We start from the raw sequence: 56,431 nt of genomic DNA, 5'->3' as shown, positions 1-56,431 counted from the left end.
GCGGAGGCCCGCTCGTCGATTGGCTCGCTCTACCAATTTTTTCCGACAAAGCCGCTATTGGCCGAAGCGTTGCATGTCGAACGGCTGGAACGGCTGCAAGGCGTTCTCAAGGAGTTGGAAGGGCGAATGGACGACAGTTCGGCCGCTGACATCGGCGAGGCGATCTTCGACAGGCTGGGCGCTTTTCTCGACGAGTTTCCGGAATTCGTGGTTCTTGCCGGCCGGCGGGACATTCCCAAGGACAGGAAGGCCCGTTCGCGGGCAGAGCTGAAGACACGGATTGCCGCCATCCTCGCGCGCGCCAAACCACCCGTTACCGACGAGATCGCACTGTTGTCTTCGATCATTCTGGAATTGCTGAGGATCGCGGTAGCAGCGGCAACGGATCCAGATGCGCTCGAAGACCAGCAATTGATCAGGGAACTGCGCCTGATGTTGCGCAAGCGCCTCGAGGAAGCGTCAATCCGGTGTTGATCCCGCCTGCGGGGATGGTCTGGTGAAGGGCCCGATAAAGCGTGTTCCGCTTTTTCGAATTGTCTAATATGATTCCACAACAATTGAGGGGACTGTGAATGGCATCGACTTGGCCGAAAACTGGCTTGGCTTGTTCTCTTGTCTTGATGCTGGCGCTGCCGGCGGTTTCGTGGGCAGAGGAACCCCAATTCCGGGTAGGGACGGCCGCTATCGGTGATCTCAAGTATCAGGCGGGCTTCAAGCATTTCGCCTACGTCAATCCAGATGCGCCGAAGGGTGGCACGCTTCGGCTCAGCGAGGAAGGCAGTTTCGATACGCTCAACCCCTTGCTTGCAAAAGGAGAGGTGGGTGGCGGCATCGGCTTGGTGTTCGATACATTGATGACGCCGGCGCTGGACGAGCTTTCTTCGAGCTACGGCCTGCTTGCCGAGGGGATCGAATATCCAGTTGATTTTTCCTCGGTGACTTTCCGCTTGAGGGCAGAAGCGAAATGGGCGGATGGCCTGCCCGTCACCGCAGAGGACGTGATTTTCAGTTTCGAACAGGCCACAAAGAACGATCCGCAGCAGGAATTCTACTATCGGCACGTCAAATCTGCAGAAAAGACAGGCGACCGAGAAATTACATTTCGCTTTGACGAGGCCAATAATCGCGAGTTGCCTCAGATCGTGGGCCAACTCGTCATAGTCCCCAAGCATTGGTGGGAATCGAATGGCCCCGACGGTCGGCCCCGAGACATATCGCGGACCACTCTGGAAATTCCAATGGGCTCGGGTCCCTATCGCATCGCTTCGGTGACGCCCGGTTCAGTCATTCGGTATGAGTTGAGAAGCGATTATTGGGGCAAGGATTTGAACGTCAATGTCGGCATGAACAATTTCGGCACCGTTACATATACCTACTACGCTGATCGTGATGTGATGTTTGAGGCGTTTCGCTCTGGCAATACTGACTACTGGTGGGAAAACGCATCAAAGCGATGGGCAACTGCTTATAGTTTTCCCGCTGTGGCCGATGGACGCGTAAAGCGAGAGGAGGTCGAAAACGAGATGCGTAAGGTCGGCGTGATGGTCGGCTTCATCTTCAACACGCGACGAGAGAAATTCCTTGATGAACGAGTGCGTGAGGCTTTGAACTACGCTTTCGACTTCGAGGAGCTGAAGCGGACGATCTTTTATGGCTCCTATGATCGCATCGACAGTTTTTTCTTCCGGACAGAGCTTGCTTCTTCCGGCCTTCCTCAGGGAAAGGAACTGGACGTTCTCAATGAGGTCAGGAATCTGGTCCCGCCGAGTGTGTTTACCGAGCCTTATAAGAGCCCGGTAGGCGGCGACCCGACCAAGCTTCGCGACAATCTGCGGACCGCCATTGGTATGCTCCGGGATGCGGGTTATGAATTGAAGGGCAATCGCATGCTCAATTCGAAAACGGGCCAACCGCTTTCCTTCGAGATATTGCTGAACGGTCCGACGATTGAACCGGTCGCCTTGGCGTTCGCACAAAACCTTCGCAAGATCGGCGTTGATGCAACTGTGCGAAGCGTTGAACCGTCGCAATTCACCAACCGTTGGCGTTCGCGCGACTTTGACGTGATTTACCAAGGTTGGAGCGAGAGCGCGAATCCGGGTAACGAACAGGCGGAGTATTGGGGTTCCGATGCCGCGAAACGCGTTGGTTCGCAAAACTACAGTGGCATTAGCGATCCGGGCATAGATGCTCTAATTCGGAAGATCATCTTTGCGCGGGATCGTGACGATCTGGTCGCATCAACGAGAGCATTGGATCGAGTACTGCTCGCCCATCACATTGTTGTGCCTAGCTACGGGTCGAAGACTTCGCGCTTGGCGTATTGGAACACCATTGCCCATCCGGCTGAGTTGCCGGAGTACTCGCTCGGAATGCCCTCAGTTTGGTGGTCCACAACCGCCAAAAACTGACGAATACCTTGCCAATCCATCGCCGAAGCGTCCACAGTGCTTCAGCGAATCAGGCGGTTTCGTCTGCAGTGGAATTACGGAAAGGAAGGCCGCATTGGCCAATGTTGAATATCGCCGGGCAGCGTGCGCTTCAGGAATTGGTAGGCGTTAATGGGTGCCTATATCCTGCGACGCCTGCTGCTGATGATCCCGACCATCGTCGGCATCATGGCGATTTCTTTTGTGGTGGTTCAGTTTGCCCCGGGCGGTCCCGTCGAGCAGGTGATCTCGCAATTGACCGGCCAGAGCGACAGCGCCTCGGACCGGCTGTCGGGCGGCGGCGACCTGATGGGCAAGCAGTCCTTCGACGACAGCAGTTCGCGCTATCGCGGTGCGCAGGGTCTCGACCCGGAACTGATCGCCAAGCTCGAGAAGCAATTCGGCTTCGACAAGCCGCCGCTGACCCGGTTCCTGCAGATGATGTGGAACTACATCCGCTTCGATTTCGGCGAGAGCTTTTTTAGAAACACATCCGTCATTAACCTGATCCTCGACAAGATGCCGGTATCGATCTCGCTCGGCATCTGGATCCTGCTGTTTTCCTACACCATCTCCATCCCGCTCGGGATCCGCAAGGCAGTCAAGGACGGCTCGGCCTTCGACGTCTGGACGTCGGGGGTCATCATCATCGGCTACGCGGTGCCAAGCTTCCTGTTCGGCATCCTGCTGATCGTGCTTTTCGCCGGCGGATCCTTCTTCGATTGGTTCCCGCTGCGCGGCCTCGTTTCCGATAATTTTGCCAGCCTCCCATGGTGGCAAAAGCCGCTCGATTATTTCTGGCACCTTCTTTTGCCGCTGATCTCGCTGTCGCTTGCCGCATTCGCGACCACGACGCTGCTCACCAAGAATTCCTTCATCGAAGAGATCAAGAAGCAGTACGTAACAACGGCGCGGGCCAAGGGGCTGACCGAGCGGCGGGTGCTCTACGGCCACGTTTTCCGCAACGCCATGCTCATCATTATCGCGGGCTTTCCCGGCGCTTTCATCTCCGCTTTCTTTACCGGCTCGCTGCTGATCGAGAACATCTTCTCGCTTGATGGTCTCGGGCGGCTTGGCTATCTCTCGGTGGTCAATCGCGACTATCCGATCGTCTTTGCCACACTCTATATCTTCTCCTTGATGGGCCTTTTTGTCGGGCTGATTTCGGATTTAATCTATACCTGGATCGACCCGCGTATCGATTTCGAGCGGAGGGACGTTTGATATGGACACCTCCGTCACGACCATCGAAATCCCCATCAAGCCACCGCGCAAGGGCCTGCTTTCCCCCCCTAATCTGCGCCGCTGGCAGAACTTCAAGGCCAATCGGCGCGGCTATTGGTCGTTCTGGCTGTTTATGCTTCTGTTCGTGCTTAGCCTCGGTGCGGAATTCATCGCCAACGACCGCCCGATCGTCGCCTCCTACAAAGGCGAGATCCTGTTCCCAGTCTTCGTCAACTATCCGGAAGAGAAGTTCGGCGGTTTCCTTGCCGAGACAGATTACCGCTCCTCCTTCATATCAGACGAGATCAACGCCAACGGCTGGATGATCTGGCCGCCGATCCGCTATTCTTACCAGACGGTCAATTCCAACATCCCGCATTCCGCCCCGACTGCGCCCTTCTGGCTGATGAGTAAGCAAGAGCGTTGCTCGGCCTATCCGCTGAAAGCCGCCGATCCCGAATGCCGGCTCGGCAATCTCAACTGGCTGGGTACCGACGATCAGGCGCGCGACGTCACCGCGCGGATGATCTATGGCTTCCGCGTCTCGGTGCTGTTCGGCCTGGCGCTGACCATCTGCTCGGCCATTATCGGAGTGACGGCCGGCGCGGTGCAGGGCTATTTCGGCGGCTGGACGGACCTCCTGTTGCAGCGCTTCATCGAGATATGGTCGTCGATGCCGGTGCTCTACATCCTGTTGATCATCGCCGCGATTCTGCCGCCCGGCTTCTTCGTGCTGCTCGGCATCATGCTGTTGTTTTCCTGGGTCGGTTTCGTCGGTATCGTTCGCGCCGAGTTCCTGCGAGCGCGCAATTTCGAGTATGTCCGCGCCGCCCGCGCCCTCGGCGTCAACAACCGCACCATCATGTTCCGCCATCTTCTCCCCAACGCGATGGTGGCGACGCTGACCTTCCTGCCGTTCATCCTCTCTGGCTCGATCTCGACGCTGACGTCGCTCGATTTCCTTGGCTTCGGCATGCCCCCCGGCTCGCCATCCCTTGGCGAAATGATCGCGCAAGGCAAATCCAACCTCCAGGCCCCCTGGCTCGGCCTCACCGCCTTCTTCACGATGTCGATCATGCTCTCGCTGCTGATCTTCGTCGGCGAAGCGGTGCGCGACGCCTTCGATCCGAGGAAGACGTTTCGATGAGCAAGAGCCCAGAAATCCTTTTGTCCGTCCGCAACCTCTCCGTCGCCTTTCGCCAGGGCGACCGGACGTCGACCGCCGTCGACGGCATATCCTTCGATATCGAGAAGGGGGAAGTGGTGGCGTTGGTTGGCGAATCCGGGTCGGGCAAGTCGGTGTCAGCGAACTCCATTCTGCGCCTGCTGCCCTATCCCACAGCCAGCCATCCTTCCGGCGAGATCCTCTTTAAGGGCAAGGATCTCCTAAAAGCCTCGGACAACGAACTGCGTGCGGTCCGTGGCAATGATATCACGATGATTTTCCAGGAGCCGATGACCTCGCTCAATCCGCTGCATTCGATCGAGAAGCAGATTGGAGAAATACTGGAGCTGCATCAGGGGCTGTCAGGGCAGGGTGCGCGCAAGCGGATCCTCGAACTGCTCAACCAGGTCGGCATCCGCGAGCCGGAAAGGCGCCTCAAGGCCTATCCGCACGAGCTTTCGGGCGGCCAGCGCCAGCGCGTCATGATCGCCATGGCTCTTGCCAATCGGCCGGAACTGCTGATTGCCGACGAGCCGACAACAGCGCTTGATGTCACTGTGCAGGCCCAGATCCTCGAGCTTCTGCGCGAACTCAAGGGCGCGCACGGCATGTCGATGCTGTTCATTACCCATGACCTTGGCATCGTTCGCAAGTTTGCCGACCGCGTCTGCGTCATGACCAAGGGCAAGATCGTCGAGACCGGGACAGTTGAAGAGGTCTTCACCAATCCGCGCCACGACTATACCAGGCACTTGCTGGCGTCCGAGCCGCGCGGCGAGCCGCCGCTTGCCGATCCCTCCAAGCCTGTCGTGATGGAGGGATCCGATATTCGCGTCTGGTTCCCGATCAAGGCCGGGCTAATGCGCAAGGTGGTCGATCACGTCAAGGCGGTCGATGGCATCGATCTCTGCCTTCGCGCCGGCCAGACGCTCGGCGTGGTCGGTGAATCCGGCTCCGGCAAGACCACCCTTGGCCTGGCGCTGGCGCGGCTGATCTCGTCCAAGGGGCGTATCAGCTTCGTCGGCAGGGATATCGAGGCCTATTCCTTCGCGCAGATGCGGCCGCTGCGAAACCAGCTCCAGGTCGTTTTCCAGGACCCTTACGGCTCTCTCAGCCCCCGCATGTCGGTTGGCGACATCATCGCCGAAGGACTGAAGGTGCACGAGCGCTCGCTGTCAACTGAGGAGCGCGACCAGCGTGTCTGTTGGGCGCTGGAGGAGGTCGGCCTCGATCCCTTGACGCGCTGGCGGTTCCCGCATGAATTTTCCGGCGGCCAGCGTCAGCGTATCGCCATTGCTCGCGCCATGGTGTTGAAGCCGCGTTTCGTGATGCTAGACGAGCCGACGTCGGCGCTCGACATGAGCGTCCAGGCGCAGGTGGTCGATCTCCTGCGCGATCTTCAGCGCAAGCATGATCTTGCCTACCTTTTTATCAGCCATGATCTGAGGGTGGTAAAGGCGCTCGCCAACGAGCTGATCGTCATGCGCTTCGGCAAGGTGGTCGAAAAGGGCCAGTCCGCAGATATCTTTCGCGCGCCGAAAGAGGATTACACTCGGGCGCTGCTTGCTGCGGCCTTCAACATCGAAGCGGTCGAGACGGCCGCTATCCAGCAATAAAGATCCACTGTCATGCCAACCAAAAACCCTGTCCTCATCGATTTGAAATTCAACCCGCAGATCATCGCTGATGCTTTGCGCAATGCATTCCCGGATCGCGGAAGCATCAACCTTCTGGACCAGGCAAATAGTGCCACCGATCTTGCTAAGGTCGACTATGCCGTCCTCTGGAACCCTGATCCCGCTCTCTTTTCTCGCGCACCGGACCTCAAGGTGATCTTCTCGGGCGGTGCCGGCGTCGATCACATCATGGATCACCCGGGATTGCCGGACGTCCCCGTGGTTCGCTTCGTCGACCGCAGCCTGACGACGCGAATGAGCGAGTGGATCGTGCTGCAATGCCTGACGCATCTGCGCCAGGTGGAAGCCTATCGAAAGCAGGCGGCACGCGGTATCTGGCGGGATCTTCCCCAGCCCGAGGCAAGCGAAGTCACCGTCGGCGTCATGGGACTTGGCGTTCTCGGCCAGGACGCGGCGGTAAAGCTGAGAGCCATGGGTTTCAACGTCATCGGCTGGTCGCGTCGCCACAAGGTGATCGATGGGATGAAGACCTATGATGGCGACCACATGGATGCTTTCCTCGGCGACACGGACATCCTCGTTGGCTTGCTGCCCCTGACAAAGGAAACGACACGGATTTATGATGCCGCGTTGTTTTCGAAACTTCGCCAAGGCGGAGCGCTCGGCAAGCCCGTCTTCATCAACGCTGGACGCGGCAAGTGTCAGAACCAGGTGGATCTGAGACTTGCACTGGAAACCGGTATCCTCGGCGGAGCCTCGCTCGATGTCTTCGAGGTCGAACCCTTGCCTGCCCGCGATCCACTCTGGACAATAGCCAACGTGGTGATCACGCCGCACACGGCCGCCACCTCCGACGTTGGTGCGCTCTTTCGCTATGTCGAGACGCAGATCGCTGGCTTCGAACGCGGCGAGGCGCTGCAGAACGTTGTAGACCGGGCGACGGGCTACTAGGCGTTGCTTTAAGCGGAACTTTCCTCAGGGCCTACCGTTCTTTCAAGGAGTTTCGGGGCGGGCATTCGCCCGTCTCTGCGAAAAACCTCGAAGGAGGCAAGCATGGCCGGACGTATGGAAACGGACACCCGTTGGGAAAAAGCCGATAACAAGCTGCATCGCGAAGAGGCTGTACCGGCAGTGGAGGCAAAGCAGGGGCGTAGCGGCATGAGGATACTGACGGTTCTTGTCACGGCCTTCGTTCTCGCCTTCATCGTCTGGATTCCGGTCGAAATTTGGGGCAACAACAAAGGTGAACAGGCAGCGCCCAAGCCGCCTGCCCCGAGCCAGATAACCTCGACTGCGCCGAAATCGTCCAACGAGACACCGGCTGAGATCGAAGCGCAGCACCGTTAATCCATCGCAAAGATCAAATATTGAGCAAGCCCCGCCGTCAAAGCGCGGTGGGGCGTTTAATTTTGCATCAATTTTCTTTCGGTGACTGGACTCTTTCCTCACATTTTTTGATAAGAATGGCCGCACGACGGCTCGCTTTTTCATGTAAGCGAGATATGCATTTGTCCGGGACAGGAAGACGGGGCAGCCAGCATGACCAAGACGGATATCGCTACCCGGGTCTACAATCACACCTGGAAGCTAGATCCCATCGTCCGTAGCCTGATAGACACGGATTTTTACAAGCTCTTGATGTTGCAGATGATCTGGAAGCTCTATCCGGATGTCAACGCGACCTTCTCGCTGATCAATCGCACGAAAAGCGTGCGGCTCGCCGAGGAGATCGATGAGAAGGACCTTCGCGAACAGCTAGACCACGCCCGCACGCTTCGCCTTTCCAAGAAGGAAATGATCTGGCTGGCCGGTAACTCGTTTTATGGTCGCGCCCAGATCTTCGAGCCGGAATTCCTGACCTGGCTGTCGAATTTCCAGCTGCCGGAATATGAACTCACGAAGCGGGACGGGCAGTATGTCCTCGACTTCCACGGTTCGTGGAAAGAGACGACCATGTGGGAAATCCCGGCTCTCGCGATCATCAATGAAATGCGCTCCCGCGCGGCAATGAAGGCGCTCGGACCGTTCACCCTCGATGTTCTCTATGCCCGCGCGAAAGCGAAGATGTGGGAAAAGGTGGAGCGGCTTCGCCAGCTTCCTGACCTTAGGATATCGGATTTCGGAACGCGTCGCCGCCACAGCTTCCTGTGGCAACGCTGGTGCGTCGAGGCGCTGAAGGAAGGGGTGGGCAAGGGGTTCACCGGGACGAGCAACGTCCTCTTGGCCATGGATTCAGACCTTGAAGCAGTCGGCACGAATGCTCACGAACTGCCGATGGTTGCCGCGGCACTTGCTGAAACAGACGCCGAGCTGGCAAATGCACCCTACAAGGTCCTTCGGGACTGGAACCGGCTCTACGGCGGCAACCTGCTGATCGTGCTGCCCGATGCTTTCGGGACGGCCGCCTTCCTGCGCGATGCGCCCGAATGGGTTGCCGACTGGACGGGCTTCCGGCCCGATAGTGCTCCGCCGATCGAAGGCGGCGAAAAAATTGTCGACTGGTGGAAGAAGATGGGCCGCGATCCGCGCCAGAAGCTTCTGATCTTCTCGGATGGCCTCGACGTGGAGGCCATCATCCACACCTACAAGCACTTCGAAGGTCGCGTGCGCATGAGCTTCGGCTGGGGCACCAATCTGACCAATGACTTCGCCGGCTGCGCACCGACCGAAATTCGCGGCCTCAACCCGATATCGATCGTTTGCAAGGTGATCGAAGCCAATGGCCGCCCGGCCGTCAAGCTTTCCGACAATCCGCAGAAGGCCACCGGCGAGGCGGCGGAGGTGGAACGCTACCTGAAATTCTTCGGCACTGAGGATCGCGTCGAACAACCGGTTTTTGTTTGATCCTCACATCGCGGTGAAGCCGTTGTCGACGAAGAGATGCGCTCCGTTGACGAAGCTTGATTCGTCGCTGGCGAGATAAAGTGCGGCACGGGCCACGTCTTCCGGCTCTCCGATCCGCCCTTGCTGGGCTGCGATTGCCGCGTCGGAAACATCGACGCCGAGTGCCTGCAGTTCGGCCACTTCCTTGAGGCCGTGCGGCGTGCGGATGAAGCCAGGGCAGACGGCGTTGCAGCGGATGTTGCGATCCCGGAACTCCACCGCGATCGCGCGGGCGAACATGTGAACCGCGCCCTTGGTCGTGTCGTAGAGCACCTCCATCGGCGTCGCCGCCACCGCCGAGATCGAAGAGGTGCAGACGATTGCACCGCCTCCGGCCGACAGCATCTGCGGCAGCACCGCCCGCGTCATCAGGAACATCGATCGCACATTGACCGCATGCAGCCATTCCCAGTCTTGAAGCGTCGTTTCGAGGAACGGCTTGATGACGATCGTGCCGGCGTGATTGAACAGCACGGTCACCGGCCCGAACTGCCGCTCCACCCCGGCAACGGCGGTATTGACCTGCGTTTCGTCGGAGACGTCGGCGACCCAGTGCTCGGCAATTCCGCCCATGCGGCGAATATCGGCAACGGTCTCGGCCGCTGCATCGCCGTTGCGGTCGATGATCGCAACCGCGGCGCCCTCGGCGGCAAACAGCCTCGACGAGGCTCCGCCCATACCCGTCGCCCCGCCTGAAACGATCGCCACCTTGCCCCTCAGCCTGTCACCCATATGCCTGTCCATCCCCGAAATTGATGCGTTGTGAAGTTAGAATAGGCTTTCGGAGTGGCTTGGCAACGATGATCGGCGCTGGGCGCGAAAATGCGTGCTGGTCAGCTAGTATTCCTGATCCCCTTGGCACCGAGGGCTACCGTCGAATGCTCGGCCGCTAGCCTATTCATGCCGGCACCGGAGAGGCTTTGAAGGCGCAATCCCCCAAGTTGGCTGAGAGTTCAAAAGCTTTCCTTGAATGGACGCAGGTCGAGCTCCTGCGTCCAAGCGGATGGATGTTGTCGGTGGATGTGCCAATAGCTGTCGGCGATGGCATCGATGTGAAGCAGGCCGTTCTCGCCGCTCGCAGCGATCGCGCCGGGTCGCGAGGCTCGAAGTCGTTCGCCGTCGATGCCGCCATCGATGATCGTATGGGCCACATGAATGCCAAGCGGCCCCAATTCCCGCGCCATGCTTTGGCTTATCATCCGCAATCCGGCCTTCGCCGCAGCGAATTGGGCAAATCCGGCCTTGCCGCGAAGGCTTGCCGAAGCGCCGGTGAAGATCACCGTACCGCGTCCAAGCGGCGCCAGATGGCGGGCCGCCTCTCGTCCGACCAAAAAGCCGCCAAAGCAGCAGATGCGCCAGAATTCCTCGAATTGTTTGGCGCTGATATCGCGAAAAGCGATGTTGCGGTTGATGCCGGCATTGAAGACGATAAGATCAGGCGGGTCGATGCTGTCCCTGCGCGCAAATGCATTTTCAAATAATCGAACGACGGCATCCTCATTGGTCGCATCCGTCTCAACGGCTTCGGCGTTGCCGCCCGACGCCACGATCGCGCCTGCGACCTTTTCGATCTTGCCCAGTGTTCGGCCGGCGACGACGACGTGATAGCCTTCGGCTGCAAACCGCCGGCTCAGCGCGCCACCGAGGCCCTGCTCGACACCGACGCCGACAATGATTGCGCTTGGTTTGTTCATTTGGCGTCTCCCACATCGGCAATTCAGTTTAGATGACGTTCATCATTTAATTTAGTTGTGTACCTGGCGCAAGAAATTTGAGCGGTCGTGGATAAAAGCAATGAAATCGAAGGGGCGGTTCTTACGAAAATGTAAGGTGAAAACAATAGATGATGACGGTAGACCAGAGCGATGAGAATTGAGGCTTTTATCATCGCTCTCCTTACAAGCGCCATCGTCTGGGTAGCGTCGTTCGATGGTATTCGCGAAATCTACCGGAATGGTCAGCACGCAGGGGTGGTGCCGAATTTGCACCTCAAGCATGAGATCAAAGAGTTTCTGTAATTCTCGCCACCGCAACCCGGCTGGAATTGGGGGACATCTTGAACGGCAGTGTAGAAGGCTTCACCATACATTCTTTCTCGATCGGCGCAGGGCCGATCACGGGTGACCAAGCAGCCTACAGGGCGGCAAAGGAGCACCGAGCGTCCGTCCTTGCAGATCTGGCCAACATTCTGCCGCCGCCTACGCCAATTTACAAAGTTCTGCTTCGGCCCGTGGCGGTGGACGCCATCGTAGCTGCTCTCAACGGACACGAGATGAAAAGGCTGGATCTCATCCAGACTGTGGAACCGATCGGCTACGTCAACTAGCCGCGGTTAACGGCGCTTCGAGCGCCGGCGGATTTCGATTATTTATCAAAGTACTAAGGAATTGAATGGCGGACAGGGTGGGATTCGAACCCACGGTACGCTTTCACGCACACACGCGTTCCAGGCGTGCGCCTTAAACCACTCGGCCACCTGTCCATCTGCACTTCCGCATCCGGTAAAGGAGCAATCGTGGGAACGGCGCGATATATACCGATGAATTTTTGCGGATCAACCCGAATCTAACAGTTTTTTGACTTCTCGGCATAAAACTCTCCCGGCGCGTCGCATTGTACTTCTTTCGCCTCTTACTTATTTAACGTTCAGGTGCAGAATAGTGTGACCGGCCGATCAAAATTGCGGGGCAGGTCAGAGTAGGCTGGAGAGATCGATGCGTTTCCTGTTGCGGTTTGCTAGCCTTGTGTCGCTGGTGGTGGCAACCATTGCCGGAACGATCGACTCCATCCAGTCCGTGGCCGCTTCCGCCGTCGTGATAACCCCTGTCGAAGATGCCTGGCAGGATGTCAGCCCTGCCACCCTGCAGAAGTTGCAGTCGGCAGTCTCCTTCTACATTCACCCCCGGTTCTATACGCAAGGCATAGAATGGGTGCTGTCCCAGCCGACTTTCGCCGTCTTCCTGGCGATCTCGCTGATCCTTTGGATGCTTGCCTATCGCAAGCCACCCGTCGCCGGGCGTTTCAGCGCTTGAGGTCGGTGCTGACGCAATTTGGTTAGAAAAGCTGCAAGTTAACGCTTATATTGACTAAAAATCAGTCCGTTAGGCCCTGTTTTCGGCAAATACCACAAATTTTTACCAACTGAAAAATTTCTCGTGAATTTTTCGTTTGGCCATGCAAGGATGCGCGCTAGCCAGGTCTCGGGGGAGGCCGGCGGTTCCGCAGACATGCCCGGAAAACGGGCTTGCGGGAGGACCCAACAAGATAGCAACAACAGGGCTGCACTCATGAAAAAATCCGTTTTGACCCTTTTCGCCTTGGCTGCAATGTCGGCTTCGGCACTTGCGGCCGATATCAAGCCGGCAATCGTCTACGGCACCGGCGGCAAGTTCGACAAGTCCTTCAACGAGTCAGCCTATAATGGCGCCGAAAAGTTCAAGAAGGAAACCGGTATTGCATACCGCGACTTCGAGCCGACCGGGGACACCCAGGGTGAGCAGGCGCTGCGCAATTTTGCAAGCAAGGGGTTCAATCCGGTGATTGCCGTCTCCTTCGCCTGGACCTCTGCCCTTCAGAAGGTCGCAGCCGAGTTTCCGAAAACCCAGTTCGTTCTGATCGACGATAGCCTCGATCTGCCGAACGTACGCTCCGTCAAATACAAGGAAAATGAAGGCTCGTACGTCGCCGGCATCATGGCGGCCATGGCCTCGAAGTCCGGCAAGATTGGCTTCGTTGGCGGCATGGACATTCCGTTGATCCGCAAGTTCGAATGTGGTTACGAGCAGGGTGCACGGGCTGCAAACCCGAAGATCGAAGTCTTCCAGAACATGACCGGCACGACCGACTCGGCTTGGAACGACCCGGTTCGCGGTGGCGAGCTTGCCAAGAACCAGATCGACCAGGGTGCCGACGTGGTTTACGCGGCTGCCGGCGCCACCGGCCTCGGCGTTCTGCAGACGGCTGCCGACAACAAGAAGCTCTCGGTCGGTGTCGACAGCAACCAGAACTACCTGCACCCCGGCTCGGTTCTGACCTCCGTCGTCAAGCGCGTCGACCTTGCGGTCTATAACGCCTTCTCCGATGCAAAGAACGGCAAGTTCACCCCCGGCACCCAGGAGCTCGGCCTCAAGGAGGACGGCGTCGGCGCCGCCATGGACGACAACAACAAGTCGCTGGTCACGCCTGAAATGAAGGCCGCCGTCGACAAGGCCAAAGCCGACGTCATCTCCGGCGCCGTCAAGGTCCACGACTATACGACTGATAACAGCTGCCCGAAGAGCTGATATGAAGTCTGGGCGTATGGCGAAAAGTCGCCATACGCCCTTTTCATATCCAGAAGTCCCGTTTCTGGAGCCGTGTTGTGAGCCAAGCGCCTGCCATCGAACTCGTGGGTATCGACAAGAAATTCGGTACGGTCCACGCGAATAAAGACATCAATCTGACCGTTGCCAAGGGCACGATCCACGGGATCATCGGCGAGAACGGTGCCGGGAAATCGACACTGATGTCGATCATCTACGGCTTCTACCACGCCGACAGCGGCGAGATCCGCGTCAACGGTACCCCCGTCACCATCCGCGACAGCCAGGCTGCGATCGCCACCGGCATCGGCATGGTGCACCAGCATTTCATGCTGGTCGAAAATTTCACGGTGCTCGAGAACGTCATGCTCGGCGTTGAGGGCGGCGCGCTGCTCGCAAGAGGCGTCGCCTCCGCCCGCACCGAGCTCAAGCGGCTCGAGACGGATTACGGCCTGGAGGTCGATCCGGACGCGATCATCGAGGAACTGCCGGTCGGGCTTCAGCAGCGCGTCGAGATCCTGAAGGCGATGTATCGCGGCGCCGAGATCCTTATCCTCGACGAGCCGACTGGCGTGTTGACGCCGGCTGAGGCGGATCATCTCTTTCGCATTCTTCGCGTCCTGCGCGATCAGGGCAAGACGGTTATCCTCATCACCCACAAGCTGCGCGAGATCATGGCGATCACCGATACCGTGTCGGTCATGCGCCGTGGCGAAATGGTAGCGACCCGCAAGACCTCGGAGACGACGGTCGAGGAACTTGCCGAGCTGATGGTCGGCCGCCGGGTGCTGTTGCGCGTCGAGAAGGGTCCGGCCAACCCGGGCGAGTTCGTGCTCTCGGTCCGCAATCTCACAGTCAAGGACGGTCGCGGCGTCGTCATGGTCGACAATGTCTCATTCGACGTTCGCGCCGGCGAGATCGTCGGCATAGCCGGGGTCGCGGGCAATGGCCAATCGGAACTGCTGGAGGCGCTCGCCGGTATCCGCAAACCGGCATCGGGCGAAATCCTGCTGAACGGCAAGACGATCGACAAGGTCGATCCCGCCCGCCTCAGATCGCTCGGGCTTGCCCACATACCTGAAGATCGCCACCACATGGGACTAGTCCTGAAGTTCGAGGAATACGAGAACTCGGTGCTCGGCTATCACCACGACCCGGCCTACAGCAAAGGTCCTTTCCTCGATCTCGACGCGATGCGCAAGGACGCTGCCGACAAGATCGAGAAATACGACATACGCCCGCCGAATGCGCGGTTGCGAACCGCCAATTTCTCCGGTGGCAATCAACAAAAGATCGTCGTCGCCCGGGAGATCGAGCGCGATCCGAAGATGCTTTTGATCGGTCAGCCGACCCGCGGCGTCGACATCGGCGCCATCGAATTCATTCACCGCCGCATCATCGAGATGCGCGATGCGGGCAAGGCGATCCTGCTGGTTTCGGTTGAGCTCGATGAAATACGCGCGCTGTCCGATCGCATCCTCGTGATGTTCGCCGGCCATGTTGTCGGTGAGAAAACGGCTGAAACCGGTGAACAGACCCTCGGCCTGATGATGGCCGGTATTGCCGCATGAGGCCTCGATGAGCACTGCTTCCGTACCGCTTCCCAATTGGATCACCTATGTACTGATCCCGTTGGTGAACCTAATCCTGGCTTTTGTCGTCTCCGGCTTCGTCGTCTGGCTGATCGGCGAGAACCCGATCGACGCCCTGGTGCTCCTGGCGCAGGGGGCGCTTGGCAATGGCGAAGGCATTGGCTTCACGCTCTACTATGCGACAAGCTTCATCTTCACCGGCCTTTCGGTTGCCGTCGCCGTCCATGCCGGCCTCTTCAATATCGGCTCGGAAGGCCAGGCCTATCTCGGCGGTCTTGGCTGCGCGCTCGTGGCGCTTGCGCTCGATCATTATGTGCCGTGGTATGTGACGATGCCCTTTGCGATCGTTGGTGCCGCGATCTTCGGTGCCGCGTGGGCCTTCATTCCTGCCTGGCTCCAGGCCAAGCGTGGCAGCCATATCGTCATCACCACTATCATGTTCAATTTCATCGGCGCGCCGGTGATGGTCTATCTGCTGGCTCACATCCTGATCGTGCCCGGCAAGATGGCGCCGGAAACGCGGACCTTCCTTGCCGGCGGACAATTGCCGAAGCTCGATTGGCTGATGACGATGTTCGACACCACGATCGGCTCTGCGCCCCTCAACGTGTCGTTCCTGATCGCGCTGGTCATGGCCTTCCTGGTCTGGCTGCTGATCTGGCGTACCAAGCTCGGTTACGAGATGCGCACGCTCGGCCTCAGCCCGACGGCTGCAGTCTATGCCGGCATTCCCTATGCGCGCACCGTCATCATCGCCATGCTGATCTCGGGCGGCCTCGCCGGCATGATGGCGCTCAACCCGGTCATGGGCGCCTCCGCAAGGCTTCAGGTCGAGTTCGTCGGTGGCGCCGGCTACGTCGGCATCGCGGTCGCGTTGATGGGTCGCAACCATCCCTTCGGCATCATCCTCGCCGCGATCCTCTTCGGTGTGCTCTACCAGGGAGGCGATGCCGTCTCCTTCGATATGCCGGAGATCAATCGCAACATGATCCTGATGATCCAGGGGCTCGTCATTCTGTTCGTCGGCGCGCTTGAGTTCATGCTCCGCCCCACCTTCGTGCGCATCTATCAATCGTTCGCCAGGGCGAGGCCGGCATCATGATGTATTACGACACCCTCATCAGCATCCTTGGCTCCACGATCCGCCTGTCGATCCCGCTAATCTTCACAGCACTTGCCGGGCTGTTTTCCGAGCGAGCGGGCGTCTTCGACATCGGCCTCGAAGGCAAGATGTTGGCATCAGCCTTTGCCGCGGCGACAGTCGCCTATCTCACCGGTTCGCCGTGGCTCGGGCTTTTGGCTGCGATCGGCACCTCGGTAGCGTTCAGCGCCTTGCATGGTTTCGCCTCGATCACCAATCGCGGCAACCAGATCATCTCCGGCGTTGCCATCAACTTTCTCGTGGCCGGCCTGACGGTGGTGCTTGGCCAGGCTTGGTTCAGCCAGGGCGGACGCACGCCGCAGCTCGGTGCGGATGCACGCTTCGGTGCGATCGTCCTTCCAGGCGCCGATGCCGTGCGCAGCGTGCCGATCATCGGGCCGCTCTATGCCAACGTCATTTCCGGCAACAATGCGCTGACCTATCTCGCCTTCGTCGCCGTGCCACTCTGCTGGTGGATCCTCTTTCGAACCCGCTTCGGCCTGCGCCTGCGCGCCGTCGGAGAGAACCCGGGCGCTGTTGATACAGCCGGCATCTCGGTAACCTGGCTGCGCTACCGCGCTGTCCTTTGCGCCGGCATTCTCTGCGGCTTCTCCGGCGCCTATCTGTCGACGGCGCAATCGGCAGCCTTCATCGAGAACATGTCGGCCGGCAAGGGGTATATTGCACTGGCGGCGCTGATCTTTGCCAAGTGGAAGCCGGTGCCGGTCATGTTCGCCTGCCTGTTGTTCGGGTTCCTGGACGCTTTCGCCAATTTCATGCAGGGCAAGGCCGTCCCGTTCATCGGCGAAGTTCCGGTGCAGTTCTTCCAGGCGCTACCTTATGTCTTGACCTGCATCCTGCTTGCCGGTTTCATCGGCGTTGCCCATCCGCCAAAGGCCGGAGGCGTGCCCTACACAAAGGAGCGCTGATCCCATGTCGCATGATCTTTTTAAAGCTGCCCGCAATGCGATGGCTTATGCCCACGCGCCCTATTCGAAATTTCCGGTCGGTGCTGCCATCCGCGCCGACGATGGCAAGATCTATTCGGGGGCTAATATCGAGAACCTGTCCTTCCCCCAGGGCTGGTGCGCCGAACCGACGGCCATCAGCTTGATGATCATGGGCGGGGGGAAAAAGATCATCGAGATGGCTGTCATCGCCGAGAAGCTGGCGCTCTGCCCACCCTGCGGCGGCTGCCGCCAGAAGATCGCGGAATTCGCCAGCAAGGACACCAAGATCTATCTCTGTGACGAGGTCGGAGTGAAGAAAACCATGTCGATGGAAGAGATGCTGCCCTTCAGCTTTGCGACCGAGATACTCGGATGACCGTCGCTGTCGACCTACTAAGAGGGAAACTTGGCGGAATGACACCGCGTTACGGCGTCATTCTGGGGTCCGGACTTGGGTCGCTCGTCAGCCAGTTGAAGGACCCAGTCCGTATTGCCTATTCCGATGTACCGGGATTTCCGGTCAGCGCCGTCTCCGGTCACGCAGGCGAACTGGCTGCGGGTTACCTTGGCGGCGTACCCGTGATCATGCTCTCCGGCCGGGTCCATTATTATGAAAAAGGCGATGCCAACGCGATGCGGGTGCCGATTGCGACCCTCGTCGGCCTCGGGATTCCCTCGCTCATTCTGACAAACTCTGCAGGATCGCTGCGCGAGGATATGCCGCCAGGATCGGTAATGGAGATCACCGACCATATCAACTATTCCGGAATGAACCCCTTGATCGGCGAGGAAAGCGACAAGCGCTTCGTCGGCATGACCAGCGCCTATGACAAGGACCTATCAACGCGTATGCGACTGGCTGCGGCAAAGCTCGGCATCGCGCTTTCTCAAGGCGTTTACATGTGGTTCTCTGGACCGAGTTTCGAAACACCGGCCGAAATTCGCATGGCGCGGATCCTCGGCGCGGATGCCGTCGGAATGTCGACGGTCCCTGAAGTTATTCTGGCGCGTCTTTTCGGCCTAAGGGTTGTGGCGGCGTCTGTCATCACTAACTATGGTGCCGGCATGACCGGCAGCGAATTGACGCACGAGGAAACGAAAGACATGGCGCCCGTCGGCGGTGCTCGTCTTGCCGCGATCTTAAAAGAGATGATTGCGGACGGAGGAAATGACAGTGAACAATAACCATTCCATCAGGGAGACGGCGGCGGTCGCCCTGTCTCTTCTCGATCTTACCAATCTCAAAGATGATTGCACCGAGGCGCAGATCGTTACGCTCTGCGCTCGCGCGCAGACGCCGTTTGGCAATAGCGCCGCCATCTGCATCTGGCCGCGTTTTGTGGCGCAAGCCCGCGGCCTCCTTGGCCCGGAGCATTCGGTCAGGATTGCAACGGTGGTGAATTTCCCGGCAGGCGGCATGGAAATTGCCGATGTCGCAGCGGAAACGCGCGAGGCGATTGCCGATGGCGCCGATGAAATCGATCTGGTGATCCCCTACCGCGCGCTGCTGGCGGGCGACGAGCAAGCCGTCACCGACATGGTGAGGGCCGTGCGCGCCGAATGCGTATCGCCGACGCTCTTGAAGGTCATCCTCGAAACGGGCGAATTGAAGGATGCAGTACTGATCCAGCGGGCCTCCGAGCTTGCGATCGATGCCGGTGCGGATTTCATCAAGACCTCGACAGGCAAGGTTGCTGTCAACGCGACGCTTGAAACAGCCGATATCATGCTGCGGGCGATCCGGCACAGCGGCCGCAAGGTCGGTTTCAAACCGGCGGGAGGCATAGGCTCTGTCAACGAAGCGGCACTCTATCTCAGCCTTGCCGAGACGATCATGACGCCAGACTGGGCGATGCCGTCGACCTTTCGTTTCGGCGCGTCAGGCCTGCTCGACGACATTCTCACCGTTTTGAGCGGCGGGGAGTCCGCCACGCTTGCAGCCGGCTATTGAACGATGATCCCGCAGGAGATCATCAAGCGGAAGCGCGACGGCGGCACCCTTTCGCATGCCGATATCGACGGTTTTGTTGACGCCCTTGCCAGGAATGAGCTTGCCGAAAGCCAGATCGGCGCCTTTGCCATGGCGGTCTGGTTCCGCGGCATGTCGCGCGAGGAAACGGTTGCGCTGACGCTTGCGATGGCCCGTTCCGGCGATATGCTGTCCTGGTCCGGCATCGGTCGGCCTGTCGCTGACAAGCACTCGACGGGCGGTATCGGCGACAACGTCTCGCTGATGCTGGCGCCCATCGCCGCAGCCTGCGGGCTTGCGGTGCCGATGATCTCGGGACGTGGCCTCGGTCACACCGGCGGCACGCTCGACAAGCTGGAATCGATCCCCGGCTATAACATCACACCCGACGCCGCTCGCTTCCGAATGGTCGTCGAAGAGGTCGGCTGCGCCATCATCGGCCAGACCGGCTCGCTGGCCCCGGCCGACGGCCGGCTCTATGCGGTGCGCGATGTAACCGCTACCGTGGACTCCGTGCCGCTGATCACGGCGTCCATTTTGTCGAAGAAGCTCGCAGCTGGCCTTGAAACACTGGTCCTAGACGTGAAAGTCGGCAACGGCGCTTTCATGACGAGCCACGAGGAGGCGGAGACGCTGGCCCGCTCCTTGGTGGAGGTTGCCAACGGTGCCGGCGTCAAAACATCCGCATTGATCACCGACATGAACCAGCCTCTCGCCGACGCCGCCGGCAACGTCGTCGAACTGTGCCATTGCCTGGATTTTCTGTCGGGCAGGAAATCGGGGACACGGATTGAAGAAGTGGTGTTCGCCTTTGCGGCGGACATGCTTCTTGGTGCGGGGCTCGCGGCGTCGCCCTCCGAAGGCGAGGCCATGGCGCGCCGGGCGCTAGAATCGGGAAAGGCGGCGGAAGTCTTCGGCCGAATGGTCCACGCGCTTGGTGGCCCGGCGGATATTCTCGAACATCCCGACAGGCATCTGCGATCTGCGCCGGTTCAGCGCCCAGTTCTCGCCGTCGCGGATGGCTGGCTTGCAACATGCGACGCGCGCGCCATCGGCATGAGCGTCATCGACCTTGGTGGCGGCCGGCGGCGCCCGCAGGATGGCATCGACCATCGCGTTGGCTTCAGCGATTTCGTGACGCTCGGAACCGAGGTGCGCAAGGGCGATCGGATAGCGACGGTGCACGCGGCCGATGAGACGTCCGCCGATAAGGCCGCGGCCGATCTCGCCGCCAACTACCGCATCGCCGACGTCAGGCCTGAGCAGTCCCCGATCATCGTCCACCGACTATGAAAATGTCTCGCTATTGCCTGAGATGCAGCGATCCGTCCGCGACACTGTAGGAGGCGAGCCGCTTCAAGAAACTGACGCCGATCAGCGTCGAGCTCAGTGACGCGTCCCTCATCACCATGGCATCCACATCGCGAACACGGATCGAGCCGATCTCGATCCTGTCGAGCCTGACGAGTGCCGCTTTGGTTGTGCCGTTGGCTGTATTGACCGGGTTGCGGAAGTCAAGATCGGCTGCTCCAAAGCCGAGGCTGCGCGCCGTCGTCTCGTTGATCGCGACCAAGGTCGCACCGGTGTCGATCACACCCGAGATCGGCCTGCCGTTGATCCTGAAATCCGCGGTGTAGTGGCCCTGCCTGTCGGCCGGCAGCCGGACATTGCCATGCTGATCAATTTCAACTGGCTGCTGTTGCGGCAACGCAACATTCAAAGCGGCTGTCTCGGTGCCCAATCCGGGCGCGTCCTTCTCAAAGAAGGATGGCACCTGGGTGGCAATGACGGCAATGACACCGGCAAAAACAAGAACGCGCATGAGCATCAACAAGAATCCTTCCTGTACGAACCTCCACTTCATGCGGGGCGTGATGATGCCCTTATCCTTAGTCTCCGTTTACTGACAAGTTGCTAATGGCATCATCGAAAAGAGCCCGGAATCTTAATTTCCGGGGCCGCCAAAATCAGGCGTCAACTGACGAGGAGTCACTTCGTCCCGTACATGCGGTCGCCGGCATCACCGAGACCGGGAACGATATAGCCCTTCTCGTTGAGGTGACTATCGATCGATGCGGTGTAGACCGGCACGTCGGGATGAGCGGCGCGAAAATTCGCAAGACCTTCAGGTGCCGCCAGCAGGCAGAGGAAGCGGATGTTGTGTGCGCCGCGCTCCTTCAGCTTGTCGATCGCCGCAATCGAGGAATTGCCGGTAGCGAGCATCGGATCGACGACAATGATCAGCCTTTCGGCAATATCTTCCGGCGCCTTGAAGTAATATTCGACCGGCTGCAGCGTCTCGTGGTCGCGATAGACGCCGATATGGGACACGCGGGCGGAGGGAACGAGGTCGAGCATGCCCTCTAGCAGGCCATTGCCGGCGCGAAGAATGGAAGCGAAGACCAGCTTCTTTCCCTCGAGGATCGGCGATTCCATCGTCTGCAACGGTGTCTCGATCGTTTCCATGGTAAGCTCGAGGTCACGCGTGACCTCGTAGCAGAGCAAGGTCGATATCTCCCGCAACAAACGGCGGAAGCTTCCCGTCGACGTATCCTTGCGCCGCATGATGGTGAGCTTGTGCTGCACAAGCGGATGATCGATGACAGTGACGCCGTCCATGGTTTCAGCCTTCCGACAATTTCCTCGTATCAGACGTTTCTTTCACGGAAATCGATCCGCCCGCAAGAGAAGAGGCCAAATTCCCGAGACGTCATCCCCAGTCTCCGGGTCTATCAACCGCCTATATCTTTGCCAGCAGCGTCTTCCGCGTCGCTTCGTCGACGAATGCCGCCTCGATCGCCGTCCGGGTCATGGCGTTGATCTCGTCATCGCTGAAGCCGAAGGCGGCCGAGGCCAGATCATATTCGCGTTTCAGCGAGGTGTGGAAAAACGGCGGATCGTCAGAGTTGATAGTGACACGAACGCCTGCGTCCCTCAGCGCCCGCAGCGGATGCGAGGCAAAATCCGCAAAGACGCTGAGCGCAATATTCGATCCCGGGCAAACCTCGAGCACCGTGCCGAGATCGGCAAGCCGCTTTACCAGTTCCATATCCTCGATGGCGCGCACGCCATGGCCGATGCGCGAGGGCTTCACCAGATCGATCGCGTCGGCAACGCTGAAAGCACCGCAGATTTCACCGGCGTGGATGGTGATGCCGAGACCTGCCTCCCGCGCGATATCGAATGCCCGCGCATAATCGGCGACACGTCCCATGCGCTCCTCGCCTGCCATGTTGAAGCCGGTAATGAGCGGATTGTCGCTCTTGGCGGCATATTCGGCGGCCTTGACGACGCGCTCGGGACCGAAATGCCGCTCGCCGGTCACAAGCAGGCGCGCCTCGATGCCCGACTTAGCCTTCGCCGCGCGGATACCGGCACAGACGCCGGCAATGTAGGCGTCGGCGCCGAGCCCGATGCGCTCGCCGTGGTCAGGCGAAACGATGAGCTCGCTGTAGATCGTTCCGATCCCTGCCAATTCATCGAGATAGGCCTCGGTCAGAAGCGCATAGTCTTCTTCCGTCCGATAGACTTCCGACACCTTGTCGTAGGCGACCAGAAATTCGGCGAAATTGTCCCAGAGGTAGATCCCGTCTCGCATGAAGCTGCTGGTATCGACGTCATATTTCTGCGCCTGACTTTGCGTCAGCGATGGCGGAGCAGCACCTTCCAGGTGGCAATGCAGCTCCACCTTCCTCAAATGCGATGTCACAGAAAACTCCTTCCATGCTGCCCGGCTGCGATGCCGAGATGGTATGCGATTGTTTCGCCGATATCGGCATAAGTAGACCGGATGCCGATCGAGCGGGATCGAAGACCCGGCCCATAAGCGATGATCGGGACCCGCTCGCGGGTGTGGTCGGTTCCCCGCCAGGTCGGATCGCAGCCATGGTCGGCTGTCATGACGACGAGGTCGCCCGGTTTCAGCTTGCGGTAGATTTCGGGCAGCCTGGCATCGAAAGTCTCCAACGCCGCGGCATAACCAGGCACATTGCGCCGATGGCCGTAGAGCATGTCGAAATCGACAAAATTGGTGAAGACGAGATCGCCGTCGGCAGCAGCCTCTATGGCCCGGAGCGTCGCATCCATGAGTGCCATATTGCCGTTGGCCTTGGTGACCGTGGACACGCCCTGGTGGGCGAAAATGTCACCGATCTTGCCGACGGCATGCACGGTCCGGCCCGCAGCGACCAGTCGGTCCAGCAAAGTCGGTTCCGGCGGCGGAACCGAGAAATCCCTGCGATTTCCTGTGCGCTCGAACGTGGCCCGGGTTTCGCCCAGGAAAGGTCGCGCGATAACTCGCCCGATATTGTACGGATCGAGAAGCGAGCGGGCGATCTGGCTGAGATGCATCAGCCTCTCCAGCCCGAAATGCCGCTCATGCGCCGCGATCTGGAACACGGAATCCGACGAGGTATAGCAGATCGGCCTGCCGCTTCGGATGTGTTCCTCGCCATATTTGTCGATGATGTCGGTTCCCGAGGCGTGGCAGTTGCCAAGGATGCCGGGCAGGTCGGCCGCCCGGCAGAGTGTCTCGATCAGCTCTGGGGGAAAAGCGTCGCCTTCGGTTGGAAAATATCCCCAGTCGAACAGCACGGGCGTGCCGGCGATTTCCCAGTGCCCGGAGGGCGTATCCTTGCCTCGGGATATCTCATTGGCGCAACCATAGAGCCCGTAGATGCGCTCCGGCATCGGCATACCGGCCGGATAGTTGCCGGTGGCGGTCTTGGCGATCTTGAGCAGCCCGAGCGCCGACATGTTCGGAAGCATCAGCGGCCCGGACCGCAAGCCCGCCCGATCCGCAGCGCCTGTGGCACAAAATTCAGCGATATGACCAAGAGTATCGGCACCCTCGTCGCCATAGGCCGCAGCGTCGGGTCCACCACCGATCCCGAAAGAATCCAGAACAAAAAGGAAGGCTCGCGCCATTGTCCACCCGAAGTGATTTCCATGCCGTGCAACGCGGCTCTTCGCCTGCCGCCGCATTGACCGTCACCCATATAACGGGGGCGGCGGCTTGGCAATTTTCATCTTCGGGTGTTGGGGCGGTAGGTCAGCAATCGGTGCAGGGAATGGATGTTCCCTGGCGCTGACGATAGAAATATTGCCGTTGGATGGTGATCACATTCGTCCCGTTCGGTAGGAAGCCCGATCCGTAGGTGGGGAGCGTATAGGGAATGCTGAGCTCGGTGCGGACCAGAAACGAGCTTGCAGTGGTAAGGTTTGTGGGAACGGTCGCTGCACTGCCGACGGTGTAAGGCTTGCTGCCGTCCTGAGCCCAGGACCATGTGACCGTCGGATTGCTGGCAGCGTCGATCGTAATGCCTGTGATCTTCAAGGACAGGCCGGTGACGCCGAACGGCGAGAATGTTGCCGCGGCCACGGGCGGCATTGTGGCAAGGAAGGCCTTGTTGATACTCGGGGTCTGTTGCGTCACGATGTCTGCGATCGCGCCGGCCGATCGGCTGGCGCGCTTGGCAAAACTGAGGGCAATGGTTGTTTCCGCCGCTCCAACGTACAACAGCAGCAGAACCGGGACGATTATCGCAAACTCTATTGCTCCCACCCCGCGCCGGTCGTGTGAAAAGCGACGGAGCAACGCTCCAAGCCTGCCCCTGCGCAGATTTCTTATCAGCGTGCTCAAGGTGCCAGATGATGCGTTCCGATCGTCCAAGGGCGCTCTCAAGGGTATTTCTCGTTCTGGAACGCAGCAGTTGCGACGATGAGGAAGTCGGTCGGTACCGAACCGGTGGTGCGGATTGTGGTTAGGAAAGGCCGAACGATATCGGCCGTGATCTGCCAGCGGTAATAGGCACGCAGCATGTTGATCGTACTCGGGCCGCCGGGCGCGTATTTGAAGCCGGTAGGGTCGATGTCGGAATACTGCGCTGTGGTTGCGTAGGGGATCGTGGTCGGAATAGCGCCGAACGAAGAGTAGGTCTCCACGTCGAGATACAGTTTGGATGGCGTGGCGATTTCGGCAGCGGAACAGCTGATCAGGATTGAAACCTCGTTGCAGAACGCTTGGCGAAACTGCGCGACGGTCATGTCGGTTGTACGGCTCATGTTGTAAGTGATCTGTCCGGTGCGCAGCTGGCGCGACAGGGTGTCGACGGCATTGGTCACCAACTGTTCGGCCGTGAAGGCGACGAATGTCTCGAAAATTGCAAAGATGATCATGAAGTAGGGAACAGCGAGCAACGCAAACTCGATCGCGGTTGCCCCGTCCCTGGACCGCACCAAACCATACAGTCTGCCCAACAATCCAGGCTGCCGCGTCTCTGCGATTTTGCCTGCCTTTGGGTCATCTGCGTTCATACTGGTACCCGAACCTATCTTCATTCGGCACAAGTTTAACGGAGTTCTGTTGATATTCCGTTTCTCCGTTTCCCGGTAGTTTAAGGATATTTCCGCTCTCACGGCGCCGCGGCTGCCGTGCCCTGTTGTGCATGGACCTCGCAGTTCGGTGTGCAGGAGAGGACGGAGCGATCGGTCTGCCGGTAGACGCGAACGGTATTGCCCTCGTCAATCGATACCAGAATGCGTTCGTCGACGATCGCGTTGCCGTCGGCATCCAAAAGGACGATGTTCGTCGTTCCGAAGTTGCGGCCGGTGAGCACGATCGTCTTTGGATCGGCAACGGTCACGTCAGCGACCTGCGCGTTGCCGACAATGACCTTGCTGACGGCGCGATCGAGCTTGAGGATGCGCGCGTGGTCCATATAGACCCGCAGCATCTCGTCCTGCGCCTGCGCGAATTGCGGCAAAAGGCCGGTCACCGCGAACGAGCAGGCGAGAAAGGCGGTTTTGCCGCGAGTTGACATGGGCGGGCCTCTTAGCGGCGGTTTGCTGGGCGATTACACCGTACAATGAAAAAGAATAGTGAATGAACCGTTAAGGAGCCGTTCACCTGTATAAATCCAGGGCAATGAACAGCGCATGAGTATTCAATTTGGGATTCACCAAAATTCCGCGTGCTGTTTTGATGCATTTTGCTGAACTATGGTGTGTATCATACCTCGTATATTGCAACGTCGATGTATTATTCAATTAAAGTTGCAGATATGCCTGTAGCACAGCGTTAACTAAGCTCTTTGGCTTTTGGCATTGTCAAATCGTTAACTCATTTCTTTAAGTTGATTGAAACGGGCATTCGGTAACTTCCGCTCATCCGAACAACGGCAAACAGTTGGCGGACGTGCTGACAACAATGTGGAGTAGGAATAACATGACCAAGCTTTTCACACGCTTCCTCAAGGACGAATCCGGTGCGACCGCAATCGAATACGGCCTGATCGCTGCTCTGATTTCCGTTGCGCTGATCACCGGTGCCACTGCTATCGGCGGCGCTCTGAACACGACCTTCTCGAATATCGCAACGAAGATGAATACGGCTGCCAAAGCCTACTAAGCGCACCGGTCGTCTATCTGAATATTAGGAAAACCGCTCGAGATCACGAGCGGTTTTCAACAATTCTGTCGGGTAGGATACGCCGATGATCACCGCCGCGATTTTCCTGATCTTTCCGTTGTGCCTTACGATCGCGGCTCTCTCCGATCTCTTTACGATGACCATTCCCAACAGGGCATCCGTCATCCTGATCGGCGGATTCCTTATTATAGCGCCGTTCATAGGCCTATCGTTTCCCGAAATCGGCATGCATCTCGGTGGCGCGGCAATCGTATTCTCAGTATGTTTCGCGCTCTTTGCCCTGAACATTATGGGTGGCGGAGACGCCAAGTTGCTGAGCGCCGCGGCCCTCTGGTTCGGCTTCAATACATCTTTGCTGGAGTTCGTGATCTACGTCAGCTTCATGGGCGGGCTCATTACCGTCTTGATCGTATCACTACGCGCGCGCGTTGATCTCATAACCGCCGTTGGCCTTCGCGTACCTGGCTCGCTTCTGGTCGCCAAGAAAATCCCCTATGGGCTTGCGATCGGCATTGGCGGCTTCATGGCCTATCCCTCGTCCCCGTTGATGGAAGCAGCCCTTGCCCATCTCAATTGAAGACGGAAGACCGAAAGCCAGAACATCGGCACCTTGTGACGATTTATTAACTTAAATTGTAAGTCTCTCGTTAACTATAATTACACCAATTGCTGAGCATTCTCAGGCGAACAGTTGAGTTCCCCGAGGAATGATCATGAAACCCGCGCGCATAATGATACTCGCAGTGGCAGTCGTCGCCGCCGGTGTTGCCGGGGTGCTCGCGATGCGCCTGGCCGGCGGACGCAACGTCATGCCGCAGGTCACAGCGGTCGTGGAGAAGGAACCGACGATCAACGTCCTGGTCGCGAACGCTGATTTGCCCATCGGGTCACGGTTGACCGATTCCACCATTCACTGGGCGCCATGGCTGCAGGGCGGCGTGATTAAGGGTCTCATCACCCAGGCCGACCGACCTGACGCGCTCAAGGATTTGACGGGCGCCATCGTGCGATTTCCGATATTCGAGGGCGAGCCCATCCGCGAGGAGAAGATTGCCGACGCAAATAGCAGGGTCATGTCGTCACTGCTGCCTTCCGGAAAACGTGCGGTCGCCACGGAAATCTCCGTCGCAACCGGCGCCGGCGGTTTCATTCTTCCAAACGACCGTGTCGACATCATCATGGTTCGCAAGGGTGATACGGTAAAATTCCAGACCGAAACGGTCCTTAGTAACGTTCGCGTGCTGGCGATCGATCAACAGATCGAACAAAAGCAGGATGGCTCCAAATCCGTGGTTGGCACCACAGCCACGCTGGAACTGACGCCGGATCAGACAAAAGTCCTGGCGGTTGCCCAGCAGATGGCAGATCGGCTTTCGATGGCGCTTCGCTCCGTCGCGGATGCGCAGGAGCCCGACACCGGTGCTGCTGATTATCTGTTGGCGGGCGACAGCGGCGCCTCGGTTGTTCAGGTGATCAAGTCGGGCACGGTCGTCACTGGCGCCGCGCCAATCAAAGTACAATAGGGGCAGGCCATGGGTGATATTCAAAAGAAAACCGGTCTTGCCTTCTCCAGTGTGATTTCGTTCTCGCTTGCTCTCGGTGGCCTGCCTTTCGCAATGGCGCCAGCCTCCGTCCGGATGGCAAGTGCCCTGGCGGAGGGCTCGGACACGATTGTCACGGTCGCCGGGATTGGCAGTCATCGGCGATTGAAGCTCGGCTTGAACAAGGCCGTTGTCGTCGATCTGCCTGCGGACGCTCATGACATCCTCGTGTCTGATCCGAGGATGGCCGACGCTGTCACGCGGACATCGCGCCGCATCTATCTCTTCGGCAAGACGGTCGGCCAAACCAATATTTTTGTTTTCGGCGCCAAAGGCGAGCAGATTGCCAGCCTGGATATCGAAATCGAACGCGACATCGGTGGATTGCAATCAAACCTCAAGCGCTTCATTCCCGACAGCAATATCAACGTCGAAATAGTCTCCGACAATATCGTGCTGACGGGAACTGTCCGCACGCCTCAGGATGCAAGCCGGGCAGCAGATCTCGCGCAGGCTTTCCTCAAGGGCGGCGAGGCGACCACCCGCAATGAGACGGCAACCGGCAGCGGCACAAGCAGTTCCGTTGCCATTTTTGCTGAAGCTCGCCAATCCTCGCAGATCGTGAACCTGCTTCAGATCGAGGGCGAGGATCAGGTGACGCTCAAGGTGACGGTCGCCGAAATCAAGCGCACCGTTCTCAAGCAGATCGGATTCGACAATCTGGTCGGCAATTCGTCTGGGCTGACCGTTGCGCAACTCGGAGCACCGGCAAGCGATGCCCCTGTGGCACTTGCAGGGGGTGGTCTTGCCGCACTGTTCAAAAGCTCCATCGGCAAATATGACATATCGACCTATCTGAATGCTCTTGAGCAGGCGAAGGCAATCCGCACCCTGGCGGAGCCGACATTGACGGCCATCTCCGGGCAGCCGGCAACCTTCAAGTCTGGTGGGCAGGCGCTCTACTCGACGACCGACAATCAGGGGGTGGTGACGATAACGCCGTATAGCTACGGCATAAGTCTCGCCTTTACGCCGGTCGTACTGTCGGCTGGAAGAATAAGCCTGCACATCCAGACCCAGGTATCCGAGCCGGCACCCAGCAACTCGGCCGGTGCGCCCACTTACAACAACCGCTCGGCCGACACCTCGGTGGAACTGCCATCAGGTGGTTCGATCGCCCTCGCCGGCCTTCTGAGCGACAATTCTCAGCAGACCACGAACGGTACACCAGGCGTTTCGAAAATTCCGATCCTCGGTGCCCTGTTTCGTCAAAAGAGCGTCGAGCGCGACGAAAGCGAACTGGTCATCATCGCTACGCCCTACCTGGTTCGGCCGGTGGCACGCAATGCACTTGCACGACCTGACGATAATTTTTCTCCCGCCGGCGACGCGGGCGCCTTCCTCATGAACCGTGTCAACAAGGTCTATGGCCGTCGCGACACCCCTGTCGCGGATGCCGAGTTCCATGGCTCCGTCGGCTTCATCTACAAATGAGGAGGGCAAGACATGACGAGCCCATCAGCAACAGCAGTCGAAAGAGGCCGGCGATGATCAACATTGATTGTAACACTCCCCGTCGCGCCGGGTTGCGGTCCATCGCCTTTGCCTTGGTCGCAATGGCTGCCGCGGTGAGTGGTTGCGCCAACCCCCAGGACAGCCTAACGACCGGCGGCATCCCTGACGATTATCGCCAGCGCCACCCGATCGTACTGACGCAAACCGATCACAACGTCGATATTCCGGTCTCGGACGGCGACCGCCGCCTGACGGGAGGCATGCGCGATACCATCCGCGGCTTCGCCCAGGACTACAGGGCCCATGCCACCGGTACCGTTGAGATATTATCGCCGCGAGGATCGAGGAACGCGCCCGCGGTCTCGGCCACAAGGCGCCAGATCCGTCAGGAACTCGTTGCCAGCGGCATTCCGTCGGCGCGAATAGTCGACCGCGCCTATCCCGCTGACGGCGCGGGCGATGCGGCGCCTATTAGGCTGCATTTCTCGGCGACCACCGCTGTCACCAATGCCTGCGGCCAATGGCCGGAAGACCTGGCCGACAGGCCCTTCGACAATCAGAACTACTATAATTTCGGCTGTGCACAGCAGAACAATCTCGCAGCCCAAGTCGCCAACCCGACCGACTTTGTCGCGCCGCGTGCTCAAACACCAATCGACGCAGAGCAACGTGGCAAAATCATCAGTGATTATCGCTCGGGCAACGTCACCTTGAGCACGGCAACGGTAGGTGGCTTTGGCAACTAAGCGCCCGCCGGCTGGGGCCGGCAGTTGAAACAGGACAGAGACATGAGCGCGATCGAGTATGACATCAAGACGGAAGCGGCAGAGGTCGAGGACGCGCTGCGCATGGGCGATCTTGAAAACATGCGCCCGCTTCCGCGCATCTCGGTCCATGCCTTCTGCGAGAGCGAGCCGCTGCAGCAGCTTATGGAACGCTGCGGCCATGACAGGCGCATGGCAAAGGTAAGCCTGCGCATCACGAGCGGCGGCACGGCTGCTGCGGCCAACATGTTTGCCACGATGCCGACGCCAAACCTGATCATCCTCGAAACGCGTTCCAGCCCATCCACACTGCTGGCCGATCTGGCTCCGCTTGCCGCCGTCTGCGATGCCAGCACGAAAGTCGTCGTCGTCGGCTACCACAATGATATCGCCCTTTATCGCGAGCTGATGCGCAACGGCATCTCCGAATATATCGTCCAGCCCATCGCCATGTCCGATGTCATGACGGCCATGACGGCGATTTTCATCGACCCTGACGCCGAGCCGCTGGGTCGCAGCATTGCATTTATCGGCGCCAAGGGAGGCGTCGGCGCCTCGACGATCGCCCACAATTGTGCCTTTGGCATCTCCAATCTGTTCTCGACTGAAACCATTCTTGCCGATCTCGATTTGCCTTACGGCACCGCCAACATCAACTTCGACCAGGATCCGGCGCAAGGCATCGCCGAGGCGGTCTACGCGCCGGAGCGCCTCGACGAAGTGTTTCTTGATCGTCTGCTGACGAAGTGCTCGACCCATCTGTCACTGCTGGCCGCCCCATCGATGCTCGACCGAGCCTACGATTTCGAGGGGCCAGCCTTCCAGCATGTCCTGGACATCCTCCAGCGCAGCGCGCCGGTAACGGTGCTCGACGTACCGCACACCTGGTCGGAGTGGACGCGTTCGGTGCTCTCGAGCGTCGATGAAGTCGTCATCTGCGCCATTCCGGATCTCGCCAATCTACGCAACGCCAAGAACATGCTCGACGCGCTTCGCAAGCTGCGGCCAAACGACAAGGCGCCGCATCTCATCCTCAACCAGGTTGGAATGCCCAAGCGTCCGGAGATCGGCATTGCCGAATTTTGCGAACCCATGGAAACCGATCCTATCGCCGTCATTCCCTTCGACATCGCCATGTTCGGCAACGCGGCCAACAGCGGGCGGATGATTTCGGAGACGGATCCAAGATCACCAACAGCCGAAACCTTCTCGCAGATCTCGCACATCGTCACCGGCCGCGTCGCCGTGCGGAAAGCGAAGCGAGGCGGGCTTCTCGGCCTGCTGGGACGCAAATAGAAAACCGCAACGACGCGGGGCTCGATGGCGCCGCGTGCGGCACTTTTGATCGGTGCACGAACCTTTCTCTCATTCCGGACGGGTGAGAGGTTGAGCGCCAACAGACTAGAACTGGATCGACCTGATGTTTGGCAAACGAGGAAATGAGGGTTTCGGGAAGGGCGATAGCGGCACACCGCAATCGCCGCTACGCACGCCCTCGTCGAGCTCAGCCGCCTCGACAACGCTGGTTGAGCCGTCGCGAGCCGATGCACCTGCGCGCCAGCAGGTAACGCCGCCGCCGCTTCAGACGCCGCAACGCCGCCGCCCCCAGCGCACGGAAGAGTACTACGACACCAAGTCGCAGGTGTTTGCAGCGCTGATCGATACGATCGATCTCTCCCAGCTTTCCAAGCTCGATGGCGAAAGTGCGCGCGAGGAAATCCGCGACATCGTCAACGACATCATCACCATCAAGAATTTCGCGATGTCGATTTCGGAGCAGGAAGAGCTGCTCGACGACATCTGCAACGACGTCCTCGGCTATGGCCCGCTCGAACCGCTTCTCGCCCGCGACGACATTTCCGATATCATGGTCAACGGGTCCGGCAAGACCTTCATCGAAGTTGGCGGCAAGACGATCGAATCCGAGATCCGCTTCCGGGACAACCAGCAGCTTCTGTCGATCTGCCAGCGGATCGTCAGCCAGGTCGGCCGCCGCGTCGATGAATCGAGCCCGATTTGCGATGCGCGCTTGCCGGACGGCTCGCGCGTCAACGTCATCGCGCCGCCGCTGGCAATCGATGGTCCGGCGCTGACCATTCGTAAGTTCAAGAAGGACAAACTGACCCTCGATCAGCTTGTCCGCTTCGGCGCCATCACCCCCGAAGGGGCGGTGGTCTTGCAGATCATCGGTCGCGTCCGCTGCAATATTGTCATCTCGGGCGGTACCGGCTCAGGCAAGACGACGCTGCTGAACTGCCTCACCAACTACATCGACCGTGACGAGCGCGTCATCACCTGCGAAGACACCGCGGAACTGCAGCTGCAACAGCCTCACGTGGTACGTCTTGAAACGCGCCCGCCGAACATCGAAGGCGAAGGCGAGATCACCATGCGCGACCTCGTCAAGAACTGCCTGCGCATGCGTCCCGAGCGCATCATCGTCGGCGAAGTGCGCGGACCGGAAGTGTTCGACCTTCTGCAGGCGATGAATACGGGCCACGACGGATCAATGGGTACGATTCACGCGAATACACCGCGCGAATGCCTCAGCCGTATCGAGTCGATGATTGCCATGGGCGGCTTCAGCCTGCCGGCCAAGACCGTTCGCGAGATCATCGCAAGCTCCATCGACGTCATCGTCCAGGCCGCGCGTCTGCGCGACGGCTCACGGCGCATCACGCAGATCACTGAGGTGGTCGGCATGGAAGGCGACGTGATCATCACCCAGGATCTGATGCGTTACGAGATCGAGGGTGAAGATGCGAACGGCAAGCTCATCGGACGGCATGTCTCGACCGGGATAGGCAAACCGCATTTTTGGGATCGCGCTCGCTACTACAACGAGGAGAAGCGGCTTGCCGCAGTGCTCGACCAGATGGAAATAGACTCGAAATAGGACTAATTGCGATGTTCGGCTTTGATCCGACTGTGCTTTTGATCGTTGTATTGGCTGCAGTTTCCACTGCGGCCGTTTGCTATGGCGTCCTCTATTCCAGGTTCGAGAGCCAGAAAAAGACCAGTACCAGGGTCAATCGCGTCAAGGCGACCGGTGCGGATCGCCTGCAGGTCAAGGCCGCTCGCGAAAACCTGCAGGAACTGTCGAAACGTCGCAAGTCGGTGCAGGACACGCTGAAGGATCTCGAGAAGCGCCAGATCGAAAAACACAAGAAGGCGGTGACGCTAAAATCCAGGCTGATACAGGCGGGCCTGTCGCTTTCCGTCTCGAATTTTTACATTATCAGCATCGTCTTCGGCCTTGTCATCATGGGCATCGTGTTCCTTGCGGGCGCGCCGCTTGCCGTTGTGCTTGGATTGCCTTTCGCCGCGGCCTTTGGTCTGCCGCGCTGGATTGTCGGGTTCCTGGTCAAGCGTCGCCAGGCCAAATTTCTCGACGAGCTGCCAAACGCCATGGATGTCATCATCCGCTCAATCAAATCAGGCTTGCCGCTCAACGACGCCATCCGCCTCGTGGCTGCCGAAGCACGCGAGCCGGTCAAGACCGAATTCCGGCGTGTGGTCGAGGCCCAGCAGGTAGGCCTTAGTATTTCGGATGCCTGCAGCCGAATGACCGCAAACATGCCGTTGCAGGAAGTGAACTTCTTCGCGATCGTGATTTCGATCCAGGCGCAGGCAGGTGGCAATCTGTCGGAAGCGCTGGGTAACCTTTCGCGGGTGCTGCGCGAACGCAAAAAGATGAAAGCCAAGGTGCAGGCACTGTCGATGGAAGCCAAGGCGTCCGCTGCCATCATCGGGTCTCTGCCATTCGTCGTCGCCACCCTCGTGTCACTGACGTCCCCCCACTACATGATGATCCTCTTTACCGATCCGCGTGGTCACCTGATCATGGCCTGCGCCGGGATCTGGATGTCGATCGGCATCTTCGTCATGCGCAACATGATCCAATTCGATATCTGAGCGGAAGGAAAAGCTCGCCATGTCTTCTGATCTCGCCGCCAGATTCACCGATCCGGGCATGATTCTTGCCATCGTCGTGGCGATCGCGGTTTTCGCGACCTTCTATACGATCGCCATCCCCTATTTCGAACGCGGCGATCTCGGCAAGCGCATGAAGGCGGTCTCCACCGAACGCGATCAGATCCGTTCCCGCGAGCGGGCAAAAATGAACGCCGAGGGCGGCAAGGCAACGTTGAGGGCCCAAAACAACCGTTCTGTCAGTAGTATTGCAGAGAAATTCAACCTGAAGGAAGCGCTCGTCGACGCCAATACGGTCAATCGTCTGCGCGCGGCGGGGTTGCGGTCTGAGAACGCTCTGAACACCTTTCTCGTGGCGCGTTTTGTCCTGCCTTTCGTCTTTCTCGTCTTGGGAGGTTTCTGGATATTTGGCCTTGGCTATCTCGAAACCCGAGGCCTCCCGTTGAGGATCTTTGCCGTTATCGCCATCGGCTACTTCGGGTTCTACTTGCCCAATATCTACATCTCCAATCGCATGGGCAAGCGTCAAAAGTCGATCAAACGTGCCTGGCCCGATGCGCTCGACCTCATGCTGATCTGTATCGAATCCGGTGTATCGATCGAAGCGTCCATGCGGCGCGTCTCGGATGAGCTGGCAGAGCAATCGCCTGAGCTGGCCGAGGAGATGGTGCTGACGACGGCGGAACTCTCCTTCCTGCCAGACCGCCGCACGGCCCTCGACAATCTGGCCAATCGGACACAATTGCCAAACGTCAAGGCGGTAACGCAGGCCCTGATTCAGGCCGAACGGTACGGAACGCCGATCGCAACCGCATTTCGTGTCCTGTCTCAGGAATCCCGCGACGAGCGCATGAATGAGGCGGAGAAGAAGGCGGCTGCACTTCCGCCCAAACTCACGGTGCCGATGATCCTGTTCTTTCTACCGGTGCTCATCGCCGTCATTCTTGGACCGGCCGGTATCCAGGTCTCCGATCGATTCCACTAAGCCGACTTGTCGCATGCGGCCGGCGACGCTAATCTTTGGCTGCGCGCGACCGGCGCAAGGCGGCCGACATTCGTCGGGGGAGCGCGTAGTTCGTCAGCCACGCGCCTCACAGCCGCCTCGATCCATGATTGGGAGTTGCCCCATGTCGTCTTTCTTCGTTTTCTTCAGCATTATGATCGCCATCGCCATTGGCGCGATGAGCCCCGGTCCCAGCTTCGTGCTGGTGTCGCGCACCGCCATTTCGCGCTCGCGCAAGGCAGGGTTTTCGGCGGCCCTCGGAATGGGTGTCGGCGCCGTGACTTTCGCAACGATGGCGCTGCTCGGGCTCAATGCGCTACTGATGCAGGTCGCCTGGCTCTACGCGTCGCTGAAGATCTGCGGCGGCCTCTATCTGATTTATCTTGGTATCCGCATCTGGCGCGGCGCTGCGGACGAACTCGCCACTGAAGCCCCATCCGGCCCGGCGACGACGTCGGCAGCACGAAATTTCTGGTTCGGGCTGGCAACGCAGTTGAGCAACCCGAAGACGGCCATCTTCTATGGCAGCATTTTTGCAGCGCTTCTTCCCCGGTCGCCGGATGGCTGGCTGCTTGCGGTCGTGCCGCCGGCGGTCTTTGTGGTCGAGGCCGGCTGGTACTCGGTGGTGGCGCTCGCCTTTTCCTCAAGCCGTCCACGGGCGCTCTATCTAAAGACGAAGACCTGGATCGACCGTACTGCCGGCCTCGTCATGGGAGGACTTGGCCTCAGGCTCGTGACGGAAAGCCTGCCTCGGCACATCTGATATCGCCGATAGGCGCTACGTTCAGTTGACGGCCTTGTTCCTGTCGGCATCCCCCGCCGCCAGCTTCTGCCAGGAATTTTGTTGCGACAGCATGGCGCGGAGATAGGCAAGGTTCGCATCCGCCTGTTGCTGGGTCATTTCCTTCTTGGCGATCTGCTGAGCTTCGGGAAAGCGACCTTGTAGGCCGACGACGAGAGCAAGGTTTTGCCGCACGCGGCTATCGGCTGCGGGCTGGGCTGCCGCCGAGCGCAGATAGGTTTCCGCCGTCTTGAGGTCGCCGGTCAAGACATAGGACATGCCGAGATTGGAAAGGACCGAAGGTTCGTTCGCCTGGATGTCCAGCGCATCGCGATATTTTCCTCGCGCCTCGCTCGAGCGGCCAAGTTGATCCAGGATCGCGCCCTCGGCCGACACCAGCCGCCAGTCGGGGTGATCGGGTGTTTGTGCCCGGTCGATCGTGGCGAGTGCGGCGTCGAGCTGCCCGCCTGCCGCCTGCGCCTTGCCGTAGGCTGCGAGCACGCCGCGATCGTCTGGATGGGCAATTGCCACCTGTTGCATGACGGAGAGTGCTTGAGCGTTGCGCCCGGCCGTGCGCAGCGCACTGGCATAGTTGATGCCGACGTCGCGGTCCTTGGGATTTGCCTCGTAGGCTTTGCCGAGCGTTCCCAGCGCCTGCGTCAGTTCGCCTGGATCCATTTGTTCAACGGGTTTCGAAAGTTTCGGGATCGAACCGGTCGTCATCTTGTCCTGCGGCGTGGACGCACACCCGCCAAGGACAAGTGCCAGAAGTGCTGCTGAAGCGCCGCACAGAATACGGCGCTTGAAAGACGATTGAGAGGTCGAGGCGGTCATGGCGTGTCCCTGGAAATCCGAATTCCTGCGCCTGGCCTCAAATCGGATACAGGGAAAGGTTTTGACGCAATCTCCGCTCCAGCAATAATCTGTTAACCCTAACGGAGTGTTAATGCATCGATTCTCCAGTGCGGGAACGAGAGGATAATTATGGCTCCCTACCAACTCATCGAACGACCCACTCCTTTCAACTCCAAGGGGGGCGGGACGTTGCCGATCTTCGCGGTTACGCCGGCACATATCGAGACCGGCACGATTGATCCCGTGGCGTTGGATTGGGCCCGCAAGGTAGGCTACAAGGCAGAAAGCGGGTCGCTCTTGCTGATCCCCACCGATGAGGGCCAACTGGGCGGCGCTCTCTTTGGCCTCGGTTCCAATCCGTCGGAGCAACCGTTCCTGACCGGGAAGCTTGCTCGGTCGCTGCCTGCCGGCGAGTGGCATGTCGAAACCGCGCCGCTGACGGCCAATCGCCTGTCGTTGGGCTTCGGGCTCGGCAGCTATCGCTTCGACCGCTATAAATCGGAAAAGGCGACGGCGCCGACGCTGATGATCCCGCGTGACGCCGATGCCACCGACATAAAGCGCCAGCTGGCCGGCGTATTCCTCGCTCGCGATCTCATCAACACGCCGACGAACGACATGGGTCCGGTACAGCTCGAGAGCGCCTTTCGTGAGCTTGCCAAGCACTACAAGGCCGAAGTGTCGGCTATCGTAGGCGACGATCTTCTCAAGGAGAATTTTCCGCTGGTCCACACCGTCGGGCGCGCCAGCGCCGACGCGCCGAGGCTGCTTGAGTTGCGCTGGGGCAAGAAGGGTCATCGTCGCATCACGCTGGTCGGCAAGGGGGTCTGCTTCGACACCGGCGGCCTCGACATCAAGCCGGCAGCCTCGATGCTGCTGATGAAGAAGGACATGGGCGGCGCTGCCAATGTCATGGGCCTCGCTCTGATGATCATGGATGCGAAGCTCAAGGTCGATCTCCGCGTCATCATCCCCGTCGTTGAAAACTCGATCGCGTCGAACGCTTTCCGTCCGGGCGATATCTACAAGAGCCGCAAGGGCCTGACGGTTCAGATCGACAATACCGATGCCGAGGGTCGGTTGATTCTCGCCGATGCGCTGGCCTATGCCGACGAGGATGCACCCGACCTGATGATCGACATGGCAACCCTGACCGGTGCTGCCCGCGTAGCACTAGGCCCCGATCTGCCGCCTTTTTTCACCGACGACGACAATCTTGCCAATGACCTGACCGAGGCGTGCCTTGAGACTGATGACCCTGTGTGGCGCCTGCCGCTCTATATGGGCTACGATAAGGATATCCGCGCCAAATTTGCCGATATCACCAACGCGCCGGCGGGCGGCATGGCGGGGTCGATTACCGCGGCGCTGTTCCTCAAGCGCTTCGTCACCAAGACTAAAAGCTGGGCCCATTTCGATATCTACGGCTGGGCGCAAAACGAGCGTCCGCATTCGCCGGGCGGCGGCGAAGCGCAGGCGATCAGGGCGCTTTATCACCACATTCGGCAAAGCGTCAGGTAGTGGCTGCCCTCTTGAATTTGCCACGATCCCGGCAGAGAATGGAACGGTAGCGTAACGGTCTTGGGGTTTTTCTTGTCGCTGGAATTGTCCGCATCTGAGGCGCTGGGTCTCTGGCACGGTGTCGCGCTGGAGCAGGTGCGGCTCGACAAGCGTGACCTGACGCTCCGGCAGATGGCGATTTTGCTCCAGATCTACCTGGTACCTCCGCCCCATACGGTGCGGGGTCTGGCGGCAACGCTTGCCGTCAGCAAGCCGGTGATCACGCGTGCGTTGGACACGATGGGCGAGATGGGGCTCGTCGACCGGGTGCGCGACGAGCGGGATCGTCGTAATGTCATTATCAAGCGCACCGTCGACGGTGCGCTTTATCTTGAAAAGCTCGGCGACCTGGTCATCAGCCAGGGACGCCGATTGCCGCTCTAAGGATAAACGTCATGATCCTCGATCGCCGATTGCACGCCTTCCGACCTGATCTCGCCGAGTTGGAGTTGAAGGGCAAGGTCGAAGCCTCGCACTTTGTCGAAGGAACGACAGCGCGGGTCGTCGTCCCGGTCGCAGGGCTTCGCCCGCATCCTGATCTTTCCATAGGCATCGATACCCAGCTCCTCCTTGGCGAGGACGTGTCGGTATTCGAACGCAAGGATGGCTGGTGCTGGGTAAAGGCGCACTCCGATGGCTATGTCGGCTATCTCAACGAGGCGGCACTCGGCGACACTGGCGAAGTTCCGACCCACATCGTCGTCCCGCAGCGCACCTTGCTCTACCCGGAGCCGGAACTGCGGAAACCGCATGTCGGCGTACTTTCGATGGGCAGCCGCATCCGGGTGAGCGCTGAGGCGGAAGTGCGCGGCAATCGCTATGTGGTTCTTGAAGACGGTACTGCGATCTATGCCACGCACGTCAAGCCGCTCGGTTACAACGACGGCGGCGACTATGTCGATGTGGCTGCGCGTTTCATGGAGACGCCTTATCTCTGGGGTGGACGTTCCGGCCTCGGCATCGATTGCTCGGGCCTCGTGCAATTGTCAATGCGGATGACGGGTCGGCCCGCGCCGCGTGATACGGACATGCAGGCCAAAGGTCTCGGTCAACCGATCGAGCGCGAAAAGCTTGTCCGTGGAGACCTGGTCTTCTGGAAGGGCCATGTCGCGATCATGGAAGATCCCGACACCATTATCCACGCCAACGGCCACACGATGACGGTTGCCCGCGAGAATTTCGTTGATGCTGTCAAGCGTATCGGCTGGCTTTACGAGCAGCCGACCGGCTATCGCCGCCCCCAACTGTAGTCCTCGCGTCGGAACCGTTTGCATCCCCAAATCGTTGTCCGCTCAGAGCACACCTGTTTGCTCGAAAGGAGAATGATGATGGCAGTCACGGCAATGGAACTGAAGGTCAAGGAGATCGTCGCCAATGGTGGGCTTCCAAGGAGCCGGAAGGTCGACGAACTCCGCAAGCTCCAAAGCGAGGCGCGCGGCATTCAGCGCGCCGGAAGTGAGGGCCCAATGAGCCCGGATGACGGCCTGCAGGACGATCTGCGCGTCGTGGAAAAGGCGTTGCATGCACTCGATGCCGATGTCTCGGAAAAGGGCGCCGCCACGCTCTGATTGCAGAGTAGCCGTTAGGAATATTGACGGGTCCCGTCATGCGGGTCCAGCAGGTCGCGCAGCCCGTCGCCGAGAAGGTTGAAGCCGAGGACCGCAAGCGCAATGGCAAGACCCGGCAATATGGCAAGCCAAGGCGCCAGCCCCAGATAGGTCTGTGCGTCTGCCAGCATCCGACCCCATGTCGGCGCAGGCGGGGGTGCCCCGAGATTGAGAAAACACAGGCCGGCTTCCGTTAGGATCGCCAGACCGAGCTGGATGCTTGCCTGAACGATGATCTGGCTAAGGATGTTCGGCAGGACGTGCCGAAGGGTGATTTCGAGGTGGCTGCCTCCGAGCGCACGCGCCGCCATGACGTACTCGCGGCTCCAGGCCTGCTCTGCGCTTGTCAGCGTTACGCGTGCGAAAACCGGGATCATGAAGACGGCGATCGCGATGATGGCGGTTAGGCGTCCCGTGCCGAGGAAGGCGCCCAGGATCATCGCCGACAGGATCGGCGGCAGGGCGAAAACGATATCGCAGGCCCGCATCACCAGCGATTGAAAGAACCCACGCAGTGCCGCTGCGGCCATTCCGCATGCCGAGCCGATCGCAACGCCGATCGCAACGGCGCAAACGGCGCTTGAAAGCGAATTCCAGCAACCGACCATCAGCATCGACAGAACGTCGCGACCGAGTTGATCTGTGCCAAGCGCGCCGTGGGCGAATGGTGGCTGCAGCCTGTGAATGATCTCCAGCCTGCTGGGCGGCAGCGGCGTCCAGGCCAGCGACAGAAGCGCCACCGCTGCAAGCGCCAATGTGATGACGAGCCCGGCCGTCAGCTTGGTCGGCTTGCCAAACAGCTGGAAACGAGATCGCTCCGGCCCGGTCTTCGGCTCCGCGTTCATGATCACGCCTCCCTTGTCCGAAGCCGCGGGTCGATGGCCAGAAAAGAGAGGTCGATCAGGAAATTCACGATGACGACGAGACCGGCAAAGAAGAGCGTGACGTCCTGCATGACGATGATGTCGCGCTGACCGAGCGCCTGGTAGGCAAGTCGTCCGAGGCCCGGCAGGTTGAAGACGTTCTCGATCAGCACCGCCCCGGCAACCAGAAAAGTGAACTGCAAGCCAAGAATGGTCAGAACGGGCACCAGGGCGTTCGGGACGACGTGGCGCCAGAGTACCGAACGCCGTGGCAGTCCTTTCGCCCGGGCGGTGCGGATGAAATTCTCGTGCAAAACGTCGAGCATTGCCGTGCGTGTCACCCGCGTCAGGACAGCCGCCTGCGGCAGCGCCAACGCCAGTGCCGGCAGGACAAGCGCTTTCAGTGCAGGCCAAAGCCCATTGCCCCAGCCGGGAAATCCTCCCGCTGGCATGATCCCGAGCGTCGTCGAAAACAGGATGATCAGCAACAGGCCCACCCAGAAGCCGGGGACGGCAACACCCATCTGCGCAAAGATCGAGGCAAGAATATCGATCATCCCGCCGCGCCGCGCCGCTGCCGCCACGCCGAGCGGAATGGCGATTGCGACCGAAAGGACTATGGCGAAAACGGCAAGCGGCAGCGTCACCGCAAGCCGCTCAACGATAAGTCCCGCCACCGGCACGCCATAGGTATAGGACTGGCCGAGATCTCCGGCTGCGGCGCCCAGAAGCCATTTGCCATAGCGCAGTATCAGCGGCTGGTCGAGCCCCATGGCATGGCGCAACGCGCCCAGCGTCTCTGGTGTCGCAGACGTTCCGAGCGTGATTGCGGCCGGGTCGCCCGGCAGGACGGCCATGACCGCGAAGATCAGCAGTGACACGGCCAGCAATGTCAGTAGGAGGCCCGCGAGCCGACGAAAAAGCAGTGAGATCATTGGATTTCCATCGCCTTGGGTTCGCAGGCATTTGTTCGTCTCGCTGATATAGCTTAGCCGGCTTAGTCCTCCCAGGAGACGCTGCTAAGCACGTTCGAGGGGATCGGCTCATTTTCCCAAAGGCCTTTCAGCTTCTTGTCCCAAACGCCGAGTTTCGGCATCACGAAGAGGTATAAGGCCGGAACGTCTTCTGCGAGGATCGCCTGGGCTTCGCCATAGAGCTTGTTCTGGACAGTCGGGTCCGTCGTTTCCTGCATCTTCTTCATCAGCCCGTTGAAGGCGGCGTTGTTATAATTAAAGTAATAGGGGTCGCGCGAATAGATATCGATATCCAGCGGCTCGGCGTGGGCAACGATCGTCATGTCGTAGTTGCGGCTGGAGAACACATCCTGCACCCATTTTGCCGGAAACTCTGATGGTTCGATGTCCATGGTGACGCCGATATCGGCAAACATCGCTTGCATGATCTCCGCGCTCCGCGGTGCGTAGGACATCTGCGGCGTCTTGATCGTGAAGGTGAAGCCGTTCGGATAGCCGGCCTCGGCCAGCAGCGCCTTTGCCTTCTGCGGATCGTATGGCAGTACTCCTGTCAAATCCTGATAGCCCGGATCATTCGGCGTGTAGTGGCTGCCGATGGCGGTTCCGAGGCTCGACCACGCCCCGTCGATGATCGTCTTCCGATCGAGCGCCATCATCAGGGCCCGTCTCACGCGCTTGTCGTCGAACGGCTTGCGGCTGTTGTTCATGCCGGCGACGACCTTGAGTTCGGTGTTGCCGATCCTGGTTACCAGCCGGGCATCGCCATCGAAGGAACGCATGAGCTCAGGCGCTGCGAATTCCGGAAAGGCGTCCACGTCGCCGGCCTTTAACGCTGCCGCTTCGGCTTGCGGGTCGGCGATGAAGCGGAAGCGCACCTTGTCGAGCTTCACCTGGACCGATTTGTTCCAGTAGTCCGTGTTCCTGACGAGATCGACATGGTCGCCTTTGGCCCAGGCCGAAAATTTGAACGGTCCGGTGCCGACAGGCGTCGTCTTGTCGCTCGCAGCCGATGCCGGTCCGACCATGACGGATGAAGGCCAGGCGAGCCAATAGAGGAGGCTGCCGGTCGGAGATGACAGATGGACGACCAGCGTCTCCGCGTCTGGCGTGTCGATCGCGGCGATGGTCGAAAAGAAGCGCTTCTGTGGATTGACCGAGCCGGCGCCTCGCGCCCGGTCGATCGCAAATTTAGCGGTGCTGGCATTGAAGGCCTCGCCGTCATGGAACTGCACGCCGGTCTGCAGCTTGAACGTATAGGTCAGCCCGTCTGGCGATATTGTCCAGCTTTTCGCCAGTTGCGGCACGACCTTGCCGCCTTCGTTGATCGCGACCAGCCCCTCGAAAATGTTCTGCCATGTCACCTGGCCAATTGCGACCGGTGCGGCAATCGTCGGATCAAGTCCTGCAGGCTCGACGCTCATGCCGAGATTGAGGGTGGTCTTCGCCGCTTCTGCCGACACCAGACCACCGAGGAGAAACGCTGCCGTGATCGTTGCAAGGGAAAGCCGGTGGCAAAGAATTTCCAAGGAGGGACGTTGCAGCTTGGTCATCATATTCCTTCGGCTCTTCACGCGCTCTAATTTGCGCGTGAACATATCGCTTTTTTCGCAATAGTCATCCCGTAGGAGAATGCGCAGTTCCAGGAGAGCCTAGGGCACGCGCCTTAAAAAGCGGTCCCGCCAGGCAGGCTGGGGGTCGGATACAGGAAGCGCCGTCGCTTCGTAGACGCCGCGAGCGATAGCGCGTGCCATTACGGTTGTCGCCAGATGGCAGAGTTCGAGGAAGGCCGGCATATCGCCGAGCGGTCTTATGCCTGTCGAGGCGGCAAAGACGGCATCGCCATCAAATGGCAAATGCGCGGGCAGCAGCGCTCGGGCAAGCCCGTCGTGGCCCATGATCGACAAGCGATGGGCCTCAGTTTTGGTGAGCACGGCATCGGTGACGATTATCCCGATGGTTGTCGCCGTCACGTTCACACCCTTCAGCCGCATCGTCGTGTCTGAGGGAACGATTGCCTGCGGCAGGCCCAAACCGCCATATTCGGCGTTCAGTTCGAAAGGAGCCGCCCAGAAATGCGGCCCGTCGCCGAGTGTCGCCGAGCCGAGCGCATTCACTGCGGCAAGCGCTGCGATCCTGTGGCCGGCGGTGCTGACGGCGCTGGCCGAACCGAGGCCGCCCTTGAACGTCGCCGTCGTCGCGCCGGTGCCGGCGCCGATGGTGCCGAGACCGAAAGCCCCTTTCACCGCCGCCTTGAAGGCTTGATAGCCCATGTCGCGATAGGGCGAGTGAATGCCCCAATCCTTGTCGCCGCCGTTGAGGAGGTCCATCAGGATCGCTTGCGGCACGATCGGCACTCGTGTTGTGCCAACTTCGAGCCCGCGGCCGATCTCGCGCAATCCCGCCTGCACGCCGCCTGCCGCATCGAGACCGAAGGCCGAGCCGCCGGAAAGCACGAAGGCGTCAACCGCTCCGACCGTCATCGAGGGATCAAGCAGCGCCGTATCGCGGCCGCCGGGAGCGCCGCCGAGCACCGTGCCCGAGGCAACTGCGGGTTTGTCAAAGACGATCACGGTCGCCCCCGACCCGAGCTGAAGATCCGTCGCGTGGCCGACGGAAAGGCCCTGGATATCGGTGAGAAGATTGAGCAGTTCGGTCAATGGAAATCCCTCATCTTTCAATCCGGCCCCTATGGGACTTGCAGGATAGGACCGCAAAGACTGGAAAAAAACAAGACCGGCCAGGCTAGTCGCCGGACCGGTCTTTGGTGGTTTCATTGGCCGCATGGCATGCGCCGGATTGCTCGGTGACGGACACCGGGCGATCCTGATCAGACATGCATGGGCTGGGCCTTGCTGCGCGATAGCAGGTCGCGGATTGCGAGCTTCACTTCATCCGTCGAGCCGAAACGCTGCTCGTCGAGATCATGAACATGGTATTTCACTGCGATGAACTTCAGCCGGTCGTCCTCGGGGACGACGATGCCGACAGGCACACCTGCATATTCGATAACTTGCTTCTTCATAAACTATACTCCCACTGCGCCTTGCGCAGTTATGGCGAACTGACCGTTTGAATCCGGAAATGGACGAACGTCACATTCGACAGCGCGGGCAGGAGCGGATGCCCGAGCGGTCTTGGCCAAGCACGGACCGCCCCGGGATAAATGCGATGACTTGGTAACTCTGCATGTCACTTTCCCTGTGTTGGCGTTGCGCTTTTTGATGATCCCCGGCAATCCGGGTGATCGACCGATGAGCCTACTATTACTCTACTTATCTTGTAGATAATAACCTCTATCTCACCAGAAACATATTCCGAAAGATGTCAAAATATCGACGATTAGAAAAATATAATTCCGGAACCGAGAAGATTGTCGGAAGATCTCAATTGCTCTTCGTCAAACCGAATCGATCGGACGCCTTTTCCAATCGTCGCCACTGACATAGGAAGCGGGGCGCCGTCCGGCAATCCCCCGGCCGGGTAAAAATAGGGTTGCCGCCAAATCACCCTAATGGTTAATGCGGGCTACGCCGGGGCGTAGGCCCCTTCCTCGAAGGCCCTTTCCAGGGATTTCACGAAGAAATCCGCGCTCTCGATGGATAGGCAAAGGGGCGGCTTGATCTTTAACACATTCAGGTGATCGCCGGTCGGCTGCATGATTACGCCGAGGTCGAGCAACCGCTCGCAGATCGCCGCCGTCTCTTCCGTTGCCGGCGTCAAATGATCGTGATCGCGGATAAGCTCGAGGCCGAGATAAAGACCGATGCCGTGGACGGCGCCAATGATGGGAAAGCGCTCCATCAGCGCCGCCAGGCCCGCCTTGAGGTGGTCGCCGACGTCGCGGGCATTTTGCTGCAGCGATTCGTCCTTGAGGATATCGAGCACTGTCAGCCCGGCGATGCAGCTGACCGGACTGCCGCCGGCGGAGGAGAAGAAGTAGCCCTCCTTCTCCAGAGATTCGGCAATCTCGCGGCGGGTTATGACTGCGCCCAGCGGATGGCCGTTCCCCATGCCCTTGGCGATGGTGATGATATCCGGGATAACGCCCTGTTGCTCGAAGCCCCAGAAATAATGGCCGAGGCGGCCGTAACCGACCTGCACCTCGTCGGCGATGCAGAGCCCGCCGCGTTCACGCGTGAGCGCGTAGATCTGCTCGAGATATCCGTCGGGCAGTGGAATGCCGCCGGCGTTGCCGTAGACCGATTCGGCAATGAAGCCGGCAAGCCCGGTGCCGCCTTCGTCGATTGCGCGGATCAGCGGCATCGTCGCTTCGATATAGTCGCCGGCAGACTGCGGCCCGCGGAATTCTCCGCGATAGGTGTTGGGCGCGGGGGCTGCGTGGACCCAGCCCGGCCGGGTCGTAAGTGCGCTCGGATTGTCTGCGAGCGAGGTCGACACGGCGTCGCTTGCGGCCGACCAGCCGTGATAGCCTTCGAGCAGGCAGAGCATGTTGGTGGCACCGGTATGCGCCCAGGCAAGCCGCAGCGCCAGGTCGTTGGCCTCCGAGCCGCTATTGACGAGAAATACGCTATCGAGACCTTCGGGCGCGAGCTCGGCCAACCGCTCCGAAAATTCGGCGATTGCCGAGTAGTGGAACCGCGAGTTGGTGTTGAGCAGCGACCATTGATGCTCGATCGCCGCCGCCATTCGCGGATGGGAATGTCCGACCAGCGTGACATTGTTGATCATGTCGAGATAGGCGCGGCCGTCGATATCGAACATGTATTCGCGCCAGCCGCGCTCCATCTGCGGCGGGTTGGCATAGTAATGCTTCTGTGGTTTGGCAAAATGCGCATTGCGGGCAGCAAGCAGCGCTTCGCTGTCATGCCTGCCGGCCTGAAGGGCAGGGCTGAGCAGCGCTGCGGGCGAAGGACAGATGGCCGACCAGGCGTCAACCTGATGCTTGGGGCAGAACAGCGGCGGTATCACGCCCGGCATTTGACAAAGCTGGACACGCAGTCCGCCGACGTCGGAACCTTCGCCGGCGATCGTGCCAAGTGAGGCTCCCTGGGTGACTTCGGTATCTTCCACTAGGGGGCAATCCACCCCGTCGAGATGCAGGCAGACGGTGTCGCCTATGAGCACGAGGTGCTGGCTGATCCACTGGATACGCCCGGCGAAAGGTGCCGCGACCGCCGTTCCGGCAGGCAGGCAGACGTCGCAGTGCAGCGCGAAGTTCTCAGGGGCGTTCATGCTCGATAGCGCGGTGCGCGACAGGCGAAATTCACCGTAGCGCGTTGCAGCGATGCGAGACCCGATGGCAGCCTTGGCAAGCAACCTCCAGTCGATATCGGGCTTCAGCCAGTTGCCGGCACCAAAATCGAGGCTCGTCACGGTGAGGTCGAGCGGCGCGATTGTTTCCGGGCCGATATCAGGCAGCAGCGGCGACCAGCCCAAAGTTTCGACCTCGGCGACATCCATGCCGACGGAGGCAAGGATCGCCGCTTCCATGACCTCCGGCTGCGCCGAGGTGGCGACATCGAAGATCTCCCGCTCGAACTGGACGTTGTCCTTGACATAATCATTGTCCGGATCGATCGAAAGTTGCTGCTCGCTGCTGGCTGAGAGGATCACCGCGCGGGCGACGATCAGCGGCCAGAGTGCCTTCAGCTCTGGCTCGGTCAGTGGATAGAGCGCATGATAGGCCTGGATTGCCGGCAGGATGTAGAAGGCGTCGCCTTTGGCGTGGTGCAGCAGCGACGCACAGGTGACGGCAAGGTCGCCCACGAGCCAGCCCTGGATAATGTCGCCGAAGTCGATGACCCCGTTGGGAATGAGATGGCCATGGACATCAAGTTGGCAGACGACGTTGTCCTCCGTGACGTCATGATGGACAGGCTGCACCCTGAGGTCGCCGGCAAGCGGCTGGATGCGCTTGACCGCCGCAACCATCGCTTTGGCAATCCGGTCCCGGGCCTCGTGATTGGTAATCGCCGAGAGAAGATGAACGGCGACCGGCCCGGCCCGGCGCAGATCCCATTGCAGGTTTCGATTGAGGCCGGGATGCTGAAAGTCGCAAAGGTCCCTTGCAAGCCGTGCGCAAAGCGCCCCGAGCGCTGCAACCGTCGTGGTCGCCAGATCTTTGCGGCGCGACAGCGACTGGCCTTCGATATAGTCGAGGAGACGGACTTGATACTCCTGGTCGCGCAAGGAAAGCGCGACAATGTCCTGGCCATCCACTGACGGAATGACGCTCGGCACGCGTAGGGCGTCGGCCTTTCCGATCAGATGCCGGATTGCAGCATTCTGGGCCTCGAGCTCGATCGTCTCATATTCCGCCCGGCAGATCTTCAGCACGTAACGTGCGTCGCCAATGTCGATGCGGTAGTTGCGATCCTGCTGGCTTCCAAGCTCGAAAATTGTGCCCAAAAGCCCATAATGCGTCTCAAGGATGGTCGCCGCCTCTTCCGGCGTCACATCGGGGCGCGGCAATTGCATGCGGTTGACGAGCGCGGCGTCGGTCATGGCATCCCCGGAAAGTCGAATGACTACAACAGCAAATAACGAAAACCCTGCCAGCGGCAAGATGAAGATGCAATCACCCGCAATGCTTAGGATAAATTGTACGGACTATTATCGGTTCGGGCTACGCCCAACCTTCGCTGATCAAACAAAAAAGCGCCGGTTGCCCGACGCTTGTGTGTGTGAGGGCCTGAAAAAGGCCTAGCCCATGCGCTCGGAGGCGTAGCTGCCGGGGCTTGCCGGGAAGACTATCGTCCGATTGCCGTTGATGAAGACGCGATGGTGGATATGCGCGTGAATTGCGCGTGCAAGCACCTGGCTTTCTACATCCCGGCCCATGGAGACATAATCTTCCGCACTTTGGGAATGGGTAACCCGCACAGTATCCTGCTCGATGATCGGACCTTCATCGAGGTCGGCGGTAACGTAGTGGGCCGTCGCGCCGATCAGCTTGACGCCGCGCTCGTAGGCCTGCTTGTAGGGGTTGGCACCCTTGAAGCTCGGCAGGAACGAGTGGTGGATGTTGATGATCCGCCCGGACATCTTCCGGCACATCTCGTCCGACAGAACCTGCATATAGCGGGCGAGCACAATCAGTTCGGTGCCGCCCTGTTCGGCTATGTCAAGGATCTGCGCCTCGGCCTGCGGCTTGTTTTCTTTCGTGACCTTGATGTGGTGGAACGGAATGTCATGATTGACCACAACCTTCTGGTATTCGAAATGGTTGGATACGACACCGACGATATCGATCGGCAATGCACCGATCTTCCAGCGATAGAGCAGGTCGTTGAGACAATGGCCAAAGCGCGACACCATCAAAAGCACCTTCATTCGCTTGGTCGCGTCGTGGATTTCACAATCCATGGCAAATTTCGCGGCAACCGGCTTGAAGCCATCGACAAGCGCCGCAGGGCCCGTGCCTTCTTCGGAGATGAAGCTGACCCGCATGAAGAACTTGCCGGTGTCGAGATCGTCGAATTGCGAACTGTCGACGATGTTGCAACCCTGGTCGGCCAGATAGTTTGCAATGGCCGCTACAATCCCGCGCGTCGATTTGCAGGATACCGTCAGAACGTAGCTCTTCATGTCTCTTCCCTCTGTCGCAGGCGTTGATCAAGCCTGCCTTAATTGAAACGGGATGCCCCGGATAGATCGGCAGACTCTCATCTGTGCAACAATCCGTCAGGGGATTCGTCAATTTCCCGCACGGCCGCCGCATGGATACCTTGCCGACAATCTACGGCAGGCAGCGGGAAAGTCCGTTCCCGTTGCGTCTTCCAGACGCGCATCCCCGCCGTGTGCAACAGAAGACGCAGCAGGCGGTTCGCCTGCTGCGGTCGTCCCGGCGCTGGGTCAGATATCGAGCGTCGTGTCGCGTTCCCACTGGGTGAAATGCGATGCGTAGGCATTCCATTCCACCTTTTTCAGCTTGATATAGGCGCTGGAGAACTCCGGACCCATCGCCTGCTTCAAGCCCTCGTCCTTGTCGTATTCGCGCAGTGCATCTAAAAGATTAAGCGGCAGGCGCGGCGCGTCCGTCACCAGATGTCCCTCGGCATACATGTCGATATCGTAGTGGCGTCCCGGATCGGCCTTGGTGTTGAGCCCGTCGAGACCCGCCGCGATGATGATCGCCTGCAGCAGGTAGGGGTTCACGGCACCGTCCGGCAGGCGAAGCTCGAAGCGACCGGGGCCCGGAACGCGAACCATGTGCGTGCGGTTGTTGCCCGTCCAGGTCACGGTGTTCGGCGACCACGTGGCACCGGAGATCGTGCGCGGCGCGTTGATGCGCTTGTAGGAGTTGACCGTCGGGTTGGTGATGGCGGCGAGCGCCGAGGCGTGCTTCATGATGCCGCCGAGGAAATTCCGCCCCTCGGACGAAAGACCGAAGTCCAACGCCTTGTCGGCAAAGACGTTGGTCTTGCCGTCCATGTCCCAGACCGAGATGTGGCAGTGGCAACCGTTGCCGGTCAGCCCCTTGAAGGGCTTCGGCATGAAAGTGGCACGCAGCCCATGCTTCTCTGCGACGGATTTCACCATGAACTTGAAGAAGGAATGCTTGTCGGCAGTCTTTAAGGCATCGTCGAATTCCCAGTTCATCTCGAACTGGCCGTTCGCATCCTCATGGTCGTTCTGGTATGGACCCCATCCGAGCTCGAGCATGTAGTCGCAGATCTCGGCGATGACGTCGTAGCGACGCATGACGGCCTGCTGGTCGTAGCAGGGCTTGTCGGCTGTGTCGTACTTGTCGGAGATCGTTTCGCCGTCCGCCGTGATCAGGAAGAATTCGGCCTCGACGCCGGTCTTCACCCGCTTGCCGAGCGCTTCGGCCTCGCCTACCAGCTTCTTCAGCACGTTGCGCGGAGCTTGTGCGACAAGCTTGCCGTCCATGACGCAATCGGCAGCGACCCAGGCGACGTCCCGCTTCCAGGGGAGCTGGATGACGGACGACGGGTCCGGAACCGCGAAAAGGTCGGGATGGGCCGGCGACATGTCGAGCCAGGTGGCGAAACCGGCAAAGCCCGCCCCTTCTTCCTGCATCGCTGTAATCGCCTGCGCCGGGACGAGCTTGGCCCTCTGGCCGGCGAAAAGATCGGTGTAGCTGATCATGAAATACTTGATGCCTTTTTCCTTAGCAAAGGCAGCGAGATCCAGTGTCATTCTTGTTCCCCTTTGGATTTCTTAGACACTACGTGGATGATTTATCCGGTGGGTTTTGCCCCTCACCAGAACCCTCACCCCTGAAACGGGAGGAGGGACGACAGAATTGCCCTTATCCATTTACCCCGCTGCGGGGAGATCATGCGCAGCGGGAAGGAAAGCGGCCCTTCAGCCAAAATGATAGCTCAATATCCGCCCTTGCCCGGAATCCAGTTCGTTCCGGCGAGCGGCACCTGCGCCATGGCGGAGGCCTCGATCGTCAATGCGCAGAGATCTTCGGGTTCGAGATTGTGGACATGGTTCTTGCCGCAGGCCCGCGCGATCGTCTGCGCCTCCAGCGTCATCACCTTGAGATAGTTGGCAAGGCGCCGGCCAGCCGCGACCGGATCGACGCGCTTCATCAGCTCAGGATCCTGCGTGGTGATACCCGCCGGGTCCTTGCCCTCGTGCCAATCGTCATAGGCTTCGGCCGTTGTCCCAAGCGCTTCATATTCGGCCGCCCAATGTGGATCGTTCTCTCCGATTGCGATCAGGGCGGCGGTGCCGATCGAAACCGCGTCGGCGCCCAGGGCCAGCGCCTTTGCCACATCGGCGCCGTTGCGGATGCCGCCGGAAATGATCAGCTGAACTTTCCGGTGCATGCCGAGATCCTGCAGCGCCTGGACGGCCGGTCGGATGCAGGCAAGCGTCGGCATGCCGACATTCTCGATGAACACCTCCTGGGTCGCGGCCGTGCCTCCCTGCATGCCGTCGAGCACGACGACGTCGGCGCCGGCCTTTATCGCAAGCGCCGTGTCGTAATAGGGCCTGGCTCCACCGACCTTCACATAGATCGGCTTTTCCCAATTGGTGATCTCGCGCAGTTCCATGATCTTGATTTCGAGATCGTCCGGGCCGGTCCAGTCAGGATGGCGCGAGGCGGAACGCTGGTCGATCCCCTTCGGCAGGGTGCGCATTTCGGCGACACGGTCGGAGATCTTCTGGCCGAGCAGCATGCCGCCGCCGCCGGGCTTGGCACCCTGGCCAATGACGATCTCGATCGCATCGGCCCGGCGCAGGTCTTTGGGATTCATGCCGTAGCGCGAAGGCAGGTATTGGTAGACGAGAAGTTGCGAGTGCCCGCGCTCTTCCTCGGTCATGCCGCCGTCGCCCGTCGTCGTCGAGGTGCCGGCGATAGTGGCGCCGCGGCCGAGCGCTTCCTTGGCGGGTCCGGACAGGGAGCCGAAGCTCATGCCGGCGATGGTGATCGGGATTTTCAGCTCGATCGGCTTTTTCGCAAAGCGGCTGCCGAGGATGACGTTGGTGTCGCACTTCTCACGGTAACCTTCTAACGGATAGCGGGAGATCGAGGCGCCGAGAAACAGCAGATCGTCGAAATGCGGCAGCTTGCGCTTGGCGCCGGCGCCGCGGATGTCGTAGATGCCGGTCGCAGCAGCGCGACGGATTTCCGACATTGTGTATTCGTCGAAGGTGGCGGAAGGACGAGGCTTGGTGGGAGGGTTCTGGTAGCTCATGGCGGACCTCATCTAATTATTCATTGAACAGCGTGACCGACGAATACGGCATCTGGCTTGTCAGGTTACGCTCAATAGGCGTCGGCATTGTCGACGTGGAAAGTGTAGAGCCTGCGGGCGGAGCCGTAGCGGCTGAATTCTTCCGGCCTGACGTCGGTGATGCCCGCTTTTTCGAGCAGATCGGCCAGTATTTTCAAATGCTTAGGCTTCATTTCCTTGGCGATGCAATCGGCGCCGAGGCTCTTTACCTTGCCGCGAACGAAGATCCTGGCTTCATAAAGCGAATCGCCAAGCGCATCGCCGGCATCGCCTAGAACCACGAGATTGCCGGCCTGTGCCATGAAGGCTGACATGTGGCCGATATTACCGTGTACGACGATATCGACGCCTTTCATCGAGATGCCGCAGCGTGACGATGCATTCCCCTCGATCACCAGCAGTCCGCCGCATGCCGTGGCGCCCGCATATTGCGAGGCGTCGCCCTTCACGACGATCGTCCCCGACATCATGTTCTCTCCGACACCGGGTCCGGCGGAGCCGTGGATGGTGATGGTAGCTTCCTCGTTCATGCCGCCGCAATAGTAGCCGACATTGCCCTGGACTTCGACGGTGACGGCGGCGTGAACGCCGGCTGCAACCGCATGGCTGCCGCGCGGGTTAATGATGTCGTAGTGAAGGTCGTTGGCGCCCGGCACGATATCGTGCAGGGCCTGGTTGAGATCGCGGAGCGGGGTGATCGCAAGATCGACGATGGGCATGAAGATGTCCTGAAATTGAAATCTAGGAAGAGGGCGGAGGCACCGGCGGACAGGCCGCTCAATGCTCCCAGAAGTAGACGGTTGCCGGCTCCGGCTCCCAGATGCGTGCATTATCTATTCCCGGCAAGTTGACGAGCGCCCGGTATTCCGAACCGAAGGCGACATACTGGTCGGTCTCGGCTAGGATCGCCGGCTTGCAGGCGATTGCGTCACGCAGGACGCCGAAGCCGGATTTCGTGCCGACGACGAAAGTGAAGAAGCCATCGAGGTCGTCGACGGCGCCCTCGAGCGCTTCGCCGAGATTCTTGCCTTTGGCCATTTCCGCAGTCAGGTAGGCAGCGGCAACCTCGGAATCGTTTTCCGTCTCGAAACGCATACCCTGATGCTTCAGCTCGCGACGCAGGTTGTTGTGGTTCGATAGCGAGCCGTTGTGCACGAGGCATTGATCGGCCCCGGTGGAGAAGGGATGTGCGCCGAGCGTGGTCACTGCGGACTCGGTTGCCATGCGCGTGTGGCCGATGCCGTGCGTGCCGGACATTGAAGCGACGGCGAAGCGCGACACGACGTCCTTCGGCAGCCCGGTTTCCTTGTAGATCTCGATCGTATCGCCGCTACTCATGATGCGAATGTCGGGACGCAGCTCGGATAGCGCGGCACGGCCAGCTTCGAGCTTGCCCCTGGGCAGCGAAATGACGGCATGCGTGCTCTTGGCTTCGATTGTCACCGCAGCGCCCAGCAGCCGCTCCAACTCGACCTCGAGGCCCGCAAAATCCTTGGCAGGCGTCGCCGATTGAATGGTGATCTTGGCGTCATCGCCATCGGCCGCACCGTAAATGGCGATGCCGGCGGAATCCGGACCGCGGTCCGTCATCGTCACCAGCATGGTCGAAAGAAGCGCCCCCAGCTGGGGCTCCAAACTCTTGTCCTTGAGGAACAGACCTACAATTCCGCACATGACGGGAAACCTCCGATGATCGCTAGAAAAGGCGTAGCAAGAATCTTTGTTGACTTCAACTGGTAAGAAAATAAATTTCCCTCAGAGAAACATATGTCTTGCTAATAGAGACTGCCAGTCAACTCGCTTTGCGCGTCATGCGCGGAGGCCCACCGTAGGTCTCGCGGTAGCGACGTGCAAAATGCCCGGGATTAGAAAATCCGCAGGCGAAGGCTATTTCCGAGACGGAAAGGCTGCTCTGCTGCAGCAGCTTGCGGGCATGCGCCAGTCGAATTCGGCGATACTCGGCCAGAAAAGTGGACCCCAGCTGTGTGGCAAACAGGCGGTCGAGATGGCGCGGTGTGACGCGCGCAAAAACTGCCATCGCCTTGCGGTCGAGCGGAGATTCGATCGTCGTCTCCATCTTCTCGATGACTGCCAAAAGGATCGGATGATGGGTACCGTGACGCTCGGCCTCTGAAGCCCGCTGCGGTTCCGCGGCCGAACTCACATGCCGGTGCAGATACCAGTCGCTGACCCTACGGGCGAAATCTGCGCCCATCCGTGCCGAAATGATCGCATGCATCATATCGAGCGGCGCAACGCCCCCGCCGCAAGTCAGCCGTTTGCCATCGATAATGTAGCGGGCTTGCTCCGGCGTCATGCCTGGAAAATCCTCGATCAGAGCAGGGGCGTGCTCCCAATGAATGGTGAAACGTTCGCCGGACATCAACCCAGCAGCGGCCAGCAAATAAGGACCGCCAGAAATCCCGCCGATGCGCACGCCGTCGCGATCAAGGGACCGCAGCGTCGCGTAGACGCTTGGCCAGGTCCATTCATCGGGATGTCCGCCCGCCACGACGAAAACGCTGTGCAATCGCTCGCCGCGCCCCGGCAAGGGGTCGGCTGGAACCTGCACGCCGTTCGAGGCAGCCACAAAGCTTCCCTGCGGCGAAAAAACACGGACGCGATAGATTTCTCGGCCGGCAAGCAGATTGGCGGCGCGCAGCGGCTCGACAGCCGAGGCGTAGCACATCAGCGCGAAGCCTGGGATGAGGATGAAGCCGATATCCTGGACGTTGCTGTTGTCGCTTTCCCGCATCACGCCACTCTTTGATGTCGCCCATGATGCGGAATTATCGGCCGCCTGCCAAGGGGCGTCAGGCCGCGGCCAGTTTCTTCCTTTTCCATCGTCCCGGCGTCGTCAGCTCATGAACGACGCTGCCGCCGATCGACGAAAGCACGAGGCAGAGCACGATGAAGATCGAGCCATGCTGCAGAATGTCGATCCCAACGACGCCGCAGACGATGCGAAGAAAGGCCAGCGAGAACGCGTGTGTGATGTAGATGGCGTAGGAGGCATCGCCGAGATAGTTCAGCCATCCGATCGTTGGCAGCTTTGAAAAGTCGATCGAAATAGCGGAGTAGACGATCACCATCGCAGGAATGCCCCACATCAACGACCGCATGTCGGAGTTGCCCAGCGCTTCGTTGGTCAGGAGGAAGGCAAATCCGACCAGGATGGCGGGCCACGCGACGGATTGGGGCAACAGAATCTTTTCGCTATAGAGCTTGGCAAGGACCACACCGCCCAGGAACTCGAAGATGATCGGATCGCCGTAGAAAGTCGTGACCGCGGTAGTCGTCGCGACGAGCGGAACAACGTTACAGGCAACGACGATGGCGGTCATTGCGCCGAACAATGCGTAAAGCCGCCAGCGCTCGCGCACGAGGAGCAATAGCCCGAAGATGAGATAGAAGAACATCTCGTAGTTCAGTGTCCAGCCCGGAACGACCACCGGTTTGATCAGCGTCAGTTCCGCCGGGTTCGGCCATGGAACGAATAGCAATGATGCGATCAGGTGCGGCACGTTGAACACGGTCGACTTCAGGATGGAGGGCGCAACCAGGGCGACGGCGGCAGAAAAGATCGTTGCCATCCAATAGAGCGGCACGATGCGCTTGATGCGCCGACGATAGAATTCG

Annotated in this window: 55 protein-coding genes and 1 tRNA gene (2 of these 56 cut by a window edge); 32 read left to right on the top strand and 24 right to left on the bottom strand. The window is 59.7% G+C overall.

The window, feature by feature from the left end:
• From AB4Z52_RS12320 to pncB, 8 genes are all read left to right on the top strand, one after another.
• Positions 1-474, top strand: the 3' portion of a protein-coding gene (locus tag AB4Z52_RS12320; RefSeq protein WP_442218200.1) for a TetR/AcrR family transcriptional regulator. The gene continues 162 nt to the left of window position 1, outside the view; 474 of the gene's 636 nt are visible here — the last part of the coding sequence; its start codon lies off the left edge, out of view; the stop codon is at positions 472-474.
• A gap of 98 nt (positions 475-572) precedes the next feature.
• A complete protein-coding gene (locus AB4Z52_RS12315) occupies positions 573-2,411 on the top strand; it encodes an extracellular solute-binding protein (RefSeq protein ID WP_442218199.1) in 1,839 nt (612 codons plus the stop codon).
• 150 nt (positions 2,412-2,561) lie between these two features.
• Positions 2,562-3,653: a microcin C ABC transporter permease YejB gene (locus AB4Z52_RS12310; RefSeq protein ID WP_442218198.1), complete on the top strand. Its 1,092-nt coding sequence runs from the start codon at positions 2,562-2,564 to the stop codon at positions 3,651-3,653.
• A 1-nt stretch (position 3,654) separates the two neighbouring features.
• Entirely contained in the window at positions 3,655-4,800 is a 1,146-nt protein-coding gene (locus AB4Z52_RS12305) for an ABC transporter permease (protein ID WP_442218197.1), read from the top strand.
• Positions 4,797-6,434 (top strand): ABC transporter ATP-binding protein, encoded by a 1,638-nt coding sequence (locus AB4Z52_RS12300; protein ID WP_442218196.1) that lies wholly within the window; start codon positions 4,797-4,799, stop codon positions 6,432-6,434. Before AB4Z52_RS12305 ends, AB4Z52_RS12300 begins: the two co-directional genes overlap by 4 nt.
• Before the next feature lie 12 nt (positions 6,435-6,446).
• Positions 6,447-7,406 carry a 2-hydroxyacid dehydrogenase gene (locus AB4Z52_RS12295; protein ID WP_442218195.1) on the top strand — a complete coding sequence of 320 codons (960 nt, stop codon included), beginning with the start codon at positions 6,447-6,449 and terminating at the stop codon, positions 7,404-7,406.
• Positions 7,407-7,508: 102 nt separating this feature from the next.
• Entirely contained in the window at positions 7,509-7,802 is a 294-nt protein-coding gene (locus AB4Z52_RS12290) for a hypothetical protein (RefSeq protein ID WP_442218194.1), read from the top strand.
• A 192-nt stretch (positions 7,803-7,994) separates the two neighbouring features.
• Entirely contained in the window at positions 7,995-9,299 is a 1,305-nt protein-coding gene (gene pncB, locus AB4Z52_RS12285; protein WP_442218193.1) for a nicotinate phosphoribosyltransferase, read from the top strand.
• Between the two features lie 3 nt (positions 9,300-9,302).
• Here pncB and AB4Z52_RS12280 read toward each other — a convergent pair whose 3' ends face one another.
• The gene (locus AB4Z52_RS12280) at positions 9,303-10,070 is read right to left on the bottom strand and encodes an SDR family NAD(P)-dependent oxidoreductase (protein ID WP_442218192.1); all 768 of its coding nucleotides are present in this window, start codon (positions 10,068-10,070) and stop codon (positions 9,303-9,305) included.
• 221 nt (positions 10,071-10,291) lie between these two features.
• Positions 10,292-11,032, bottom strand: coding sequence for an SDR family NAD(P)-dependent oxidoreductase (locus tag AB4Z52_RS12275; protein ID WP_442218191.1), 741 nt, complete (start codon positions 11,030-11,032; stop codon positions 10,292-10,294).
• A gap of 362 nt (positions 11,033-11,394) precedes the next feature.
• Between AB4Z52_RS12275 and AB4Z52_RS12270 the strand changes: the two genes are divergently transcribed.
• Entirely contained in the window at positions 11,395-11,664 is a 270-nt protein-coding gene (locus AB4Z52_RS12270) for a hypothetical protein (protein WP_442218190.1), read from the top strand.
• A gap of 66 nt (positions 11,665-11,730) precedes the next feature.
• On the opposite strand, the gene AB4Z52_RS12265 is transcribed toward AB4Z52_RS12270, so the two are convergent.
• Positions 11,731-11,820, bottom strand: a tRNA-Ser gene (locus tag AB4Z52_RS12265).
• 232 nt (positions 11,821-12,052) lie between these two features.
• Here AB4Z52_RS12265 and AB4Z52_RS12260 point away from each other — a divergent pair.
• The 9 genes from AB4Z52_RS12260 (at position 12,053) to deoA (ending at position 20,584) form a co-directional block, all read left to right on the top strand.
• Positions 12,053-12,370, top strand: coding sequence for a hypothetical protein (locus AB4Z52_RS12260; protein ID WP_442218189.1), 318 nt, complete (start codon positions 12,053-12,055; stop codon positions 12,368-12,370).
• 255 nt (positions 12,371-12,625) lie between these two features.
• Entirely contained in the window at positions 12,626-13,621 is a 996-nt protein-coding gene (locus AB4Z52_RS12255) for a BMP family lipoprotein (protein WP_442218188.1), read from the top strand.
• 77 nt (positions 13,622-13,698) lie between these two features.
• On the top strand, positions 13,699-15,210 hold the full coding sequence (locus tag AB4Z52_RS12250; RefSeq protein WP_442218187.1) for an ABC transporter ATP-binding protein: 1,512 nt from the start codon (positions 13,699-13,701) through the stop codon (positions 15,208-15,210).
• Between the two features lie 7 nt (positions 15,211-15,217).
• Positions 15,218-16,333, top strand: a complete 1,116-nt coding sequence (locus AB4Z52_RS12245) for an ABC transporter permease (RefSeq protein ID WP_442218186.1) — start codon at positions 15,218-15,220, stop codon at positions 16,331-16,333.
• Positions 16,330-17,301 carry an ABC transporter permease gene (locus AB4Z52_RS12240; RefSeq protein WP_442218185.1) on the top strand — a complete coding sequence of 324 codons (972 nt, stop codon included), beginning with the start codon at positions 16,330-16,332 and terminating at the stop codon, positions 17,299-17,301. Before AB4Z52_RS12245 ends, AB4Z52_RS12240 begins: the two co-directional genes overlap by 4 nt.
• A 4-nt stretch (positions 17,302-17,305) precedes the next feature.
• Entirely contained in the window at positions 17,306-17,698 is a 393-nt protein-coding gene (locus AB4Z52_RS12235) for a cytidine deaminase (RefSeq protein WP_442218184.1), read from the top strand.
• Positions 17,695-18,507 carry a purine-nucleoside phosphorylase gene (locus AB4Z52_RS12230; RefSeq protein ID WP_442218183.1) on the top strand — a complete coding sequence of 271 codons (813 nt, stop codon included), beginning with the start codon at positions 17,695-17,697 and terminating at the stop codon, positions 18,505-18,507. Before AB4Z52_RS12235 ends, AB4Z52_RS12230 begins: the two co-directional genes overlap by 4 nt.
• Positions 18,497-19,273 carry a deoxyribose-phosphate aldolase gene (gene deoC / locus AB4Z52_RS12225; protein ID WP_442218182.1) on the top strand — a complete coding sequence of 259 codons (777 nt, stop codon included), beginning with the start codon at positions 18,497-18,499 and terminating at the stop codon, positions 19,271-19,273. The genes AB4Z52_RS12230 and deoC overlap by 11 nt, the downstream gene beginning before the upstream one ends.
• A 3-nt stretch (positions 19,274-19,276) precedes the next feature.
• Entirely contained in the window at positions 19,277-20,584 is a 1,308-nt protein-coding gene (deoA, locus tag AB4Z52_RS12220) for a thymidine phosphorylase (protein WP_442218181.1), read from the top strand.
• Between the two features lie 10 nt (positions 20,585-20,594).
• Here the strand turns inward: deoA and AB4Z52_RS12215 are convergent, their stop codons facing one another.
• The 7 genes from AB4Z52_RS12215 to AB4Z52_RS12185 form a co-directional block, all read right to left on the bottom strand.
• The gene (locus AB4Z52_RS12215; protein WP_442218180.1) at positions 20,595-21,119 is read right to left on the bottom strand and encodes a TIGR02281 family clan AA aspartic protease; all 525 of its coding nucleotides are present in this window, start codon (positions 21,117-21,119) and stop codon (positions 20,595-20,597) included.
• Positions 21,120-21,280: 161 nt separating this feature from the next.
• A complete protein-coding gene (upp, locus tag AB4Z52_RS12210; RefSeq protein ID WP_111158971.1) occupies positions 21,281-21,910 on the bottom strand; it encodes a uracil phosphoribosyltransferase in 630 nt (209 codons plus the stop codon).
• A gap of 121 nt (positions 21,911-22,031) precedes the next feature.
• Positions 22,032-23,000, bottom strand: coding sequence for an adenosine deaminase (locus tag AB4Z52_RS12205; RefSeq protein ID WP_442218179.1), 969 nt, complete (start codon positions 22,998-23,000; stop codon positions 22,032-22,034).
• Positions 22,997-24,217: a phosphopentomutase gene (locus AB4Z52_RS12200; RefSeq protein WP_442218178.1), complete on the bottom strand. Its 1,221-nt coding sequence runs from the start codon at positions 24,215-24,217 to the stop codon at positions 22,997-22,999. Before AB4Z52_RS12200 ends, AB4Z52_RS12205 begins: the two co-directional genes overlap by 4 nt.
• Positions 24,218-24,341: 124 nt before the next feature.
• Entirely contained in the window at positions 24,342-24,923 is a 582-nt protein-coding gene (locus AB4Z52_RS12195; RefSeq protein WP_442218286.1) for a TadE/TadG family type IV pilus assembly protein, read from the bottom strand.
• Positions 24,924-24,970: 47 nt separating this feature from the next.
• On the bottom strand, positions 24,971-25,606 hold the full coding sequence (locus AB4Z52_RS12190; protein ID WP_442218177.1) for a TadE/TadG family type IV pilus assembly protein: 636 nt from the start codon (positions 25,604-25,606) through the stop codon (positions 24,971-24,973).
• Between the two features lie 98 nt (positions 25,607-25,704).
• Positions 25,705-26,112 carry a pilus assembly protein N-terminal domain-containing protein gene (locus AB4Z52_RS12185; protein ID WP_442218176.1) on the bottom strand — a complete coding sequence of 136 codons (408 nt, stop codon included), beginning with the start codon at positions 26,110-26,112 and terminating at the stop codon, positions 25,705-25,707.
• A 404-nt stretch (positions 26,113-26,516) separates the two neighbouring features.
• On the opposite strand from AB4Z52_RS12185, the gene AB4Z52_RS12180 reads away from it, so the two are divergent.
• From AB4Z52_RS12180 to AB4Z52_RS12135, 10 genes are all read left to right on the top strand, one after another.
• On the top strand, positions 26,517-26,699 hold the full coding sequence (locus AB4Z52_RS12180) for a Flp family type IVb pilin (protein ID WP_442218175.1): 183 nt from the start codon (positions 26,517-26,519) through the stop codon (positions 26,697-26,699).
• Between the two features lie 85 nt (positions 26,700-26,784).
• Entirely contained in the window at positions 26,785-27,297 is a 513-nt protein-coding gene (locus AB4Z52_RS12175) for an A24 family peptidase (protein WP_442218174.1), read from the top strand.
• A gap of 136 nt (positions 27,298-27,433) precedes the next feature.
• Positions 27,434-28,243, top strand: a complete 810-nt coding sequence (gene cpaB, locus AB4Z52_RS12170) for a Flp pilus assembly protein CpaB (RefSeq protein WP_442218173.1) — start codon at positions 27,434-27,436, stop codon at positions 28,241-28,243.
• A gap of 9 nt (positions 28,244-28,252) precedes the next feature.
• Positions 28,253-29,755 (top strand): type II and III secretion system protein family protein, encoded by a 1,503-nt coding sequence (locus AB4Z52_RS12165; protein ID WP_442218172.1) that lies wholly within the window; start codon positions 28,253-28,255, stop codon positions 29,753-29,755.
• Positions 29,756-29,808: 53 nt separating this feature from the next.
• Complete coding sequence (locus tag AB4Z52_RS12160; protein ID WP_442218171.1) at positions 29,809-30,522, top strand: CpaD family pilus assembly protein; 714 nt, start codon at positions 29,809-29,811, stop codon at positions 30,520-30,522.
• Positions 30,523-30,564: 42 nt separating this feature from the next.
• A complete protein-coding gene (locus AB4Z52_RS12155) occupies positions 30,565-31,836 on the top strand; it encodes an AAA family ATPase (protein ID WP_442218170.1) in 1,272 nt (423 codons plus the stop codon).
• A 124-nt stretch (positions 31,837-31,960) separates the two neighbouring features.
• Positions 31,961-33,436 (top strand): CpaF family protein, encoded by a 1,476-nt coding sequence (locus AB4Z52_RS12150; protein ID WP_442218169.1) that lies wholly within the window; start codon positions 31,961-31,963, stop codon positions 33,434-33,436.
• Between the two features lie 11 nt (positions 33,437-33,447).
• Positions 33,448-34,455: a type II secretion system F family protein gene (locus AB4Z52_RS12145; protein WP_442218168.1), complete on the top strand. Its 1,008-nt coding sequence runs from the start codon at positions 33,448-33,450 to the stop codon at positions 34,453-34,455.
• Between the two features lie 19 nt (positions 34,456-34,474).
• A complete protein-coding gene (locus AB4Z52_RS12140) occupies positions 34,475-35,458 on the top strand; it encodes a type II secretion system F family protein (protein ID WP_442218167.1) in 984 nt (327 codons plus the stop codon).
• Between the two features lie 142 nt (positions 35,459-35,600).
• On the top strand, positions 35,601-36,239 hold the full coding sequence (locus tag AB4Z52_RS12135) for a LysE family translocator (protein ID WP_442218166.1): 639 nt from the start codon (positions 35,601-35,603) through the stop codon (positions 36,237-36,239).
• Positions 36,240-36,260: 21 nt separating this feature from the next.
• Here the strand turns inward: AB4Z52_RS12135 and AB4Z52_RS12130 are convergent, their stop codons facing one another.
• Positions 36,261-37,091, bottom strand: a complete 831-nt coding sequence (locus AB4Z52_RS12130; RefSeq protein WP_442218165.1) for a tetratricopeptide repeat protein — start codon at positions 37,089-37,091, stop codon at positions 36,261-36,263.
• Positions 37,092-37,241: 150 nt separating this feature from the next.
• Here AB4Z52_RS12130 and AB4Z52_RS12125 point away from each other — a divergent pair, with 150 nt between their 5' ends.
• The 4 genes from AB4Z52_RS12125 to AB4Z52_RS12110 all read left to right on the top strand — a co-directional run bounded on the left by AB4Z52_RS12125 (position 37,242) and on the right by AB4Z52_RS12110 (position 40,240).
• Positions 37,242-38,633, top strand: a complete 1,392-nt coding sequence (locus tag AB4Z52_RS12125; protein WP_442218164.1) for a leucyl aminopeptidase family protein — start codon at positions 37,242-37,244, stop codon at positions 38,631-38,633.
• 72 nt (positions 38,634-38,705) lie between these two features.
• Positions 38,706-39,056, top strand: a complete 351-nt coding sequence (locus tag AB4Z52_RS12120) for a MarR family transcriptional regulator (protein WP_442218163.1) — start codon at positions 38,706-38,708, stop codon at positions 39,054-39,056.
• Between the two features lie 11 nt (positions 39,057-39,067).
• Positions 39,068-39,922 carry a C40 family peptidase gene (locus AB4Z52_RS12115; RefSeq protein ID WP_442218162.1) on the top strand — a complete coding sequence of 285 codons (855 nt, stop codon included), beginning with the start codon at positions 39,068-39,070 and terminating at the stop codon, positions 39,920-39,922.
• A 78-nt stretch (positions 39,923-40,000) separates the two neighbouring features.
• Positions 40,001-40,240, top strand: coding sequence for a hypothetical protein (locus tag AB4Z52_RS12110; protein ID WP_442218161.1), 240 nt, complete (start codon positions 40,001-40,003; stop codon positions 40,238-40,240).
• Between the two features lie 14 nt (positions 40,241-40,254).
• Here the strand turns inward: AB4Z52_RS12110 and AB4Z52_RS12105 are convergent, their stop codons facing one another.
• The 13 genes from AB4Z52_RS12105 to AB4Z52_RS12045 all read right to left on the bottom strand — a co-directional run.
• Positions 40,255-41,124, bottom strand: a complete 870-nt coding sequence (locus tag AB4Z52_RS12105; RefSeq protein WP_442218160.1) for an ABC transporter permease — start codon at positions 41,122-41,124, stop codon at positions 40,255-40,257.
• Positions 41,125-41,126: 2 nt separating this feature from the next.
• The gene (locus AB4Z52_RS12100; RefSeq protein ID WP_442218159.1) at positions 41,127-42,077 is read right to left on the bottom strand and encodes an ABC transporter permease; all 951 of its coding nucleotides are present in this window, start codon (positions 42,075-42,077) and stop codon (positions 41,127-41,129) included.
• Between the two features lie 62 nt (positions 42,078-42,139).
• Positions 42,140-43,666: an ABC transporter substrate-binding protein gene (locus AB4Z52_RS12095; RefSeq protein WP_442218158.1), complete on the bottom strand. Its 1,527-nt coding sequence runs from the start codon at positions 43,664-43,666 to the stop codon at positions 42,140-42,142.
• 99 nt (positions 43,667-43,765) lie between these two features.
• Positions 43,766-44,773 carry a P1 family peptidase gene (locus AB4Z52_RS12090; protein WP_442218157.1) on the bottom strand — a complete coding sequence of 336 codons (1,008 nt, stop codon included), beginning with the start codon at positions 44,771-44,773 and terminating at the stop codon, positions 43,766-43,768.
• Positions 44,774-44,943: 170 nt separating this feature from the next.
• On the bottom strand, positions 44,944-45,138 hold the full coding sequence (locus tag AB4Z52_RS12085) for a hypothetical protein (RefSeq protein ID WP_442218156.1): 195 nt from the start codon (positions 45,136-45,138) through the stop codon (positions 44,944-44,946).
• Between the two features lie 503 nt (positions 45,139-45,641).
• Positions 45,642-48,581, bottom strand: coding sequence for an aminotransferase (locus AB4Z52_RS12080; RefSeq protein WP_442218155.1), 2,940 nt, complete (start codon positions 48,579-48,581; stop codon positions 45,642-45,644).
• 198 nt (positions 48,582-48,779) lie between these two features.
• Positions 48,780-49,664 (bottom strand): formyltetrahydrofolate deformylase, encoded by an 885-nt coding sequence (gene purU, locus AB4Z52_RS12075; RefSeq protein WP_442218154.1) that lies wholly within the window; start codon positions 49,662-49,664, stop codon positions 48,780-48,782.
• A 267-nt stretch (positions 49,665-49,931) separates the two neighbouring features.
• Positions 49,932-51,239 (bottom strand): type III glutamate--ammonia ligase, encoded by a 1,308-nt coding sequence (gene glnT / locus AB4Z52_RS12070; RefSeq protein ID WP_442218153.1) that lies wholly within the window; start codon positions 51,237-51,239, stop codon positions 49,932-49,934.
• 185 nt (positions 51,240-51,424) lie between these two features.
• Positions 51,425-52,753 (bottom strand): FMN-binding glutamate synthase family protein, encoded by a 1,329-nt coding sequence (locus AB4Z52_RS12065; protein ID WP_442218152.1) that lies wholly within the window; start codon positions 52,751-52,753, stop codon positions 51,425-51,427.
• A 71-nt stretch (positions 52,754-52,824) separates the two neighbouring features.
• Positions 52,825-53,511: a protein GlxC gene (locus AB4Z52_RS12060; RefSeq protein WP_442218151.1), complete on the bottom strand. Its 687-nt coding sequence runs from the start codon at positions 53,509-53,511 to the stop codon at positions 52,825-52,827.
• Between the two features lie 58 nt (positions 53,512-53,569).
• Positions 53,570-54,466, bottom strand: a complete 897-nt coding sequence (locus AB4Z52_RS12055) for a class II glutamine amidotransferase (RefSeq protein ID WP_442218150.1) — start codon at positions 54,464-54,466, stop codon at positions 53,570-53,572.
• 118 nt (positions 54,467-54,584) lie between these two features.
• Positions 54,585-55,547, bottom strand: a complete 963-nt coding sequence (locus AB4Z52_RS12050; protein ID WP_442218149.1) for a GlxA family transcriptional regulator — start codon at positions 55,545-55,547, stop codon at positions 54,585-54,587.
• A gap of 58 nt (positions 55,548-55,605) precedes the next feature.
• Positions 55,606-56,431: the 3' portion of an acyltransferase family protein gene (locus AB4Z52_RS12045; protein ID WP_442218148.1), read on the bottom strand. 200 nt of this gene lie beyond the right edge of the window; 826 of the gene's 1,026 nt are visible here — the last part of the coding sequence; its start codon lies beyond the right edge, outside the window — the gene reads right to left on this strand; its stop codon occupies positions 55,606-55,608.

It is taken from the genome of Rhizobium sp. 2YAF20, from assembly GCF_052114685.1.
GTDB lineage: Bacteria > Pseudomonadota > Alphaproteobacteria > Rhizobiales > Rhizobiaceae > Rhizobium.
Note: the sequence above shows the minus strand (reverse complement) of the source record. Positions and strands in the feature narration are given on the sequence as shown.

Coding starts and splice junctions, on each gene's coding strand:
- AB4Z52_RS12165 (WP_442218172.1), top strand. CDS start 28,253: ATGGGTGATATTCAAAAGAAAACCGGTCTTGCCTTCTCCAGTGTGATT.
- AB4Z52_RS12290 (WP_442218194.1), top strand. CDS start 7,509: ATGGCCGGACGTATGGAAACGGACACCCGTTGGGAAAAAGCCGATAAC.
- AB4Z52_RS12200 (WP_442218178.1), bottom strand. CDS start 24,217: ATGGCGCGAGCCTTCCTTTTTGTTCTGGATTCTTTCGGGATCGGTGGT.
- AB4Z52_RS12310 (WP_442218198.1), top strand. CDS start 2,562: ATGGGTGCCTATATCCTGCGACGCCTGCTGCTGATGATCCCGACCATC.
- glnT (WP_442218153.1), bottom strand. CDS start 51,239: ATGACACTGGATCTCGCTGCCTTTGCTAAGGAAAAAGGCATCAAGTAT.
- AB4Z52_RS12180 (WP_442218175.1), top strand. CDS start 26,517: ATGACCAAGCTTTTCACACGCTTCCTCAAGGACGAATCCGGTGCGACC.
- AB4Z52_RS12300 (WP_442218196.1), top strand. CDS start 4,797: ATGAGCAAGAGCCCAGAAATCCTTTTGTCCGTCCGCAACCTCTCCGTC.
- AB4Z52_RS12105 (WP_442218160.1), bottom strand. CDS start 41,124: ATGAACGCGGAGCCGAAGACCGGGCCGGAGCGATCTCGTTTCCAGCTG.
- AB4Z52_RS12115 (WP_442218162.1), top strand. CDS start 39,068: ATGATCCTCGATCGCCGATTGCACGCCTTCCGACCTGATCTCGCCGAG.
- AB4Z52_RS12160 (WP_442218171.1), top strand. CDS start 29,809: ATGATCAACATTGATTGTAACACTCCCCGTCGCGCCGGGTTGCGGTCC.
- AB4Z52_RS12240 (WP_442218185.1), top strand. CDS start 16,330: ATGATGTATTACGACACCCTCATCAGCATCCTTGGCTCCACGATCCGC.
- AB4Z52_RS12065 (WP_442218152.1), bottom strand. CDS start 52,753: ATGAGCTACCAGAACCCTCCCACCAAGCCTCGTCCTTCCGCCACCTTC.
- AB4Z52_RS12050 (WP_442218149.1), bottom strand. CDS start 55,547: ATGCGGGAAAGCGACAACAGCAACGTCCAGGATATCGGCTTCATCCTC.
- AB4Z52_RS12185 (WP_442218176.1), bottom strand. CDS start 26,112: ATGTCAACTCGCGGCAAAACCGCCTTTCTCGCCTGCTCGTTCGCGGTG.
- AB4Z52_RS12145 (WP_442218168.1), top strand. CDS start 33,448: ATGTTCGGCTTTGATCCGACTGTGCTTTTGATCGTTGTATTGGCTGCA.
- AB4Z52_RS12140 (WP_442218167.1), top strand. CDS start 34,475: ATGTCTTCTGATCTCGCCGCCAGATTCACCGATCCGGGCATGATTCTT.
- AB4Z52_RS12190 (WP_442218177.1), bottom strand. CDS start 25,606: ATGAACGCAGATGACCCAAAGGCAGGCAAAATCGCAGAGACGCGGCAG.
- pncB (WP_442218193.1), top strand. CDS start 7,995: ATGACCAAGACGGATATCGCTACCCGGGTCTACAATCACACCTGGAAG.
- purU (WP_442218154.1), bottom strand. CDS start 49,664: ATGAAGAGCTACGTTCTGACGGTATCCTGCAAATCGACGCGCGGGATT.
- AB4Z52_RS12150 (WP_442218169.1), top strand. CDS start 31,961: ATGTTTGGCAAACGAGGAAATGAGGGTTTCGGGAAGGGCGATAGCGGC.
- deoA (WP_442218181.1), top strand. CDS start 19,277: ATGATCCCGCAGGAGATCATCAAGCGGAAGCGCGACGGCGGCACCCTT.
- AB4Z52_RS12095 (WP_442218158.1), bottom strand. CDS start 43,666: ATGACCAAGCTGCAACGTCCCTCCTTGGAAATTCTTTGCCACCGGCTT.
- AB4Z52_RS12135 (WP_442218166.1), top strand. CDS start 35,601: ATGTCGTCTTTCTTCGTTTTCTTCAGCATTATGATCGCCATCGCCATT.
- AB4Z52_RS12155 (WP_442218170.1), top strand. CDS start 30,565: ATGAGCGCGATCGAGTATGACATCAAGACGGAAGCGGCAGAGGTCGAG.
- AB4Z52_RS12130 (WP_442218165.1), bottom strand. CDS start 37,091: ATGACCGCCTCGACCTCTCAATCGTCTTTCAAGCGCCGTATTCTGTGC.
- AB4Z52_RS12100 (WP_442218159.1), bottom strand. CDS start 42,077: ATGATCTCACTGCTTTTTCGTCGGCTCGCGGGCCTCCTACTGACATTG.
- AB4Z52_RS12055 (WP_442218150.1), bottom strand. CDS start 54,466: ATGTGCGGAATTGTAGGTCTGTTCCTCAAGGACAAGAGTTTGGAGCCC.
- AB4Z52_RS12080 (WP_442218155.1), bottom strand. CDS start 48,581: ATGACCGACGCCGCGCTCGTCAACCGCATGCAATTGCCGCGCCCCGAT.
- AB4Z52_RS12305 (WP_442218197.1), top strand. CDS start 3,655: ATGGACACCTCCGTCACGACCATCGAAATCCCCATCAAGCCACCGCGC.
- AB4Z52_RS12280 (WP_442218192.1), bottom strand. CDS start 10,070: ATGGGTGACAGGCTGAGGGGCAAGGTGGCGATCGTTTCAGGCGGGGCG.
- cpaB (WP_442218173.1), top strand. CDS start 27,434: ATGAAACCCGCGCGCATAATGATACTCGCAGTGGCAGTCGTCGCCGCC.
- AB4Z52_RS12235 (WP_442218184.1), top strand. CDS start 17,306: ATGTCGCATGATCTTTTTAAAGCTGCCCGCAATGCGATGGCTTATGCC.
- AB4Z52_RS12295 (WP_442218195.1), top strand. CDS start 6,447: ATGCCAACCAAAAACCCTGTCCTCATCGATTTGAAATTCAACCCGCAG.
- AB4Z52_RS12215 (WP_442218180.1), bottom strand. CDS start 21,119: ATGCTCATGCGCGTTCTTGTTTTTGCCGGTGTCATTGCCGTCATTGCC.
- AB4Z52_RS12245 (WP_442218186.1), top strand. CDS start 15,218: ATGAGCACTGCTTCCGTACCGCTTCCCAATTGGATCACCTATGTACTG.
- AB4Z52_RS12110 (WP_442218161.1), top strand. CDS start 40,001: ATGGCAGTCACGGCAATGGAACTGAAGGTCAAGGAGATCGTCGCCAAT.
- AB4Z52_RS12315 (WP_442218199.1), top strand. CDS start 573: ATGGCATCGACTTGGCCGAAAACTGGCTTGGCTTGTTCTCTTGTCTTG.
- AB4Z52_RS12255 (WP_442218188.1), top strand. CDS start 12,626: ATGAAAAAATCCGTTTTGACCCTTTTCGCCTTGGCTGCAATGTCGGCT.
- AB4Z52_RS12085 (WP_442218156.1), bottom strand. CDS start 45,138: ATGAAGAAGCAAGTTATCGAATATGCAGGTGTGCCTGTCGGCATCGTC.
- AB4Z52_RS12060 (WP_442218151.1), bottom strand. CDS start 53,511: ATGCCCATCGTCGATCTTGCGATCACCCCGCTCCGCGATCTCAACCAG.
- upp (WP_111158971.1), bottom strand. CDS start 21,910: ATGGACGGCGTCACTGTCATCGATCATCCGCTTGTGCAGCACAAGCTC.
- AB4Z52_RS12275 (WP_442218191.1), bottom strand. CDS start 11,032: ATGAACAAACCAAGCGCAATCATTGTCGGCGTCGGTGTCGAGCAGGGC.
- AB4Z52_RS12175 (WP_442218174.1), top strand. CDS start 26,785: ATGATCACCGCCGCGATTTTCCTGATCTTTCCGTTGTGCCTTACGATC.
- AB4Z52_RS12260 (WP_442218189.1), top strand. CDS start 12,053: ATGCGTTTCCTGTTGCGGTTTGCTAGCCTTGTGTCGCTGGTGGTGGCA.
- AB4Z52_RS12125 (WP_442218164.1), top strand. CDS start 37,242: ATGGCTCCCTACCAACTCATCGAACGACCCACTCCTTTCAACTCCAAG.
- AB4Z52_RS12230 (WP_442218183.1), top strand. CDS start 17,695: ATGACCGTCGCTGTCGACCTACTAAGAGGGAAACTTGGCGGAATGACA.